At 64.3% G+C, this 55,700-nt stretch carries 51 protein-coding genes and 1 tRNA gene (1 of these 52 running past the window's edge); 32 read left to right on the forward strand and 20 right to left on the reverse strand.

Annotated elements, in window-relative coordinates; translation table 11 throughout:
* Positions 1-272 precede the first annotated feature (272 nt).
* The 6 genes from AC0QC4_RS12795 to AC0QC4_RS12820 all read left to right on the forward strand — a co-directional run bounded on the left by AC0QC4_RS12795 (position 273) and on the right by AC0QC4_RS12820 (position 6,800).
* Complete coding sequence (locus tag AC0QC4_RS12795; RefSeq protein ID WP_483660303.1) at positions 273-878, forward strand: hypothetical protein; 606 nt, start codon at positions 273-275, stop codon at positions 876-878.
* Positions 879-2,588 carry a GmrSD restriction endonuclease domain-containing protein gene (locus AC0QC4_RS12800; RefSeq protein ID WP_483660304.1) on the forward strand — a complete coding sequence of 570 codons (1,710 nt, stop codon included), beginning with the start codon at positions 879-881 and terminating at the stop codon, positions 2,586-2,588.
* On the forward strand, positions 2,585-4,657 hold the full coding sequence (locus tag AC0QC4_RS12805; protein ID WP_483660305.1) for a DEAD/DEAH box helicase: 2,073 nt from the start codon (positions 2,585-2,587) through the stop codon (positions 4,655-4,657). The genes AC0QC4_RS12800 and AC0QC4_RS12805 overlap by 4 nt, the downstream gene beginning before the upstream one ends.
* Positions 4,650-5,831 carry a GIY-YIG nuclease family protein gene (locus AC0QC4_RS12810; protein WP_483660306.1) on the forward strand — a complete coding sequence of 394 codons (1,182 nt, stop codon included), beginning with the start codon at positions 4,650-4,652 and terminating at the stop codon, positions 5,829-5,831. Before AC0QC4_RS12805 ends, AC0QC4_RS12810 begins: the two co-directional genes overlap by 8 nt.
* Positions 5,832-6,200: 369 nt before the next feature.
* Positions 6,201-6,380, forward strand: coding sequence for a hypothetical protein (locus AC0QC4_RS12815; protein WP_483660307.1), 180 nt, complete (start codon positions 6,201-6,203; stop codon positions 6,378-6,380).
* Complete coding sequence (locus AC0QC4_RS12820; protein ID WP_483660308.1) at positions 6,381-6,800, forward strand: phage integrase central domain-containing protein; 420 nt, start codon at positions 6,381-6,383, stop codon at positions 6,798-6,800.
* Positions 6,801-7,103: 303 nt separating this feature from the next.
* On the opposite strand, the gene AC0QC4_RS12825 is transcribed toward AC0QC4_RS12820, so the two are convergent.
* On the reverse strand, positions 7,104-11,906 hold the full coding sequence (locus tag AC0QC4_RS12825; protein WP_483660309.1) for a hypothetical protein: 4,803 nt from the start codon (positions 11,904-11,906) through the stop codon (positions 7,104-7,106).
* 481 nt (positions 11,907-12,387) lie between these two features.
* Between AC0QC4_RS12825 and AC0QC4_RS12830 the strand changes: the two genes are divergently transcribed.
* Both AC0QC4_RS12830 and AC0QC4_RS12835 read left to right on the forward strand, forming a co-directional pair.
* On the forward strand, positions 12,388-13,467 hold the full coding sequence (locus tag AC0QC4_RS12830; protein ID WP_483660310.1) for a serine protease: 1,080 nt from the start codon (positions 12,388-12,390) through the stop codon (positions 13,465-13,467).
* Between the two features lie 16 nt (positions 13,468-13,483).
* The gene (locus AC0QC4_RS12835; protein WP_483660311.1) at positions 13,484-14,710 is read left to right on the forward strand and encodes a serine protease; all 1,227 of its coding nucleotides are present in this window, start codon (positions 13,484-13,486) and stop codon (positions 14,708-14,710) included.
* 51 nt (positions 14,711-14,761) lie between these two features.
* Here AC0QC4_RS12835 and AC0QC4_RS12840 read toward each other — a convergent pair whose 3' ends face one another.
* The 3 genes from AC0QC4_RS12840 to AC0QC4_RS12850 are packed head-to-tail and all read right to left on the reverse strand — an operon-like array spanning position 14,762 to position 18,999.
* Positions 14,762-15,010 carry a hypothetical protein gene (locus AC0QC4_RS12840; protein ID WP_483660312.1) on the reverse strand — a complete coding sequence of 83 codons (249 nt, stop codon included), beginning with the start codon at positions 15,008-15,010 and terminating at the stop codon, positions 14,762-14,764.
* Positions 15,011-15,043: 33 nt separating this feature from the next.
* Positions 15,044-16,993, reverse strand: coding sequence for a TIR domain-containing protein (locus AC0QC4_RS12845; protein ID WP_483660313.1), 1,950 nt, complete (start codon positions 16,991-16,993; stop codon positions 15,044-15,046).
* Positions 16,990-18,999: a hypothetical protein gene (locus AC0QC4_RS12850; RefSeq protein WP_483660314.1), complete on the reverse strand. Its 2,010-nt coding sequence runs from the start codon at positions 18,997-18,999 to the stop codon at positions 16,990-16,992. Before AC0QC4_RS12850 ends, AC0QC4_RS12845 begins: the two co-directional genes overlap by 4 nt.
* Before the next feature lie 249 nt (positions 19,000-19,248).
* Between AC0QC4_RS12850 and AC0QC4_RS12855 the strand changes: the two genes are divergently transcribed.
* The 4 genes from AC0QC4_RS12855 (at position 19,249) to AC0QC4_RS12870 (ending at position 25,629) form a co-directional block, all read left to right on the forward strand.
* A complete protein-coding gene (locus tag AC0QC4_RS12855) occupies positions 19,249-20,193 on the forward strand; it encodes a DUF808 domain-containing protein (protein WP_483660315.1) in 945 nt (314 codons plus the stop codon).
* A 104-nt stretch (positions 20,194-20,297) separates the two neighbouring features.
* Positions 20,298-21,872, forward strand: a complete 1,575-nt coding sequence (locus AC0QC4_RS12860) for an acyl-CoA carboxylase subunit beta (RefSeq protein WP_483660316.1) — start codon at positions 20,298-20,300, stop codon at positions 21,870-21,872.
* 1,430 nt (positions 21,873-23,302) lie between these two features.
* Positions 23,303-23,959 carry a hypothetical protein gene (locus AC0QC4_RS12865; protein WP_483660317.1) on the forward strand — a complete coding sequence of 219 codons (657 nt, stop codon included), beginning with the start codon at positions 23,303-23,305 and terminating at the stop codon, positions 23,957-23,959.
* Positions 23,960-24,258: 299 nt separating this feature from the next.
* Positions 24,259-25,629 carry an acyltransferase family protein gene (locus tag AC0QC4_RS12870; RefSeq protein ID WP_483660318.1) on the forward strand — a complete coding sequence of 457 codons (1,371 nt, stop codon included), beginning with the start codon at positions 24,259-24,261 and terminating at the stop codon, positions 25,627-25,629.
* 16 nt (positions 25,630-25,645) lie between these two features.
* On the opposite strand, the gene AC0QC4_RS12875 is transcribed toward AC0QC4_RS12870, so the two are convergent.
* From AC0QC4_RS12875 to AC0QC4_RS12885, 3 genes are all read right to left on the reverse strand, one after another.
* Positions 25,646-26,740: a succinylglutamate desuccinylase/aspartoacylase family protein gene (locus AC0QC4_RS12875; protein ID WP_483660319.1), complete on the reverse strand. Its 1,095-nt coding sequence runs from the start codon at positions 26,738-26,740 to the stop codon at positions 25,646-25,648.
* Positions 26,741-26,804: 64 nt separating this feature from the next.
* Positions 26,805-27,335 (reverse strand): type 1 glutamine amidotransferase domain-containing protein, encoded by a 531-nt coding sequence (locus tag AC0QC4_RS12880; protein ID WP_483660320.1) that lies wholly within the window; start codon positions 27,333-27,335, stop codon positions 26,805-26,807.
* 99 nt (positions 27,336-27,434) lie between these two features.
* Positions 27,435-27,914 carry an N-acetyltransferase family protein gene (locus AC0QC4_RS12885; RefSeq protein WP_483660321.1) on the reverse strand — a complete coding sequence of 160 codons (480 nt, stop codon included), beginning with the start codon at positions 27,912-27,914 and terminating at the stop codon, positions 27,435-27,437.
* A gap of 250 nt (positions 27,915-28,164) precedes the next feature.
* Here AC0QC4_RS12885 and AC0QC4_RS12890 point away from each other — a divergent pair, with 250 nt between their 5' ends.
* Complete coding sequence (locus tag AC0QC4_RS12890) at positions 28,165-29,052, forward strand: OmpA family protein (RefSeq protein WP_483660322.1); 888 nt, start codon at positions 28,165-28,167, stop codon at positions 29,050-29,052.
* Between the two features lie 81 nt (positions 29,053-29,133).
* Here the strand turns inward: AC0QC4_RS12890 and AC0QC4_RS12895 are convergent, their stop codons facing one another.
* Both AC0QC4_RS12895 and ispG read right to left on the reverse strand, forming a co-directional pair.
* On the reverse strand, positions 29,134-29,859 hold the full coding sequence (locus tag AC0QC4_RS12895) for a polysaccharide deacetylase family protein (RefSeq protein ID WP_483660323.1): 726 nt from the start codon (positions 29,857-29,859) through the stop codon (positions 29,134-29,136).
* Entirely contained in the window at positions 29,856-30,995 is a 1,140-nt protein-coding gene (gene ispG, locus AC0QC4_RS12900) for a flavodoxin-dependent (E)-4-hydroxy-3-methylbut-2-enyl-diphosphate synthase (RefSeq protein ID WP_483660324.1), read from the reverse strand. Before ispG ends, AC0QC4_RS12895 begins: the two co-directional genes overlap by 4 nt.
* Before the next feature lie 245 nt (positions 30,996-31,240).
* Between ispG and AC0QC4_RS12905 the strand changes: the two genes are divergently transcribed.
* On the forward strand, positions 31,241-31,987 hold the full coding sequence (locus tag AC0QC4_RS12905; RefSeq protein WP_483660325.1) for a TorF family putative porin: 747 nt from the start codon (positions 31,241-31,243) through the stop codon (positions 31,985-31,987).
* A gap of 65 nt (positions 31,988-32,052) precedes the next feature.
* Here the strand turns inward: AC0QC4_RS12905 and AC0QC4_RS12910 are convergent, their stop codons facing one another.
* Entirely contained in the window at positions 32,053-33,204 is a 1,152-nt protein-coding gene (locus tag AC0QC4_RS12910; protein ID WP_483660326.1) for an alpha-hydroxy acid oxidase, read from the reverse strand.
* A gap of 94 nt (positions 33,205-33,298) precedes the next feature.
* Here AC0QC4_RS12910 and AC0QC4_RS12915 point away from each other — a divergent pair, with 94 nt between their 5' ends.
* Positions 33,299-33,733, forward strand: a complete 435-nt coding sequence (locus AC0QC4_RS12915; RefSeq protein WP_483660327.1) for a hypothetical protein — start codon at positions 33,299-33,301, stop codon at positions 33,731-33,733.
* Here AC0QC4_RS12915 and rlmN read toward each other — a convergent pair.
* On the reverse strand, positions 33,730-34,989 hold the full coding sequence (gene rlmN / locus AC0QC4_RS12920) for a dual-specificity RNA methyltransferase RlmN (protein ID WP_483660328.1): 1,260 nt from the start codon (positions 34,987-34,989) through the stop codon (positions 33,730-33,732). The genes AC0QC4_RS12915 and rlmN overlap by 4 nt on opposite strands.
* A gap of 101 nt (positions 34,990-35,090) precedes the next feature.
* On the opposite strand from rlmN, the gene AC0QC4_RS12925 reads away from it, so the two are divergent.
* Both AC0QC4_RS12925 and AC0QC4_RS12930 read left to right on the forward strand, forming a co-directional pair.
* Positions 35,091-35,978, forward strand: a complete 888-nt coding sequence (locus AC0QC4_RS12925) for a dienelactone hydrolase family protein (protein ID WP_483660329.1) — start codon at positions 35,091-35,093, stop codon at positions 35,976-35,978.
* A 46-nt stretch (positions 35,979-36,024) separates the two neighbouring features.
* A complete protein-coding gene (locus tag AC0QC4_RS12930) occupies positions 36,025-36,435 on the forward strand; it encodes a low affinity iron permease family protein (RefSeq protein WP_483660460.1) in 411 nt (136 codons plus the stop codon).
* An 8-nt stretch (positions 36,436-36,443) separates the two neighbouring features.
* On the opposite strand, the gene AC0QC4_RS12935 is transcribed toward AC0QC4_RS12930, so the two are convergent.
* Together AC0QC4_RS12935 and AC0QC4_RS12940 are read right to left on the reverse strand one after the other, a co-directional pair.
* Positions 36,444-36,905 carry a hypothetical protein gene (locus tag AC0QC4_RS12935; protein WP_483660330.1) on the reverse strand — a complete coding sequence of 154 codons (462 nt, stop codon included), beginning with the start codon at positions 36,903-36,905 and terminating at the stop codon, positions 36,444-36,446.
* Complete coding sequence (locus AC0QC4_RS12940) at positions 36,902-37,525, reverse strand: histidine phosphatase family protein (RefSeq protein WP_483660331.1); 624 nt, start codon at positions 37,523-37,525, stop codon at positions 36,902-36,904. The genes AC0QC4_RS12935 and AC0QC4_RS12940 overlap by 4 nt, the downstream gene beginning before the upstream one ends.
* A gap of 179 nt (positions 37,526-37,704) precedes the next feature.
* Here AC0QC4_RS12940 and dnaN point away from each other — a divergent pair, with 179 nt between their 5' ends.
* From dnaN to AC0QC4_RS12965, 5 genes are all read left to right on the forward strand, one after another.
* On the forward strand, positions 37,705-38,820 hold the full coding sequence (gene dnaN, locus AC0QC4_RS12945; RefSeq protein WP_483660332.1) for a DNA polymerase III subunit beta: 1,116 nt from the start codon (positions 37,705-37,707) through the stop codon (positions 38,818-38,820).
* Between the two features lie 142 nt (positions 38,821-38,962).
* The gene (locus AC0QC4_RS12950; protein ID WP_483660333.1) at positions 38,963-40,351 is read left to right on the forward strand and encodes a S41 family peptidase; all 1,389 of its coding nucleotides are present in this window, start codon (positions 38,963-38,965) and stop codon (positions 40,349-40,351) included.
* Between the two features lie 131 nt (positions 40,352-40,482).
* On the forward strand, positions 40,483-40,953 hold the full coding sequence (locus AC0QC4_RS12955) for a disulfide bond formation protein B (RefSeq protein WP_483660334.1): 471 nt from the start codon (positions 40,483-40,485) through the stop codon (positions 40,951-40,953).
* A 53-nt stretch (positions 40,954-41,006) separates the two neighbouring features.
* A complete protein-coding gene (locus AC0QC4_RS12960) occupies positions 41,007-41,498 on the forward strand; it encodes a demethoxyubiquinone hydroxylase family protein (protein WP_483660461.1) in 492 nt (163 codons plus the stop codon).
* A gap of 50 nt (positions 41,499-41,548) precedes the next feature.
* A complete protein-coding gene (locus tag AC0QC4_RS12965; protein ID WP_483660335.1) occupies positions 41,549-42,115 on the forward strand; it encodes a hypothetical protein in 567 nt (188 codons plus the stop codon).
* Positions 42,116-42,139: 24 nt separating this feature from the next.
* Here AC0QC4_RS12965 and AC0QC4_RS12970 read toward each other — a convergent pair whose 3' ends face one another.
* Positions 42,140-43,897, reverse strand: a complete 1,758-nt coding sequence (locus AC0QC4_RS12970) for a DUF885 domain-containing protein (RefSeq protein WP_483660336.1) — start codon at positions 43,895-43,897, stop codon at positions 42,140-42,142.
* Positions 43,898-43,953: 56 nt separating this feature from the next.
* Here AC0QC4_RS12970 and AC0QC4_RS12975 point away from each other — a divergent pair, with 56 nt between their 5' ends.
* From AC0QC4_RS12975 to AC0QC4_RS12990, 4 genes are all read left to right on the forward strand, one after another.
* The gene (locus tag AC0QC4_RS12975) at positions 43,954-44,463 is read left to right on the forward strand and encodes a DUF2306 domain-containing protein (protein WP_483660337.1); all 510 of its coding nucleotides are present in this window, start codon (positions 43,954-43,956) and stop codon (positions 44,461-44,463) included.
* Positions 44,464-44,801: 338 nt separating this feature from the next.
* The gene (locus AC0QC4_RS12980) at positions 44,802-45,113 is read left to right on the forward strand and encodes a hypothetical protein (protein WP_483660338.1); all 312 of its coding nucleotides are present in this window, start codon (positions 44,802-44,804) and stop codon (positions 45,111-45,113) included.
* A gap of 48 nt (positions 45,114-45,161) precedes the next feature.
* Positions 45,162-46,511 (forward strand): TldD/PmbA family protein, encoded by a 1,350-nt coding sequence (locus tag AC0QC4_RS12985; protein WP_483660339.1) that lies wholly within the window; start codon positions 45,162-45,164, stop codon positions 46,509-46,511.
* On the forward strand, positions 46,504-47,301 hold the full coding sequence (locus tag AC0QC4_RS12990) for a 3'(2'),5'-bisphosphate nucleotidase CysQ (RefSeq protein WP_483660340.1): 798 nt from the start codon (positions 46,504-46,506) through the stop codon (positions 47,299-47,301). Before AC0QC4_RS12985 ends, AC0QC4_RS12990 begins: the two co-directional genes overlap by 8 nt.
* A gap of 20 nt (positions 47,302-47,321) precedes the next feature.
* Here the strand turns inward: AC0QC4_RS12990 and AC0QC4_RS12995 are convergent, their stop codons facing one another.
* The 3 genes from AC0QC4_RS12995 to ccmC all read right to left on the reverse strand — a co-directional run bounded on the left by AC0QC4_RS12995 (position 47,322) and on the right by ccmC (position 49,841).
* Complete coding sequence (locus AC0QC4_RS12995; protein ID WP_483660341.1) at positions 47,322-47,786, reverse strand: MarR family winged helix-turn-helix transcriptional regulator; 465 nt, start codon at positions 47,784-47,786, stop codon at positions 47,322-47,324.
* Positions 47,783-48,937 carry an Acg family FMN-binding oxidoreductase gene (locus AC0QC4_RS13000; protein WP_483660342.1) on the reverse strand — a complete coding sequence of 385 codons (1,155 nt, stop codon included), beginning with the start codon at positions 48,935-48,937 and terminating at the stop codon, positions 47,783-47,785. Before AC0QC4_RS13000 ends, AC0QC4_RS12995 begins: the two co-directional genes overlap by 4 nt.
* Before the next feature lie 187 nt (positions 48,938-49,124).
* Positions 49,125-49,841 (reverse strand): heme ABC transporter permease CcmC, encoded by a 717-nt coding sequence (gene ccmC / locus AC0QC4_RS13005; protein ID WP_483660343.1) that lies wholly within the window; start codon positions 49,839-49,841, stop codon positions 49,125-49,127.
* A gap of 213 nt (positions 49,842-50,054) precedes the next feature.
* On the opposite strand from ccmC, the gene AC0QC4_RS13010 reads away from it, so the two are divergent.
* The 3 genes from AC0QC4_RS13010 to AC0QC4_RS13020 are packed head-to-tail and all read left to right on the forward strand — an operon-like array spanning position 50,055 to position 52,030.
* Positions 50,055-50,579: a sigma-70 family RNA polymerase sigma factor gene (locus AC0QC4_RS13010; RefSeq protein WP_483660344.1), complete on the forward strand. Its 525-nt coding sequence runs from the start codon at positions 50,055-50,057 to the stop codon at positions 50,577-50,579.
* Between the two features lie 4 nt (positions 50,580-50,583).
* Positions 50,584-51,219 carry an NrsF family protein gene (locus AC0QC4_RS13015; RefSeq protein ID WP_483660345.1) on the forward strand — a complete coding sequence of 212 codons (636 nt, stop codon included), beginning with the start codon at positions 50,584-50,586 and terminating at the stop codon, positions 51,217-51,219.
* Positions 51,220-51,244: 25 nt separating this feature from the next.
* Positions 51,245-52,030, forward strand: a complete 786-nt coding sequence (locus AC0QC4_RS13020; RefSeq protein WP_483660346.1) for an SDR family NAD(P)-dependent oxidoreductase — start codon at positions 51,245-51,247, stop codon at positions 52,028-52,030.
* 173 nt (positions 52,031-52,203) lie between these two features.
* Here AC0QC4_RS13020 and AC0QC4_RS13025 read toward each other — a convergent pair whose 3' ends face one another.
* Positions 52,204-53,256: a Glu/Leu/Phe/Val family dehydrogenase gene (locus tag AC0QC4_RS13025; protein ID WP_483660347.1), complete on the reverse strand. Its 1,053-nt coding sequence runs from the start codon at positions 53,254-53,256 to the stop codon at positions 52,204-52,206.
* Positions 53,257-53,395: 139 nt separating this feature from the next.
* Positions 53,396-53,472 (reverse strand) — tRNA-His (locus AC0QC4_RS13030).
* A gap of 186 nt (positions 53,473-53,658) precedes the next feature.
* On the opposite strand from AC0QC4_RS13030, the gene AC0QC4_RS13035 reads away from it, so the two are divergent.
* From AC0QC4_RS13035 to AC0QC4_RS13045, 3 genes are read left to right on the forward strand one after another with little or no spacing between them, the layout of a single operon-like run.
* A complete protein-coding gene (locus AC0QC4_RS13035; protein WP_483660348.1) occupies positions 53,659-54,318 on the forward strand; it encodes a prolyl hydroxylase family protein in 660 nt (219 codons plus the stop codon).
* Positions 54,318-54,716, forward strand: coding sequence for a hypothetical protein (locus tag AC0QC4_RS13040; RefSeq protein ID WP_483660349.1), 399 nt, complete (start codon positions 54,318-54,320; stop codon positions 54,714-54,716). The genes AC0QC4_RS13035 and AC0QC4_RS13040 overlap by 1 nt, the downstream gene beginning before the upstream one ends.
* Before the next feature lie 18 nt (positions 54,717-54,734).
* Positions 54,735-55,043 (forward strand): polyhydroxyalkanoic acid system family protein, encoded by a 309-nt coding sequence (locus tag AC0QC4_RS13045; RefSeq protein ID WP_483660350.1) that lies wholly within the window; start codon positions 54,735-54,737, stop codon positions 55,041-55,043.
* 98 nt (positions 55,044-55,141) lie between these two features.
* On the opposite strand, the gene ilvC is transcribed toward AC0QC4_RS13045, so the two are convergent.
* Positions 55,142-55,700, reverse strand: partial view of a ketol-acid reductoisomerase gene (gene ilvC / locus AC0QC4_RS13050; protein WP_483660351.1) — the 3' portion only. 488 nt of this gene lie beyond the right edge of the window; 559 of the gene's 1,047 nt are visible here — the last part of the coding sequence; its start codon lies beyond the right edge, outside the window — the gene reads right to left on this strand; its stop codon occupies positions 55,142-55,144.

Raw genomic sequence — 55,700 nt, forward strand, 5'->3', positions numbered from 1 at the left:
AAACCCAACAACAGACGAGGCCCGCACTCCGCTAATTTACGCCGCGACCTGTGCCAAATGTTCTGACGACGGACAGCAAGGAGACGCCGGAAAGCCAGCGTGGCAAGCTCATGGGCATTTACCAGTGCTCTCATCGGGCAGGACCGACCGACCAGTTTCTGTCTCCGGCTGGTCTGCAGCGGAAGCGGGCTGTTGAACGGAAGACCTCCTCCTGGGCCAATGCGATCGAGGCGATCAGGGCGTGGAGCATTCCCCCTGACGTTGCCCCGTTCGTGGCTGACTTCGCCCCGATAACCTACGATCCGAGTGCTGGCACTCCGATCAGCCGATATGGCAGATGGCTTGCGCCGGAAGAGGCGCGCAAGATCCTCGAGCTCGATCTCGTCCCGGAACCGACCTTCTGGGGCAGCGAGGTCGTGGAAAGCGCGCTGGCCCCTGCCCGCGAGGCACTCAAGCCGAGCAGGCCGGGCCCGGTGTCGCAATCCGGCTATTTCGTGGCTGAGGCGGAGGGGCCAAAGCACCTCTACATCCTTCAGTTGGTCGGCAATGCCGATGATTTTCTCGGTCGATCGATCGATGGCCAACTGATCATCAAGGTGGGATTCTCGCGCAGCCCCGATAGCCGATGCCGCGCCCATAACAGTGCCTTGCCCCGGGGTGCGTTCACGTGGAAGGTGCTGAAGTCTTCGCTGATCGAGGGCCGCGAGCCGTTCGCACCGTCGCATGCGGCCAAATACGGTGAGCAGCAGATGATCGAAGTGCTCGTAGACCGAGGGGACAGTCTCGGCGGCGAATTCTTCCTCGCCTCAGAAAAGGTGATTGAAGAAGTCTGGGCAATGGGATTGCAGGCCGCACAAGGCTGGAAGGGGTCGCAATAGATGGAAGCCCGCAACAAGAAGATCGATGACTGGTTTGCCATGATCAAGCAGGGGCAGATCATGCTGCCCCGGTTCCAGCGGCACGAGGCATGGCGCCAGGCCCAGGTGGTGGGTTCGCTTGAGAATATCCTGCGCGATCCTCCCTTGCCGATTGGCGCGCTGCTCACTCTGGAGGTTGGCGACAAGGAATTGTTCCATTCGCGCCCCATCGTCGGAGCGCCCAAACCCGCCGGGAAGGTGATGTTGCACCTGCTCGACGGGCAGCAGCGCATGACCGCGTTGTGGCGCAGCCTGACAGGGGACTATCGCCGCGACGGGATCGACGTTCTGGTAAAACTTGCCCCGGACGATGAGGACGAGGAGGCAGGCCAGGACGACGAGGCGATCGACGCGCCCAAGGTCGAAATCGTCAAACGTTGGGATCGAAAGGGTGTCTTGCAGCCAGTGTGGGCGAACAACCCCGTGACGATGTTCGAGCAAGGCTACCTGCCTGTCACGATCCTATGCCCCGGTGCCGAGGGCGAGGCAGCGCTTGAAGCCTGGGAAGATGCTCTGGATGAAGCGGGCCTTCTGACGAAGGCGTTGACCAAGCGCGCATCGGCGCTGCGCCAGCGTGTCAGCGGCTACAATATCCCCTTCCTGTCGCTCACATCCTCGACAGGTCGAGACACAGCGCTGGACGTGTTCATCAAGATGAATACGTCTGCCACCCCGTTAAAGGATTTCGATATTGTTGTTGCGCAGCTTGAAAGCGCGACCGGCGATAGCCTCCATGACATGGTCGGGGAACTGGTCGCCTCGGTGCCTGCCGCGCGAGATTTTGGTCGCATCGAGGACAGCATCCTGTCGGTGGCCGCGCTGCTGATGGAACGTCCCCCACTCAAGAAGACCTACCTTGATACCTCCTTTGGTAACAAGTTCGCTTCGGTCTGGGATCGCCTGAAGCACGGCTTTAAGCATGGGATCGCGTTTTTGCGGTCTGAAGCGATTCTCAATGAGCAGTGCCTGCCCAGCGACGTCGCAGTGTACCTGATTTGCGCGCTATGGGCGGATGTTCCGGAACACGGGTTCGACGCAGGTGGGAACGCCCGGACACTGATCCGAAAAGCGCTTTGGCGCGCCTGCTACACGAATAGGTATGGCAAGACTTCGGCGACCAGAGCCTTCGCGGACTACAAGTCTTTGCGCGACATCATCGCTGGCAAGACCGACACGGCATGCGAGCTGTTTGACGAGATATTCAATCCCCTTCCTGCCAAGGAAGAGATGGTTCTGGCTGGATGGCCAGGCCGCAAGGATCGCTTGCCGCGGGCCATGCTGGCAACGGGTCTACGCCGCGGAGCCCTCGATTTTGCCGACGGCGCCTCAATCACGCCCGACAATTTTCATGGGCGCGAGTTCCATCATCTCTACCCTGTCGGGGTCTTGAGCGGCGACCGCGCCGACGAAAAGGTGAATCGCGCACTCAATTGCGCCCTCATCAGTTGGACCACCAACCGCAAGGTGGGCGCGCAAACCCCGTCCGAGTACATCTCAAAGAGAGCAGCCAAGGCATCATTGGGCGAAAATGTCGTGCGTCAGCGGCTTGAAAGCCATCTCGTGCCCTTCGACGCGCTTGTCGGAAACGACTATGACGCCTTCCTTGTGGCACGAGCAGAGCTAATGCATGCGGACATGACCAGCCTTTGCGAGGGGGCGACGCCGCAATGACCTCCGCTCGCCCCGTCCCCGCCGTATCATTCCAGACCGCCCGCAGCGGCGCCTCGACCAATGCCAACGAACTCGGCATGCGCCCGATGCAGGAGCGCGCCTACAACAAGCGCGGCGAGCAATACCTGCTGATCAAGTCGCCTCCCGCCTCGGGAAAGAGCCGGGCGCTGATGTTCATCGCGCTCGACAAGCTTCACAATCAGGGGCTGCGGCAAGCGATCATCGTGGTGCCGGAGAAGTCCATCGGCGGCAGCTTCGGTGACGAACCGCTGTCACAATACGGGTTCTGGGCAGACTGGACAGTGAAGCCCAAGTGGAACCTGTGCAACACGCCCGGCGCGGATGACGAGAAGGCCGATCCGTCCAAGATCAAGGCGGTCGGCCAATTCCTCGAGAGCGAAGATCAGGTGCTGGTCTGCACTCATGCCACCTTCCGCTTCGCCGTGGAGCGGTTCGGCGTGGAGGCGTTCGACGATCGCCTGATCGCCGTGGATGAGTTCCACCACGTCTCGGCCGGCGAAGACAACCGCCTCGGCAACCAGCTCACGGAGTTCATTGCCCGCGACAAGGTGCATATCGTGGCGATGACTGGCAGTTATTTCCGCGGCGATGCGGTGCCGGTTTTGACCCCCGAGGACGAGGCGAAGTTCGAGACCGTCACCTACACCTACTACGAGCAGCTCAACGGGTATGAGCACCTCAAGCAGCTCGACATCGGCTATTTCTTCTACACCGGGCGCTACCTGGAGGCGATCGAGCACTGCCTCGATCCGTCGCGCAAGACGATCGTGCACATCCCGTCGGTCAACGCTCGGGAAAGCACCAAGGACAAGGTGGCCGAGGTCAACGAGATACTCCACTACCTCGGCAAATGGCAGGGGGCCGATCCGGTCACGGGGTTCGAGTTGGTGGCGTTGCCCGATGGCCGGGTGCTCAAGATCGCCGATCTGGTCGACGACAGCGATCCGGCACGCAGGGCGAAAGTGCTGGCTGCGCTCAAGGACCCGGCACACAAGAATGATCGCAACCACGTCGATATCATCATTGCGCTGGGAATGGCGAAGGAAGGCTTCGACTGGATCTGGTGCGAGCACGCGCTGACAGTGGGCTATCGCTCCAGCCTGACCGAAATCATCCAGATCATTGGACGCGCCACCCGCGATGCGCCCGGCAAGTCGGTCGCAACCTTCACCAACCTGATCGCCGAGCCTGATGCCTCGGAAGCCGCCGTTGCTGATGCGATCAACGACACCCTCAAGGCGATCGCCGCCAGCCTGCTTATGGAACAGGTGCTGGCCCCGCGGTTCACCTTCAGCCCCAAGAGCGCGGGCCCGCTGCCCGATTTCGACTACGGGCCGGAAGGCTACCAAGAGGGCAAGGCTAACGTCGGCGTCAACGAGGAGCGCGGGCAGTATCACTTCGAGATCGCCGGTCTTGTGACGCCCAAGAGCCCCGAAGCTGCCCGCATCTGCGAACAGGACCTCAACGAGGTGATCGCCGCCTTCGTCCAGAAGAAGAGCGTCGCCGAGCGCGGATTGTTCGACGAGAACACCGCGCCGCAGGAAATGACCCAGGTCGCCATGGGCAAGATCGTCCGTGATCGCTATCCCGACCTTAGTGCCGAGGACCAGGAGGCGGTCCGACAGCATGCGATTGCGGCGCTGAACCTGACCCAGAAGGCAAAGTCACTGGCGATGGAGACGGCTGACGTGACCGAAGGCGAGCAGCGCGCCAACACCGCGTTGCTTGAAGGGGTCCGACAATATGCAATGGACGTGCGCGAGCTCGACATCGACCTCATCGACAGCATTAACCCATGGCATGCCGCCTACGCGGTTCTGGCCAAGGCCATGACTGAGAGCACCCTCAAGCAGGTCCAAGCTGCGATTTCGGCCAAGCGCACCAAGATCCTGCCGGACGAGGCCAAGGAGCTCGCCGTCGCCGCCGTCAAGTTCAAGAAGGAGCGTGGCCGCGTTCCGTCGATCACGTCGAGCGATGCCTGGGAACAGCGCCTTGCAGAGGGTGCGGCTGCCTTTATGCGCTTCCGTGAGGAAGGCCGATATGAGTGAATTCGATCTCGACGAGCTCGCAGGCGAACTTGCCGATTTCGCTCCCGCAGCGAAGAAGCAGGCAACCTACACACCGCAGCAAGAGCGGATCATCGCGGGCTTCGAGGATATCGTACGCTTCTATCAGGAGCACGGCCGCGTGCCGCAGCATGGTGAGGGACGCGACATCTTCGAGCGGCTATATGCCGTCCGCCTCGATCGCCTGCGTGCGCAGCAGGACTGCCGGGACCTTTTGGCAACCTTCGATCAGCATGGCCTGCTGGATGGGGCGGCCGCCATTGCCCCTGACGACGCGGAACTCGGCGTGGACGATCTGGCCTCGGAGTTGGCAGATCTTGACGACGGCTCTGACATCACCCGGCTCCGGCATGTTCGGTCGGCAGAGGAAAAGCGGGCTGCGGAAGAGATTGCCCGCCGTGATAAGTGTCAGGACTTTGAGAAGTTCAAACCACTGTTCGAGCAGGTGAAGCAGGACCTCGGCTCGGGCACGCGGGTGACCCGGCCCTTTGAGCTGAAGGCGGAAATCCGGCCCGGGGCCTTCTTCATCGTTGGCGGGCTCATCAGCTACGTTGCCGAAATGGACGACATCTTCACCAACGCGCAGGGCCGCACTGACGCCCGGCTGCGGGTGATTTTCGACAACGGCACCGAAAGCGGCATGCTGATGCGATCACTCCAGCGTCAGCTCCATGAGGATGATGCCGGGCGCCGGATCACAGACCCTTCGCCTGGCCCTTTGTTTGCTGATCGACCGGACGATGGCGAAGCCGAGACTGGCACCATCTACGTCCTCCGCAGCAAGTCAGAGCATCCCTTCGTGACCGAGCACCGCGAGGTGGTGCACAAGATCGGCGTCACCAGTGGATCGGTCGAGACCCGGATTTCCGGTGCGGAGAAAAGTGCGACGTACCTGCTCGCGGGCGTTGATGTTGTGGCGACCTACAAGGTCTACGGCGTCAATTGTCAGAAGCTGGAAAGTCTCCTGCACAAGGTGTTCGCCGCCGCGCAGCTGGACCTGACGATCCCAGACCGGTTCGGCCACATGGTCAAGCCGCGCGAGTGGTTTGTGGTTCCGCTCCCGGTGATTGATGAAGCTGTCGAACGGATCCGTGACAGGTCGATCACGGCCTATCGCTATTCGCCGGATGTCGGTCAGCTGGTAACTGCGACATGAGCTGTCCACCAGACCCAACGCCATCTCGCTTCCGAATCGAGTCGTAGGCCAAACCTATGTCATCTTGGCTGTAGTTTCAGCGGCCCCAAGCTATGAATTGAAGCTAGAAAAAGCCTTCCGATTTTGACAGTTACGGGGCAGGTTTTGGATGCCAACTATAGTTTAGGTGGGGAACCGTGTGGGTAAGATTTAATCTTAGGCCATTTAGCATTTGATATTAAAACGAAATTCGACGAATTTAGGCGGACTCCGTCTCCGCCAATGGCTTATCCCCACATGGCCTGATTCATTCTCGAAAGCCCAGCTTTTCTGCGGCTTTGCGGGTGAGATGGCACCCGCCGTGATTTTGAGCGGGGCAGCGTCAGCAAGATGTCGCTGGCCCTGGCGCGCGAGCGCTCACGCGAGATTCGCATCTGGATGGAGATGGGGCTCGACCCGCTGTTCGATCGCAGGAAGCTGGTCGGTATCTCGACATTCAGGGAAGGGGCGGCCAAGGTGCTGGCAGCCCACAAGAAGACCTGGCGCAACCAGAAGCATGAAGGCCAGTGAATGGCGACGCTGACCGCCTATGCCTTCCCCCACATTGGCGATGTCAAGGTCAACGAGATCACCGGCCCGATGATCCGCAACTTGCTGTCCGAGATCTGGCTGTCGAAGCCCGAGACGGCACGGCGGGTGCGCCAGCGCATAGGCACAATTTTAGGTCGTAAACTCATAAAATGCACGTTCGAGGCGGCAAAATGGCGAAGATATCGGGTTCAGGCGGCCGCCGCGGGTGGTGGTTCCACCTGCAAGGCCGTCTGGAGCCGAGATCGAAGCCATTTCGCCGCCCCGACGGGGTTCGACCCATTTTGTCCAGGGCTGCATCGGCAAAGCTTGAAATATCGACATATTCCTGCGCCTTGCCTCTTTGCCCTGAACAAAATGGCCTCGAACCTCGAACGCGCATTTTATGAGTTTACGACCTAATTGGACGTAGGCTCCTGTGGCACCATACTACAATCGTGTGAGCCTCAGCCTATCACGTTGCAAATCGAAGCCACTCTGTCGGTCGAAAAATCTTCGGAACGATCGCCCCGAAGGCACTTGCGGTGTGGCAATCATTCGCGGCAAGATCTTAGCCGGTTCGGGTGTTGTCGATTAGACCGGCGGCGGCTGCGAATAGCGTACCGCCAAGTCGTCCAATCCCGGCATTCCCCTTTTTGGCATATGCCGACGCCGCACGCATCGACGGACGATGAGTGCGGCGTCAGGTACTGCATAGCCGGGATCTCAGACTGTAGCGATGATGAGGTAGTTCAACTTGTCGAGGAAGGTCGCTATTGGCCCGCTGTACGTCCGACCGCCACGTGCCCAGGACCAGTATGTGAAGCTGACCGTGCCGTTGGCGGAGTTGAAACTGATCGGCGACTCCAGCGCGATCGCATGGTTGCCAGTCAAGGTAGGATCGATCAGTTCAACCTTCAGACACATGACCATGTCCTGATTGGCGGCCTTGGCCCCGACGGCGAGGACATGCGCCTGAGTCTTGTCCTTGTCGAGCGCTACAGTCGACCAGAATTTGGTGCCATTATACCATTTCTCCAGTTCGTCTTCGAAAGATCCGATCGCGACTGTTTCTTCCGGCGTTCCTTCGAAATCGAGTATATCGTTTTCCGAGTCGCGCAATGCCGACATCGCCATCCAGCTCGCCTGAGCAGGTAGAGCGGGATGTTTCGCTTTGATCGCGGGCCAGTCGGCGTTCATCAGATCGCTGTCAGGCGAGACCTTGAGCTGACCGATAAAGCCAGTGCCGCCGCTGTAGAGTGCTTTGGCAAAGGAACGCCATTCATCGGGTTTGCGCTGGATGACGTGCCGCAGGAAAGCCGCTTCGCCGCACAGCCCGAGCGCTCCCTGATCGAGCGAATCCGGCGCCAAGGCAAACGCCTCGATCTCGGACAGGACGGTGGCCTTGGTGAGATGTTTCCATGGCGAAGCCTTACCGCCGCCCGCACTTGTCTGTGTCGAGCCAAGTGCCGCCGCGATGCTCTCGAATACCGTCGATGTCCCGTCGGGATGGGTTTGCGAAACATTGACAGGGCGACCTTCTTCGACCGCCTTGGCCGCCGCCTTGCCGATCTCGCTGTCCTTGGCGGTGTTGTCGGGCTCGTCGGCCGTCGTCTTACCGTTGATCTTGGCCCGGATAGACTCCTCGGTAAGCTTCTTGGCGGTGCCTTCGTCGAGCAGATTGTCGGCTTGGGCCTTCTTGATCGTGTCGATGGTGCCGTCGGTGCCGCGCTGTGCTGATGCAAGCGTAGCGAGCTCTGCCGCCTTGTCGGCGAAATGTTTGGCGCTTTCCTGGTTCGACAGCATGGCCTGCAGCGAATTCTTTTGTGTTTCGCTAAGGCCGGTGATGTCGGGGAACAGTCCCGACTTGCCGAGCAGGGCCATCGTGGCTTCGAGCGTTGCGCCAGGATTGGGTGCAGCAGGCGCATTCTGCATGGCAATGATCGGTGCCGGGAATGGCGTAGGGTTGAGTGCGCCCGGGTCGCTACGCTGCGGCGGGTTGGTGCCGATCGGGTTGATTGCTGTCGGCTCATCGGGATTGGGCGATTCTTCCCAGCGCCAGAAGCGGCTGTCGTCCTTTTTCTCGCAACTGTTGCACGCACCCATCACTGCCTCGGCAAACACGCCGCGGGTCGGCACGCTGATACGATAGGGAGGAATCGGTGTTGTCGGCTCATAATGACCGAGCAGATCGACAGGTTTCATCAGCGGCTTGCCGTCCGCTCCGAACACCGGATTGCCCTGATCGTCGCGTTCGGGCTCGGGCTGGTAGCTCGGGTCGAGCTTGTATCCTGGTGCCACCGGCATGATCAGCGAATTGCCGGCGATACCGATAACGCGATTCTCGACCACTGAAGCGACGCTCTTGCCGCCCGAATGCGGCGCGATGAACCCATCGAGCAGCATGAAGCGGCGCTGCGGGTCCATCCGTTGCCAGATCGAGCGGTGATAATATTCGAGACTGCCGTTGAGGTGGACCAGCAGTCGACGAACCAGTTCCTCGTCTTCCTTTTTCGGATTGCGCATCTCGTCGCTGCTCAGCGGCGTGAACAGGACGACATTGTCCGACGGGATCAGATTGCCGCCGCCGAAATCGATCGTGGCGCTCTTGAGGTCGTTATTGACCGCATCGTTGCGGATCAGCGTTCCGTCGTAATGCTGGGTGCGGTAGCGCAGCATGGCACGCCGTACGACCACTCGCGAGCGGGCGGCTTGAGTCAGGTCGTGCGTCGAGAAAATGACGAACTTGGCGATCTGTTCACGGGTGACAGGCAGCTCCGCCATGTTGGGGCGGATCGAGACATATTGCGGCACCGACCGCGCATAACGGCTGACCAATGTCGCATCGAGGTCGAGATCATGCCGGTTTCCGTCCCGGTCGATTGCGGCAAACTTGAGCCCGGCCACGAAACGCTGGGCGATTTCCGGGGCGATCTCTTCCTGAAAGATTTTGTCGCGTTCGGCCCGCACACGCTTCTCGAGTTTGGAGCGCAACTCGTTGATGCCATAGGGCAAGAACATCAGGAAGATGTTCCAGCGCTGCGCATCGAGCAGCTTGTCGACTTCCTCCTCATCGCCCTCCTTGTCTTCGGGGCGGTTGAGCTCGAGTTCGATGTAGAGATCGCCGGACAAATCCAGCACCTTTTCCGCTGCGAACGTGGTGGCCGGCTGCTGCTGGGCGCCCGGCGGAGCCAGGCGCCGCTCGATCGCGCTGAATGCTTCCGCCAGCGGTTTCTTGCGGTAGGATATGCCCCCGGTCGCGAGCCGGTGGACGCTGCGGCTTCCGGGATCGCGCAGGGTGGCGCGCAGAATGTCCATCCAGCGGATCACCTTTTCCTCGGTAAAGGGCGACATCAACAGCGGCACGAACAGGCATTCCTGCACGTGGCTCAGCTTTTGCTCGATCACATAATGGCGCAGCACCTCGAAATATTGGATGGTGATGGCGTGACAGTGGTTGTGATTGGCCACTACCTCGGTCTCGACGCGAAACTGCTCGGCCTGTCTTGCCGTCTGAACAACCGTGGCGCGCTGGTTGCGCACGCTGGAGGCACCTTGCTGGATATTGTCACGCAGCTGGCTGAGCCCGGTCGCCGAAGTATTCCTGCTGCTGTCCTGCCAGGCGCTGGCGCTGGAACTGCCCGACGATGCCGAATAGCCGCCGGCCACGCCGAGAAAGACAGGACCAAGCAACGCGCCGACCCCGGCACCGATCCCGCCGGCCTCGCCCGAGGTCTTGGACCGGCTGCCGCCGCGCATCTGCTCGCTGACCGATCCCTGCGTTATGTCGAGGATGTCGCGGTTGTGGGAGAGATAGGCATCGAGCGATTCATCGGCATGGCTTGCCTCATCGCGCCGACCGAATTCGGTGCGATCCCAGTCGAAAACGACGATCTGCTTTTTCTGTCCGGGCGCGAGCGGCAGGCTGTACAGGAGATCGCCGAGCGAATAGCCGTCCGCCTTCCACACCTGTTTGAAATAAAGGATATGGCCATGGGCGATGGTTGTCGCTTGGTAGAATGTCGGTTCTGAGTCCCAGTCGACAGCATTGCTGGCGTTGAGCTGGCCACGGCCATTGAACATCTGGAACAGGCTGGGATCGATCTGCACGGCTTCGGCGAAATTCCACTTGAATGCCGACAAAGCCGAAAAGCTCGTCTCTCGCACCATCGTCATCGGCAAGCCAGATATCGATCCGCTGCCGGATCGGTTTGTCGCTTCATCGCCAATGATCAGTTCTGCCGCACGCTTATGCCAGAGTTGGTCGCGCTGCTCGATATTCGACAGGGTGGTGCCCTTTACCAAAGGCTCCGATGTCCGGACTGCCATCGAATAGGTGAATTCCTCGAGCGTGCGGTTGGGAATAGTAAAATTGGTGCAGCTGCCGCCAATGTCCTGAGAATAGGCACCATTGGCGGCAACCAGTTCGTCCTGATCCGGAAGGCGCGGGGCGCCGACGCCGCAATGGCAATCATCCTCCTCTGTGGCGGCGTCCGTGCTGTCGACCACCAGATAGACGAAGGGTGGCAGCCGACCGCCGGTATCCGCCGCGCCGCCTTCGAGCGCGACGGTGACGGCGGTTTCCGGGCGGCTGTTGGCGGTCCCGCTGACCGTCGCGATGACGCCGCCGAACATCTGCTTGGGACGCTCGGCGGAAAAGCCGCCGAGCGAGTCGGTTTGCGTCACCAAAAAAACCGAAGGCTGCTCGCCGTCGGCGATCACCCAGAAGGCGACCTGGCGGTTGCGAACAGCCGCACCGTCGAACTGAATGACTTTGCCCTTCAATTTCTCGGGGCGCGCGGCATCGGCGCGAGGGTCGGTGGTCAGTGTCGGGACATTGGCGGCTGGGATGGTGACTACAGCTTCCTTCGGCAGATTGGCAAAGGCCACCGACGCGGTGCCGGCGATGCGACCGTCGGGATAGCGGGCCGTCAGCTTGACCGGTGCCTCGGCAAGCTTTTCCCTGTCAGGCAAAGCCAGAATAAAAGCGTTGCCGTCGGCGAGCTCTGCGGCCGCAGAGCCCTCCCCTACATCATCGCTGCGCGTGAAAGCGGCATCGACACGATAGCCATCGAAGCCGGTTGTGACCCCAGGCTGACCTTCGATCTCGATCTTGCCGTGCAGTTGGACCGGGGTCCCCCGCGGCCGAGGCTCAGGATCAGGCCCTGGGTCGGGGACCGGGCGCGGCGCCGGCTCCTCCGCGGCCGTCACGTTGATTTCGACTGGTGTCTGCGCGCGCAGCAGAGGAATAAGCTCGTCGCGTTCCAGCCGGGCAATGCCGCGCTCAGCACCTTTGCCGTCGCGAACGGTAAACACCGTCAGCATGCTCGGTGCGCGCGCGCCGATCGCTTGCTCGGGGAAATCGAAGGTCAGAAGCCCGCCGGAGGTGGCAGCTGCCTCGAACGAAAGTCGGGCCAATTTAAGCCCGAGCTCATCATCACCAGTTCGGGCGAAACTCATCGTGGCGGTGAAGCCATCGAAACGCATGCGTTGTCCGTCGATACCGACGAGTTTGCCCTTGAGTTCCATAGTCCTTGTCCTTCTGAGCCGACTGAGGCCGGTGCGCTGAGATCTGGTGCGATCCGAAGGAAAGGATGGTCAGGTGCCGCCGCTTGAGTATCGACGTATCGTGACAGCCTATGCGCCCTCTAAGGCGACTCGTTGAGGCCACTGTCTAGACGAACGGCCAGGCAACTTGCGTGACACCCATCACGACGCAGATCGCGAGCAAACATGATTACCGAAAGGTTGCCGGATCGCATCGGTGCAGAATCAAGGTCGCCTGCTGGTCCGGCCACTTTGCGCAAAAAAACCGAATGGTCGGCCGGGGACAGTCGTGGAACAAGCTGCACATTCGCTGCTCTGGATCGCGCGCAAATGCCGCCGCTATTGACAGTGGCGTGTTCGCCTTCATTCTGTGCGGCGGGGAGAGCGTGCCATGGGCAAGCCAGCATCTCGAGCATCCAGACGGCAGTTGATCTTTCTGTTTCTTGCCTGTTTGATCGCACCCGTGACCTTGGCGAGTCTTGCCATTGCCCAGACTGCCGGTCCGGATACGGTGCGTGTCTGCTTTGACTTGAATGGCGAGATTGCGTGCGACGAAGTCGACGGGATCGATGGCGGTGCCGGCGGCGTGAAACAGCCGGGGGCGCTGGCGGAACTGGACCCGGCGATCAGCGCGTCCGATCCGGCAACGGCCGAGACCGGGCAGGTGGCGATTGTCCCCCGCAGCGTGCTGGTCAATCCGATCAGCGGCAATGCCCCGTCGGGCGGCAGCAGTGGCGGTGTTGGCGGGGATCGGGTGACCCCGGGTGAAGCGCGGTGGCAGGCGCAAATCTACCAGCCATGGTCGATGGCTTATTTCCGTTCCCGTGGCGTCAATCCTGCCGGCCGTCCGCTATGGCAGCTCCAGCATATCTGCGGTGGCGTGTTGATTGCACGCGATTGGCTGCTGACGGCAGCGCATTGCCTGACCAATGCCGATGGCGCGCGCCGCCCCGGCTATCGGGTCAGGCTCGGCGTGGTCGATTTCGCGCGTGAAGGCGGCTGGACTTACATGATCGACCGCGTCGTGCGCTATCCACTCTATCGCGATCCCGTGGAAGGTGGGCCGCCGCGGACCCTCTACGACATAGCGCTGGTCCATTTCGTAGCGGATGGCGAAACCCGGCCCGATCCGTGGCCCGCGGATATGGTGCAGCCCATCCCCCTCGACACCCGCCCGGCGCCGATCAATGGCGATCCGGTCTATGCCACCGGCTGGGGACTGATGGCCGGCCGGACGCCGACGTCGGTGATGATGAAGGTACTGCTTGAGGTGGTCGGCAGCCAGGACTGCGCAACATTGTGGGGTGCCGTGCGCAACAATAGCGTGGTCTGTGCTGGTGGAGCCGGGCGGCAGACGTGCCAAGGTGATAGCGGTGGGCCCTTGGTCAACCGCATCGGGCCGCCACGGCTTATCGGCATCGTCAGCTATAATCTGTTCGAATGCCGTGGCCTTGCCAGTCGTCCAGGCGTTTACACCCGCGTCGCCGACCCGGTCTATGCCAACTGGATCAGGCAGACCGTCCGTTCACGGACCCGCCGATGACGTGGACCGGCGGCCAATGACCCGGGCCAGGGGCAGTCTATTGCTGTGCCTGCTGGGCAGCGCGCTGCTCTCGCCCGCGTCGGCACAGGTCATCGCTATCGATGGCGGGCTGGGGCAGGACTGCGGTGACAGTGATGCGGCGTGCAACCCGACTGTCGACGGCATCGTCATCGACAAGGCGATCAAGCGGCCGGCCGGTCTGCCGACGGTCGGCATCGCGCCCGCCGAAACGCCCGATGCGGAAGCGTCCGATGGCAATGCATCAATTGATCCACGCTTCCTGAGGATTGACGCCCGGCAGGCGCCTCGACCGCCCGTCGACACGGCTATGCCCGGTGCAGTTGGCGCACCCGCAGACCAGGCCGATGCGGCGGGCTCAGCGGCGGCATCCGCCGATCTCGGCCCGCCGGTACCCGGGCTGATGTCGCGCCGCTCAACGGGTGGTCGCCGGGCGTTGGCCGGGGAAGCCCGCTGGCAGGCGCAGATCTATCAGCCATGGTCGATGCAGCGCTTTGCCGCTGCCGGCATGGCCGATGGCCGGCCACTATGGCAATTGCAGCATATCTGTGGCGGCGTGCTGATTGCCCGCGACTGGCTGCTGACCGCAGCCCATTGCCTCGACAATGCCGACGGTGAGCGCCGCCCGGGCTATCGTGTCCGCCTGGGCGCGATCGATTTTTCACGCGAGGATGGCTGGACCTATGTCATCGACCGGGTCGTGCGTTATCCGGCGTACCGTGACCCGGCCCCCGGTGCGCCGCCGCGGACCCGCTATGATATTGCGCTGGTTCATTTCTCTCGCGACGCGGCCACGCGCGATGATGATCCTCCGCCCGATCTGGTCCGTCCGATCGCGCTCGACACCCGCCCGCATCCTGCCGATGGCGAGATCGTGCAATCCAGCGGCTGGGGGGTGATGGCGGGGCAACGGCCGACGGCGGTGATGATGCTGGTCAAGATGGATGTCGTTGCGGAGGAGCGCTGCGCCCGGCTGTGGGGCATGGCCCGCAATCCCAGCGTCGTCTGCGCTGGCCGCGAAAATGTCCAGACCTGTCAGGGTGACAGCGGCGGCCCGCTGGTCAATGTCCGCGGTGCTCCGCGGCTGATCGGCATCGTCAGCTTCAACCTGTCCGAATGCGTCGGCGATGCAGACCGGCCTGGCGTCTACACGCGCGTCGCAACGGCCGAATATTACAACTGGATCATAAAGATTACCGGGCTACCCCGTCCCGCGGCACAGTGACTGGCCAAGCGCCAGGTGCCTGACCGCGCAACCGGACAGCCCGGCGCGTCATCAGATCTTGTTGCCGCCGCCCGATTCGCCAGCGTCGGCCGGTGCCGTGTCCGCATCGGCGGGCGCTGCCGCACCATCGGTTGCTGCACCTTCGGCGGGCGCGGCTTCGGCTGGTGCCGCATCGGTCGGGGCTGCTTCAGTCGGTGCGGCTTCAGTCGCCGTTTCTTCAGCAGGCGCAGCTTCATTCTGCCCGCATCCGGCCAGTGCCATGCAGCCGATTGCCGCAGTCAATATCATCACTTTGCGCATGGTAATTTCCCCCAAGACGTTACGGCCTGGAGACTAACTGAAGCCCAGCGCCGATAGCAACCGAATAAAATCGGGCCGCTGCCGCAGCGGATCGAGCAACGGGTCAATCCTAAGGAAGATCAGTCCCGAATCGACGGCGCGATGGGCCAGCAGCAAAAGCCGCATTGCCTCGTCCGCCTCGTCCCATTGCGCAGCGATCTGTGCCTGCTGGTACAAGGTGAGCTGCCCGATGCCGAGCCCGTCGATCACCCGTGCCCGCGCCTGTTGCGCGGCGGCGGTCCCGCCCAGCCGGTGTTCGACGATGGCGAGCCCGGTTTCCCGGTACAAAGGGTTGCTCTCCTTGGCGAAAGCGTCACGTGCGCCGGCCATGTCCCCCAGCATATATCTGGCGGACGCCAAGCTGGCGTTGCTGTTGCCCAGCTCCGGGTTCTGCGCCAGCGCCGCCTCTATCGGCACGATGGCCTGACGATAACGGCGCGCGGCATAATGGACAAAGCCCAGCGCCAACTGGGTCAGCGGGTTCAGCGGGTCGAGCTCCACCGCGCGCGAGGCGCCGGCCAGCGCCTCGGCAGTGCGGCCGGTGTTGGCGCAATAGAGCGCGAAGCGGCCGATCACGCTCGCATCGCCACCGCCCAGTGCATAGGATCGGTCATAGGGTATCCGCGCCCGCGCCACTTCTAACCGTCCCTGGAACAGCACCGCGCCAAGCGTCGATTGCGCATCGGCGAAGTCGGGGGCGATGGTGACGGCGCGTTCGGCGGACCGCACCGCCATATCGGAATAGGCCTTGGCCTCCTCCTGACTGCCATATTGATTGGCGATGACCGTCAGCGATCGTGCCCGGGCGGCATGCGCCGCTGCAAATCCGGGGTCGAGCGTGATCGCGGCGTCGAACCGGTCGAGTGCAGCGCGTTCGCCGGCTTCGTCGACCGCGTTGGCGTAAAGGTCCCGACCGCGCAGATAGGCGTCATAGGCTGCGACGTTGGCGGTGCCGCCCACTGTCACGGCTGACGCTGCGGTGTCGGAGACGATGACGCTGGTCAGTGCAGCGGTCACCGCAGCGGCGATTTCGCTTTGCACTTCCAGAACATCACCCATCGGGCGTTCGAAGCTCTTGGTCCATGTGACGAGACCGGTCGAGCCGTCGATCAGCTCTGCGGCGATGCGCACCATCGTCTCACTGATGCGCACATTGCCATCGAGCAGAAAGGCAACGCCCAGCCTGGATGCCATCCGACGTGCGTCGGTATCGCTCTCTCGTGCGGCTGCCGATGACGCCTGTGCCGCGACCTTGAGAGCCGCGTTTCGCGACAGTTCGGCGCGCAACTCGGCCGACAGCCCTTCGGCGAAGTAATTGCGGTCATCGCCGCCCAGATTTTCGAACGGCAGCACAGCGACGCTGTTGGTTGTCGGACCAGCCTGGCCGATCAGACCGCTTTGCCACAGGCCGAAGGTGGTGGCGGCGACCAGCGTCGTTGCGCCACCCACCATGATGGCACGGCGGCTGATCAGCGGCGCGGTGGCGGTTGACGCAGGGCTGGCTGGGTCCTGGCCGCACAGGCGCGACACCGCGTCTATCATGCGGGCGCATTCGGGGGCCGTGCTGCGGCCGCGCCAGCTGCTGAAATCGATCGTCTGGAACTGCCGGAACCCCAGCGGCGGTTCGGTCCCGTCCAGCGATAGCGGCACCATGCAGTTGCGATCCCGACCGCGTGTCGCCTCGTCACGCACCCAGTGCGAATTTACCGATCTGGCCGACCATAGCACGACCACGGCACGCGCATTTTCCAGCGCCGCTTCGGTGGCCGGCAGAAACCGCTCCCCGCCGCCGATCATGCTGTCCCACCAGACGGTAAAGCCTGCCGCCTTCAGTGCGCTGACGATCGGCAGCGCCCGCTTCTGGTCGTCGCGCGTATAGCTGACAAAGACCGCGCAATGCGGTCCGTCGGTGGCCGGGCCGGGTGCGGCGGCCGGGTCGCTCATACCGGTACCGTGATGTGCTTGCCGGCAAACACCGCCTGCCAGCTTTCGATCTCGGCAACGACGACATCGTCGGCGGCGTGGGCCAGGTCTGCGACCCGTGCGTAGGTCAGCCCATCATCGGCGGATGTGGCCAGCACGGCAATGCGGCGGTGGATGGCGTCGAGCTTGTCCGACGCCACCTTTGAAATTGCAGCAAATCGCTCGAAGTCGCCAAAAAAGCGAATGCCGGCGATGGCCGCGCCAAAGGTCGGCAGGACCACGCCCAGCACCGTGAACAGCTTGGATGAATGATTGACCAGTTCGGGATCGATCATGCGCAGCTGCGCGCTCGCGACCAGCAGCAAATAGACCGACACCGAAAGGACTGCGAGCTGGAACAGCCGGAGCGAGAACCGGTCAAGATTATGGTGCACCGCAGCCAGCCGTTCGGCCTTGGCAGCATGATAATCGCGCTGCCGTTCGACATGCTGACCCAGCAGGCCGGTCAGCGCGCTGCGTAGATAGGCCGGGGTCACCGCGACAGATGGCAGGCCAACGCTGCGCAGCGCACGGCGTGCATAATGTTCCGGCCAAGATGTCGCCGAGCCCGCGCTCCATCGCCCCGGCGGCCTCGCCACTCCGATTGCCAGCATGATGGGGGCGTGTCTGAGATACTCGGCGACACGGCGGGTTTCAAACCATCGGTCATGCCATTGCCGTTTCTGCCCGATGGCGGTGATGCCCAGAATGAGCAGCAGCAACGCCAGTTCGAATAGGGCGAACGCCCATTTATGCTCGGGTGCGACCAGCGGCAGATAGGCAATCCCCCCCGAAATCGCGAGCGCCGACAGCAGGAAGTTGACGGTCATGCCGCTACGGTAACAATCGGACAGATACGCCGATATTCCGTCCGCCCAAGCAAAACGCTGCACGATCCGGGCATCGATCCGCGCTGCGAAATCGGCCGACAGACTGTCAAGCGTCGCAATGGTGTTCAACAGCGGGGCCGCGCTGCCGGCCGCAATAGTCTCCGGTGTCTCATAGGTCTGGGTCAGCGATGCAAAGCGCGCTGCCCATGTGCGCGATCCGAACAGCGTCTCCACCCGGCGATAACTGTGCCACATGGGGCGGCTTTGCTTGTGCCAGCGCTCGCTTTCCAGCGCCCGGACGCCGGCAGCACTGCTGTGGCGGGCCGTCGCGGCATCGCTATCCGCCTCCAGCGCGGTGCGGACGATGGCGCGCAGTTGTGCCTGCCGGGATCCGGCATCCTGCGCGGCTGGACTGGCGATGGCTTCAGGGGTGGTCAGGATGATCCATGCATCGGGCCTGGCCGGGTCGATCCAGAGCACCGGCATGCCGCATTCGAGCGCGCGAACGACCGTATCGCCGGTCCCGCCGGGCAGGGCGGTGGCAACGCCATCCCACACCGCGATCATCAGATCCGATTGTTCGATCAGGATACGCCCTGCAACCGCCACCCTTGCTGCCGATTCTGCCCTAAAAATTTGGGTCTTGGCGGCATCGCCGGGGGCGGCGAGGGCGTCGAGAAACAGCTGCCGGATGCGCACATCCTGTTCGGCCAGTTCGAACAGGTCGGCCGCAGCAGCCAGCGACTGGATGGCCGCCAGATTGAGCGCGGTTTGCGGATGGCGGGCCGGTCCACCAGCGCAGATAGAACGAGCATCGTCCAGATTGGTCGGATGGCTGTTGATCGCCGCATTCAATGCCTGACCGAATGGCAGCGGGCACTGCAGCCTGTATCCCCGCGCCAGGGCGATCCGTGCCGTCAACTGGTCGGTGCCGTCCGCCAACAACGTCGCAAGGCGCACAGCGGGCTGGCCCGTATCGCCGGAACAGGAGGGCAATTCGCCGATGCTGCTGTCTATGCTGTCCATTATGGCCGACAGGGCGGCTTCGATCCGGTCGGCGCCTTCAGCGTAACAGCCGTGGCTCTGGCGGTGGCCGGTGACCGAGATGGCAAATTGCGGGCGCGGCGCAGGGGGCGCAGCGACACGGATGTCGGTCATCGTAACGCCCTGTCCTGCGGTGTGACATTGCCGATCACCAGACGCCTCCCCTTCGCGGCATAGGAAACGCAATTGCAGTGCAAGTCAAAGGGCTTTTGCGGCGGAGCAGCAGGGCGATTATTTTGGCGTTGCTGCCACAAATGGAAGCGATTACGGACGACGCTGGATTAACGCCGTATGCCGCTGTCCACGCTAGTGCGTCACTTGCCGTGGCGGCCCCCCTCTTCCTCCCTTCATCGATGGTGAGCCATGCCTTCCGGATTAGCCGCGCTACTCGACGATATCGCCGCCATCACCAAGATGGCCGCCGCGTCGGTCGATGACATCGGCGCTGCCGCGGCCAAGGCGGGGAGCAAGGCCGCCGGGGTGGTGGTGGACGATGCGGCGGTCACGCCGCGCTATGTCACCGGCTTTACCCCGGCGCGCGAACTGCCGATCATCTGGGCGATCGCCAAGGGATCGCTCAGGAACAAGCTCCTGATCCTGCTGCCCGCGGCGATGCTGCTCAGCGCCTTCCTGCCCTGGGCGATCACCCCGCTGCTGATGCTGGGCGGCGCCTTCCTCTGTTTCGAAGGCGCGGAAAAGGTGATCGAGGCATTCGGCGGCGCCAAGCATGGCGAGACGGTAGAGGATGTCATCACCGATCCCGAAACGTTCGAGAAGGAACGCGTGGCGGGCGCGGTGCGCACCGATTTCATCCTGTCGGCAGAGATCATGGCGATCGCGCTCGATACGGTGAAGGACAGCGGCATCGTCCAGCAGGGCGTGACACTGGCGGTGGTCGCTGTCGGCATCACCGTGCTGGTCTATGGCGCGGTCGGCCTGATCGTGAAGATGGACGATATCGGCCTCCACCTCGCCGAGCGCGCCGACAAGGCGTCGCAGGCATTCGGGCGCGGGCTGCTGATTGCCATGCCCAAGGTGATGGCGGGCCTGTCCGTCATCGGCATCGCCGCAATGCTGTGGGTCGGCGGGCAGATCGTGCTGCACGGTGCCGGGCTGATGGGCCTGCATGGGCCGGAAGAGCTGGTCCACGGCATCGGCCATGGTGCCGGCGCGCTGGTGCCCGCGGCTGCGGGTGCGGTCACCTGGGTCGTGCAGGCCGCTCTGTCCGGCGTGTTCGGCCTCATCCTCGGCGGGATCATCGCCGCCATCGTCCACCAGGTGCAAAAAGCACGCGGCAAGGCGCACTGAGCCAAGCACGATAGATGCGGCTCCCCTGCAAAGGCAGGGGCACGTGATTTTCCAGCTGAAACTTCGCTTTCGTTATGCTGGCTGCGCCATTAGCTTCCCGTCGCATGACCGACTGGACCCCCGAAATCGAAGACCTGGCCCGCCGCCGCGCCATGGCGGAGCAGATGGGCGGCGCGGAAAAGGTCGCGCGCCAGCACAGCCGCGGCAAGATGGATGCGCGCGCGCGGATCGCGGCGCTGGTCGATGCCGGCTCGTTCCGCGAAATCGGCAAGATTGCCGGGCGCGGCCGCTATGATGCCGACGGCAATCTGGTCGACCTTGCCGCCTCCAACTTCATCTTCGGACGCGCCGACATCGATGGCCGCCCGGTGGTCGCCTCCGCCGACGATTTCACCGTGCGGGGCGGCGCGGCGGATGCGGCGCTGCACCGCAAGTTCGTGCAGTGCGAGGCGATGGCGCATGAATATCGCCTGCCGCTGATCCGCATGATCGACGGCACCGGCGGCGGCGGCTCGGTAAAGACGCTCGAGGAGACGGGTTATACCTATATCCCGATGGTGCCGGGCTGGGGGGAGATTATCGCCAATCTCGAGACCGTGCCCGTCGTCGCACTGGCGCTCGGCCCCACCGCCGGTCTGGGCGCGGCGCGCACCGTTGCCAGCCATTACAGCCTGATGGTGCGTGGCCTCTCGCAATTGTTCGCCGCCGGCCCCGCCGTCGCCGCGGCGATCGGCGACACGCTCGACCGCGAAGAGCTGGGCGGGGTGGAGGTGCACACCCGCAACGGCGTGGTCGATGACGAGGTGGCATCGGAGGTGGAGGCCTTTGCCGCCGCCCGCCGCTTCCTCTCCTATCTGCCGTCGTCGATCCACAGCCTTGCCGCGCGCACCGCGCCCACCGACCGGGTCGAGCGGCGCGATCCGGCGCTGCTCTCCATCGTGCCGCGCGACGGGCGGCAGGTCTATTCGATGCGCAAGCTGCTCGGCCATGTCGTCGACAAGGGCAGCCTGTTCGAAATGGGCCGCCGCTGGGGCCGCGCGGCGATCACCGCCTTTGCCCGGCTGGATGGCTGGCCGGTGGCGGTGCTGGCCAGCGACCCGAGCTATCTCGGCGGTTCATGGGATGCCAAGACCAGCGAGAAAGCGGAACGTTTCGTCAAGCTGGCCGACCAGTTCCGCCTGCCCATCGTCCATCTGGTCGACAATCCCGGCTTCATGATCGGCGGCGAGGCGGAGCGCACCGGCACCATCCGCTATGGCGTGCAGGCGATGAACGCCATCTACCGCGCCCGCGTCCCCCTCGCCAGCGTCGTCATTCGCCGGGCCTATGGCATCGCCGGCAGCGCGATGAGCAACGCCGAACGCTTCCAGTACCGCTTCGCCTGGCCCAGCGGCGACTGGGGCAGCCTGCCGATCGAAGGCGGGGTCGAGGTTGCGTACAAGAGCGAGCTGGAGGCAGCGGCGGACCCCGCCGCGCATCTGGAGGCGATCCGCGAGCGCCTCAACAGGGTGCGATCACCGTTCCGCACGGCGGAGCGGTTCGGGGTGGAGGACATCATCGACCCGAGGGATACGCGGCCGTTGCTGTGCGAGTTTGCGGCGCTGGCGTGGGCGAAGTTGGGGGGGATGAGTGGGTCAATGGTTAAAAAGGAACAGAAGTTCATGTCCGATGATGCGTAGCGCGGGCTGATTGCGACATTATATATCGTTTTATGAACATATAAAGTCTCGGGTCGGGCATTGGGCGACCGGCAGCGGAGTGGACCGGAGAATGTGATGAAGCCTCAACTTCAATTTCGTATTGTGTTCCTAGAAATGTTGTAACTTCACTGTAACATTGTCGTATTATTTTTATTAATAGGTAGATGAGCTCCGCCGAAGGTTGGCTTTGATATCTAAATAAATTCAAAGACTTAGGCTTTACTTTGATGCGAATCGAGGGGCATGCAATGCGAAATTGGCTCACACCGGCGCTAGTTGCGACTGCCTTGCTGTCACTCCATACTGAATCTGGAAATGCCCAGACTCGCTCTGATAGCGGTTCAACCGGTTCGAGCAGTGTTCTCGGCGGCTCAAGGGCAGCTCCCAGCGGCTCTACAACTCAGACCACAGTCCTTCAGACCGACATCCTACCTGCAGATTTCCGCGGGGAAGTCACCTATCGCGGTACTTATTCTGGCAGCGTGAGAACGCGCGCTGATCGCATGCGGAATATCAGCATTGGCGAGGCGCTACGTTCCGTTACTTCGAGTCGGACGCTTCCCTTGAGTGGAGAGTATGAGATCACGATCCGGTATGACGGTGCCAATATTTCTGGGTCATTCGTGACACGCAGTGCCACCGGGCCGAACGGCGCTTCAATCGATCCGAGAGGCACAATCGTCGGCACCCGCAACGGCTCAACCTGCACATTCTCGGTCGGCGGAGCAACCGGAGGCGCTCCAGGCGTAGCCTATTGCGGGCGTGGTCGCTGGGAATGGATCGATGACGACGTGTTCAACCCGCAAGGACACCGAGTAGCTATCCGTGTATCCACTGTGCAGACGCGATTTGTCGATTTTGCAGAGCAGGACAGGGCGAGGGCATTGAATGCCGAAAGATCGCGCATTGCTGCTGCAGAGGCAGCTGCGCGCTATGCAGCATTACCAGATGCTGGGCCTGCGCTCACAAGAAGATTTGATGAATTGGTCCAGATTGATTCACGGGGCTGGGCCTTCAACCGCTATTCTGCAGGTAGTATGCGCAATGTGAAGATTATCGCTGGGCGAGCGGGATCGGGCACTTATGTGATGCGCGGCGAGTACACTTTTAATGGAACCCAGACCGGTTGGGTTGTCGCCGAAATGAACGGTCGAAATCTGAGTTGCATCCGATTCTGGGATTCGGTGGTCGGCTGTCGTGGCCTGCGAACTCCGGAGCAAGGGCAGGCTATGCGGAGTGCGCTGGCTGATCTGCTTAGGCCAAGTGAGGGGTCATCAGCACTGCGATCTGGCGAAGGATGCGATGAAAATTGTCAGATGGAACAATGGTACCAAAGTCAAGCAGACTGGGAGAGGCGGAGACCTCAGCCATAAATAGGATTGCTTGTTTAATCTAAATGGATATGTCGAATGATCTATTTTAGACTCGTCATTATTTCTATCCTTGCACTGGCAATCTCTTCATGCTCAAGCGCAGATAGTATCAAGACGTTACCACAATCTGTGGCTGATGCGTCAGAGCTTTGTTATTTTGCTTATAGTAGGAGTATTGCGGTCGGTGAAGAATTCGAAGATATTACGGACAGTCAAATATTAGTATCGGTATTTTTTTCTATGCAAACAGTTATAGAAAGAAATGGTGAGTCGGTGCCTGACTTGGAGCGGTACGCCGAGCACTCAAATGACGAAAAAATTGCTGACAAATATGCATCTTTAAATTTGACCGGACTTGTGGATGCGTGCGCTAACCGTTTTCCAATAGCGTTCGATCAACGTCCCGCGAATCTTCCGGACAACGAATTTGAACGAGATGCATTGTGCTATTACAGCACTGAGTGGGCAATTGGTGTGATTGATGGAGCTGCAGTGCGAAAGACAGAGCTATCTGAGAAGGTTGAGCAGGTTTATGATAACATTAGGAGAGATAGCGCAAGGTTACGCGAAATTGCGTCACACTTTGGGCTTGTTACTCCCGCCGATGGCGATAGATTGAGAGAAGAGTCGCTGGCTAGATCGATTGAAATTGGTAACTTGATATCAATTGTTAAATCATGTGCAAATCGTTAATTTATTGATTGATAATTTTGAATTTGGTAATAAGCTTCTAATAAATCACTCAAGCGCCGCGCGAAATTCGACGCCGCTGTAAATTCTAACGACATCTTTCTTAACCCACTCGTAACACCTCCAGCGCAAATCCCACAAAGACCATATAAACGGCGTGCACCCAACAACACCCTCCCCCCCCTACACCACCATCCTCGCACTCCAGCAATACTTCCGTCAGCAATTTCCACTATCGGCTTGCAGTCGCCGGCAACCATCACCATGCCATGGCAGACCAACCGGCACGAGAGGGGCGATCAATGCTGACCATTTGGAGCAAGGCGCGCGAACTGGCTGAGATGGCGCCGCCCGAGCGCAATCGCTGGGTGGATTTCCTGCGCGCGGTCTCGATCCTCGCGGTGGTGTTCGGCCATTGGCTGATGGCCGGGCTCTATGTCGATCTCGCCGGCACGCTGCAGCGCGGGGACTTGCTCAGCGTCTCGTCCTGGGCGCACTGGCTGACCTGGGTGTTCCAGGTGATGCCGGTGTTCTTCCTGGTCGGGGGCTATTCCAACGGGGTCAGTTGGGACGCGACGCTGCGCAAGGCGGAGCTGGGGCAGGCGGGCAACTATCGCGGCTGGCTGGCCAGCCGGGTGCAGCGGCTGATCACCCCGACCTTTCCGGTGCTGCTGTTGTGGGCGGCGCTCGCGGTGATCATGACGCAGGTCGGCCTGCCGCGCGCGCAGATCCGCATGGCGACCGAGGCGGCGCTGATCCCCGTCTGGTTCCTGTCGGTGTACCTGCTGGTGACGGCCTTCACACCGCTCGCCTACCGCGCGTGGCAACGCTTCGGCTGGCTCAGCTTTGCCGTCTATGTGCCGCTGGCGATGCTGACCGACTGGCTGACCTTCACCGTCCATGTCCCCTATGTGAACTTCACCAACTTTCTGTGGGTGTTCCTCGCGATCCATCAGCTCGGCTTTGCGTGGCGCGACGGGCGGTTTGCCAATCGCCTGTTCGCGGGGGCGTGGTTTGCCGTGTCGCTGGCGATCCTCGTCTCGATCACCGTCTACGGCTTCTATCCGGTGTCGATGGTCTCCGCTCCCGGCGGCTTTTCCAACTCCCTCCCGCCGACGCTGGCGTTGTTTGCGCTGGGCATGGCGCAGGTGGGGCTGGTGCTCGCGCTCGAACCGCTGGGACGCAAGATGCTGGGCAATCTCAGGCTATGGACAGCGACCGTGCTGATGAACGGCATGATCATGACCGTCTATCTGTGGCACCTGACCGCCTTCGTGCTGGTGATGACCATCGTCTGGCTGGGGCTGGGCGGCATCGGGCTTGATTCGGTGCCGGGCAGCGGCGCATGGTGGGCGACGCGGCCGCTGTGGCTGGCGGTCTACATCGTCGCGTTGCTGCCGATGATCGCCATCTTCGCGCGGCACGAGCGCAGCTTCGGCCCCATCCGTGGCGGCCGCACTGTCCCGAAACTGCGCGCAGCGCTGGGCGTGCTGGCGATCTGCATCGGCCTCGGCGCCACTGCGGGGGTGACGATCGCCAGTCCGGAAGGCCTCTCCGGGGTCCGCTGGTGGGTGATCGCCCTGCCGCTGGTCGGCGCGGCGCTGCTCGGCTTCGGCCCGGTCTACCGGCCGAGCGCGGAGACCAAGGCGGCGAGGGATGCGCTGAAGCGCTAGCGCGCTCTGCCGCTGGTCAGCAGCCGGCGGCGCAGGCGGGATCGCTGCTCCACCAGCCGATGCGCAGCAGCATCTGGCCCTGTTCGGTACGCGGGTCGGTGGCGATGCTGGTGACCTGCCCGGCGACCGGTGCGGTCAACGTCACGCGGATGCGGCCGAAGGCATCGGAGATGGTGGCGACCGGCTGGCCTTCGGTCACCCGGTCGTTGAGACCGACCAGCAGTCGCGCCCAGCCGGCCTCGGTGGCGCGCACCTGCTCCTGATCATTGGCGACAAACGGGGTGACGGTGGCGGCGGGGGCCGAACCGGCGGGCAGCATGCCCGTGCGCATCATCAGCCGCATCAGTCCCTCGACCGCGCGGGCGTTCATCCGCGCATCGAACGCCTCGGGGGCGCCAAGTTCCAGGGTGATGGCGGGCACGCCGCGCGGCACCATCTCGTTTTCCACCGTGCCGCGTTCGCCGGGGTCGAGCCGGATGGTGTCGGGCGCAATCGCCTCGGCAATCTGCCGCGCCTCGGGCGAGGAGACGAAGCTGTACATGTTGTAGGCAGTGCCGCGCGACTGGGTGTGGAGATCGACCATGCGATCGGCATTGCGGATCATCAGCCGGTGCCAAAGGCGGTGGGCATAGGCGCGCGACAGGCTGCTGGCCAGATCGTCCTCGCCCGGCATCACCCGGTTGAGATTGTCGCCATCGGTGCCGCCATGCGGGGTGAACAGCCGGGTGCTGTTGATCAGCCCCGGGGTGTTGAGCCCGGGCACCAGCGTCAGCGTGCCGGAGAGCCGCGCCGGCTCGATGCGGTTGGCGAGCTGCTGCAGCACGTCGATGCCGTTGAGTTCGTCACCATGGATGCCTGCGGTGAGCAGCAGGCGCGGCCCGTCCTGTTCGCCGCGAATGACGATCACCGGCACCAGCAGCGGCTGGCCGATGCCATTGTCCCCGGCGCGGAACCAGTAGCGGTGGATGCCGGCCGGCAGGCCAGCGGCGTCGAGCTGGTCGATCACCACCTCGCCGTTCACCCGATCGCCGGTTTCGCTCGCCTGGGCCAGCAGCGGCGATGCGGTGGCGAGCGCGGCCGAGCAGAAGAGGAGGCGGACGAGGCTGTGCATGAGGTAACGCTCCGGCAATGAGATGCCGGAGCGCTACCCGATGCGTCGCGCCGCGCCAAGCGGGTCAGGCGGCAACCTTGTCCAGCGCGTGGAGGATGGCGTCGCTGAAATCTTCCAGGTCATCCGGATTGCGGCTGGTGATGATGCCGCGATCCTCGACCGCGGACTGGTCGACCCATTCGACGCCCGCATTGATCATGTCGGTCTTGATCGACCCGTAGCTTGTCGCGCGCAAGCCCTTGGCGAGGCCGGCCTCGATCAGCAGCCACGGCGCGTGGCAGACGGCGGCGACGGGCTTGCCGGCGCGGTGGAAGGCCTGGATCAGGCTGATCGCAGCAGGTTCGACGCGCAGCAGATCGGGATTGATCTGCCCGCCCGGCAGCACCAGCGCATCATATTCGTCGGCGCTGGCGGCATCCAGGCTGATGTCGACATCGACGCTCTCGCCCCAGTCTTCACCCTTCCAGCCGCCGATCGATCCGCTTTCGGGGGAGGCGATGACGACCTCATGCCCGGCTGCGCTCAGCCGGTCACGCGGAACCATCAGTTCACTTTGTTCGAAGCCGTTTGTGGCAAGAATGAGTATGCGGGCCATGGCGGCGCTCCTTTGCATTGGGGGGGAGGGGAGATTGCCCCGCACCAATGCGCAACCGTCATGAAAGTTGCCTGGAACCGCCGGGTAAGGCTCCCGGGCTCAGCCAGCAGCGAGGGTGGACAGCGCGGCGCCATCGACGCGCATCACCGTCCATTCGTCCATCATCCGCGCGCCCAGCGCCTTGTAGAAGCCGATCGACGGCTCGTTCCAGTCGAGCACGCTCCATTCCAGCCGCGCGCAGTCGCGCTCGACCGCTATTGCCGCGAGCCGCGACAGCAGTGCCTTGCCGAGCCCGGAGCCGCGCGCGGCGGGGCGGACGAACAGATCCTCGAGATAGACGCCGGGGCGTCCCTCGAAGGTCGAGAAATTGTGGAAGAACAGGGCAAAGCCCTGCGGCGCACCGTCGATCTCGCCGATGATCACCTCTGCATAGGGGCGCGGGCTGAACAGCTTGTCGTGCAGCACAGTCTCGTCGAAGCGGACTTCATGCGCGAGCTTCTCATAGTCGGCGAGGTCGCGGATGAACTGCGCGATCAGCGGCAGGTCTGCAGATGAGGCGGGGCGGATCGAGAGGGACATGAAGCCTGCCATGCCATGTCTGGCCTCTCTGTCAATCTGCGTGCCGTGCCGGCGAAGCCCGGGGGCGATCCGTCGGTTCGTCGCCCGGATGGACCGGATGGGCCCGAACCGGGGTCAACCGGGCCGGTCCGCCCGGCCAAGCGGGGAGCCATTTCGGATGTGCATGTGTTGTGCGCGACGGGCTGGGCGAGATTGCGCCCATCCCGACCCGGCCAGCCGCCGGGCGCCCCAAGACATATGGAGAATCGCGATGGGCAAAAAATTGCTGGGTCTTTTCTGTTCGACCGGCGCGCTGCTGACAGCGACGCTGGCCGCACCCGTGCTGGCGCAAGAGGCGATGCCCGAAGCGCCGGTCGCAGCGACGGGTGACATTACCGTGACGGGCACGCCGCCTGCCGACCTGACCACACTGGAGGCAGGGCCGCGGATCGAAGGCACGATCTCTGCCCGACGCGGCGAACGCATCCAGATCACCAGTGCCGATGCGGCGCGCACCAGCCTGTGGATCAGTGAGGGCACCGAGGTGCGCGGGCGCGGGGGTTTCCTGGGCCTCAACAACCGCAGCCTCGAAACTGCGGCGCTGGTCAACGGTCTGCCGGTGACGATCGAGACGGTACAGTGGGGCGAAGGACTGGTGGCCCGCCGCGTTACGCTGCGCAATGGCGACTTGCGCACCGCGACGATGATCCGCGACGGCACAGAACAAGGCTTTGCCGAGCAGACCGAGGCGACCAACGCATTGCGCGGTCGCTTCGCCGACATCGACCAATATGTGATCCGCCACACCACCAACGTCTATTTCGACAGCGGTCGCTGGCAGTTGACCCCGCAGGCCGAACAGCAATTGTGCGACGCGACCAACCAGGCGCAAGGCATCGACAACGCGCTGCTGCTGGTGGTGGGGTACACCGATGCAGTGGGTAGCGAAGACTTCAACCAGGAACTGAGCGAGCGGCGCGCCAACCGTGTGGTCAATTTCCTGCAGCAGCGCTGTCGCTGGGCGCCCTATCGCATGCTGATGCCGAGCGGCATGTCCGAAACCGACCCGACCGCCGACAACAGCACAGCCGAAGGCCGCGCGCAGAACCGCCGGGTGCAGGTGAGCGTGCTGACCAGCAAGGCCGCCGACGGGCTCTAAGCCCGGCTGCCGTGCGACGATCCCGGTCCGCGCGTCGCGTGCGGACCGGGACATCGCCTCGGCGGTGCTTGGAGTGGGCGGTCAAGATTGGTCCGCACGCCGGAGAAGCTCGCCAACGGTGACGATGCGGAAGCCGCGCCGGGCCAAGCCATCGAGCACCAGCGGCAAGGCGCTGCGCTCGACGCTGTTTGTCTGGTACATCGGATGGATCAGGATGATCGACCCGGGCCGGGCGCGGCTGACGATATCGTCGGCATATGCCTGGGGGGTGGGATGGTGCGCGACATCGTCCGCGACGTCCCACATCACCAGCCGCAGTCCGGCCCGCTTAACCGAGCGCGGCAAGCCGATCAGCCTCTTGCCGAACGGCGGACGAAAGAGCCGGGAGGGCCGAGCTCCGGCAGCACGAAGCAATGCTTCCGTGCGGGCAATCTCGCGGTCGTAGTGCCCCTCGCTGCTGCCGATCATGCGCTGGTGACTGAAGCTATGGTTGCCCAGTTCCATTCCGGCTTGCGCCAATCGCTCGGCCTGGCCGGGCCAGCGTTCCATGCGGTTGCCGATCAGGAAGAAGGTGGCACGAAGGTTTCGGCGTTGCAGCTCTCTCAACGCAATATCGACGCCTTCGGGCGTGGGTCCGTCGTCGAATGACAGCGCCACGACCGGCTGAGCCGTGTCGACACGGCATATGACTTCGCCGCTCAACCCCCAGCATTCGGCCTTGCTGGCCCGCCACAGGAACAGGGCGATGCCGGTCGCAATCAGCAATGCCGGCGCGATCCAGCGCCATCGCTGGCGCCAAACGGTCAACTCGCCTGCTTGCCGTGGGTCACGTCCATGCTGACCGCGCGGCCGGCGTCGATCTCGGCCGCCTTGGCTTCGACGAGGCCGACGATGTGCGCGATCATGTCGTCGTTCTGGACATGATGGTCGGTCACGCCGGACAGATAGACCATGTGCTTGCCGTTGCCGCCGCCGGTGATGCCGATGTCGGTCTCGCGGGCTTCACCGGGGCCGTTGACGACGCAGCCGAGGACGGACAGCGACATCGGGGTGCGGATGTGGCCAAGGGCTTCCTCCAGCCGTTCGACAGTGCGGATGACGTCGAAACCCTGCCGCGCGCAACTGGGGCAGGAGACGATTCGCACGCCGCGGGTACGCAGGCCGAGCGCCTTCAATATCTCAAAGCCGACCCGCACCTCCTGCTCGGGTTCGGCGGAGAGCGAGACGCGAATGGTGTCGCCGATGCCGAACCACAGCAGGCTGCCGAGCCCGATCGAGGATTTGACGGTGCCGCCGATCAGTCCCCCGGCCTCGGTAATGCCGAGGTGCAACGGACAATCGACCGCTTCAGCGAGCTGCTGATAGGCCGCGACCGCAAGGAACACGTCGCTGGCCTTCACCGCCACCTTATATTCGTGGAAATCATGGTCCTGCAGCAGCTTGATATGGTCGAGTGCGCTTTCGACCAGTGCCTCCGGGCACGGCTCGCCATATTTTTCGAGCAGGTCCTTTTCGAGACTGCCGGCGTTGACGCCGATGCGGATCGCGCAGCCGTTGGCCTTGGCGGCGCGCACGACCTCTGCCACGCGCTCGGACGAGCCGATGTTGCCGGGGTTGATGCGCAGGCAGGCCGCGCCCGCGTCTGCGGCCTCGAGCGCGCGCTTGTAGTGGAAATGGATGTCGGCGACGATCGGCACCTGCGCGGCGCGCGTGATCTGGCGGAAGGCTGCGGTCGCTTCCTCGGTGGGGCAGGAAACGCGGACGATATCGGCGCCTGCTTCCTCGCAACGGCGGATCTGGTCGATGGTCGCGCGCGCATCTTCGGTCGGCGTGTTGGTCATCGTCTGCACGGTGATCGGCGCATCGCCCCCGACAGGGACATTGCCGACCATGATCTGGCGGGACGTGCGGCGTGTGATATCGCGCCAGGGGCGGATGGACATGGAACCTCGCTCGACGAGAAGGGGGAGTTTCGGACCGCTATACCGTGCCCTGTTGCAGCGATGCAACAACATCAGGCGCTTGGGACACAAGCTGTCGCTTTTTCCTTGTGCGGCGCAACATTGCGAGCCACAGTCCCTCCTGACGCGGGACAATGTCCGGTGCCGGGGCCCGACCCATGTGCACGACAGAGGCGTAGCCGCGCGCAGGTGGGACGGAACGCAACAACCTGTAAAGGGGTAGAATAATGCGCACGTCCATGCGGAGCCTGATGGCTCTGGCCCTTCTCTCCGTGTCCGTTCCGGCCTTCGCCCAGGACGCCGAATCGACCGAAGCCGATCCGCCCAGCGATTTCACCGTCACCGGTGGCGCCACCGTCGTCAGCGACTATCGCTTCCGTGGCGTCAGCTTCTCGGCAGAAGATTTTGCCATCCAGGGCACGTTCAACGTCAACCACTCGTCGGGCCTCTATGTCGGCGTGTGGGGATCGAGCCTCGATGACACGCCGACCTTCGGCCATACCGAGCTCGACATCTATGCCGGCTACACCACCGAAGTGGCGTCGGGCACCTCGATCGATGTCGGCCTGCTCTACTATTATTACCCGAACGGCAATTTTGGCCCGAGCGACTATTTCGAGCCCTATGCGTCGGTGAAGACCACCATCGGCCCGGTCACCGCCAAACTTGGCGCGGCCTATGCGTTCGACCAGTCGGCGCTGGCTGGCGACAACATCTATGTCTACACCGATCTGGGCGTCGGCATTCCGGACACGCCGGTGTCGCTGAACGCGCACCTCGGCTACTCCGACGGCAGCCTCGCGCCCGGCGGCAATTACTGGGACTGGTCGGTCGGCGCTGACTTTGCGCTGGGCGGCGGGCTCACCGCCGGTGTCAAATATGTCGATACCGACCTCGACCAGTTGACCGGTATCCCGGCCGCGGACACGCTGTACGACGAAACCGTGGTGTTCTCGCTCGGCGTAGCGTTCTGATCTGCCGCTCGGCTTGATTCAGGGACAGCCCCCAATTTCTATGAAATTTGGGGGCTGTCCCTGAGTTATTTGCGCCAGCGCAGATTATCGCGGCCGAGATCGGCGATGCTCCTTGCGCCCATCAGCTTCATGCCGCGCACCAGCTCCGCCTGAAGGAGCCCGACCGCGCGTTCGACACCATCCTGGCCCGCGGCCGCCAGCGCATAGAGATAGAGCCGCCCGCCCGAGCAGGCCTTTGCCCCCACCGACAGCGCCTTGAGCACGTGCGTGCCACGGGTGATGCCGCCGTCGCAAATCACATCGATCTTGTCGCCGACGGCATCGACGATCTCGGCCAGCGCATCGAATGGGGCACGGCTGCCGTCGAGCTGTCGCCCGCCATGGTTGGAGACCATGATCGCGGTGGCGCCGATATCGACGGCGCGGCGCGCATCCTCCACCGCCATGATGCCCTTGAGCACGAACGGGCCGCCCCATGCAGCGCGGATTGCCTCCGCCCGCTTCCAGTCGAGCGTCTGGTCGAGCATAGTCGAGAAATAGTCGGCCACCGATTTGGGTACGCTGCTGCCCTCTGCGACATGCGTCGCCAGATTGGGCAGCGAGAAGGGCTCGCGCAGCACATAGTTGAGGCCCCAGCCCGGCTTGATCGCGTAGGAGAGCAGATTGCGCGCAGTGAAGCGGGGCGGCGAGGTGAACCCCGAGCGCAGGCAGCGCTCGCGATTGCCGCCGACGATGGTGTCGACGGTCAGCGCCAGCGCATCGAAGCGGGCTGCCTGGCAGGCCTGGATCATCGCCTGGTTGAGCCCTTCATCCTTGTGGACATAGAGCTGGAACAGCTTGGGCGTGCCGGTCATCGCCCCGATTTCGTCGATGCCGACCGTCGAGAGGCTGCTGATCCCGGCGTAGATGCCGAACTTTTCCGCCGCACGCACCACGGCCCGCTCCCCCTGCCAGTGGAACAGGCGCTGCAAGGCGGTGGGAGAGAGGAACAGCGGCATCGCCATGCGGCGCCCCATCACCTCGACCGAGAGATCGACGTCCTGGACGCCGGCCAGCACGCGGGGCACCAGGTCGCAGTCATCGAAGGCGGCGCGGTTGCGGCGGCGGGTGACCTCATCGTCGCCCGCGCCGTCGATATAGTCGAACACCGGCCAGGGCAGGCGGCGCTTCGCCAGCGTGCGGAAATCATCGATGTTGTGGCAATCGGTAAGGCGCATGACGATGGACTAGCCTTGGCTGTGGACTTTGCAATCCCGGGAAAGTCGGATATGTAGCAATCGCTACAAATCTTGGGCAACGGGAGCAAGGCTTATGCGTGCGCAGGTTCACAAGTCGTGGCTCAAGTTCACCGCCATCGGAATCGGCGGATTTGGCCCGATCTTCTCGCTTGGCACGATGGCGGCGACGCGCGAGCCCGCGCGCTGGTCGCTCGACCTGCTGAGCTGGCCGCTCGATGGTGCCACCACGCTGGCCGATGCCGATGCGCAATTTCTGATAGCGCTGACCGGCGGCTTCCTGCTCGGTTGGGGCGTCACTGTCTGGCTGATGACGACACGCTTGTTCGATGCCGCGCCCGATGGTGTGCGACGCTGCGTGCTCGGCGGGCTATGTGCGTGGTTCGTGCTCGACAGCGCCGGGTCGATCGCTTCCGGCAACGCCTCCAACGCGCTGTTCAACGTGGCAGTGCTGCTGATCCTCGCCGGCCCCTTGTGGTGGCGTGCCGAGGATGTGCCGCCACCCGCTTAACCGAGCGCGGCCTGCTTTTCTTCGGCCAGCCGGTCGAGCTCGGCGCGGCTCAGCTTCTGGGCCGCGCTCTTGAGCTGGCCGCAGGCGGCCATGATGTCGCGCCCGCGCGGCGTGCGGACCGGCGCCGAGATGCCGGCTTCGAACACGATGTCGGAGAATCGCTTGATCCGCTCCGGCGTCGAACATTCGTAGATCGCGCCTGGCCATGGATTGAAGGGGATGAGGTTGACCTTGGCCGGCAGCCGGTAATGGCGGATCAGCCGCACCAGCTCGCGCGCGTCCTCGTCGCTGTCATTCTTGTCCTTGAGCATCACATATTCGAAGGTGATGCGTCGGGCATTGTTGGCACCGGGATAGGCGGCGCAGGCGGCCAGCAGCTCGTCGATGCCGTATTTGCGGTTGATCGGCACGATTTCGTCGCGCACTTCCTTGGTCACCGCATGCAGCGATACGGCGAGGTTGACGCCGATTTCCTCGCCTGCGCGTGCCATCATCGGTACCACGCCCGAGGTGGAGAGGGTGATGCGGCGGCGGGACAGGCCCAGCCCATCGCCGTCCATGACGATCTTCATCGCGCCCTTGACGCCGTCGAAATTGTAGAGCGGTTCGCCCATGCCCATCAGCACGATGTTGGTGAGCAGGCGGCCGTCGGCGGTGTAATGCGGCGCGTCGTCATCCTCGTCATCGTTGGTCGAGGCCATCGAGCCCTTGGGCCATTCGCCGAGCGCGTCGCGTGCGAGCAGCACCTGGCCGACGATCTCGCCAGCGGTCAGATTGCGTACCAGGCGCATCGTGCCGGTGTGGCAGAAGCGGCAGTTGAGCGTGCATCCGACCTGGCTGGAGATGCACAGGGTGCCCCGGTCTGCGTCTGGAATGAACACCATCTCGAACTCATGGCCGTCGGCAGTGGCGAGCAGCCATTTGCGGGTTCCGTCGCTCGATGTCTGCGCGGTCACCACCTCCGGCCGGCCGACGAAGAAACGCTCGGCGAGCCATGGCCGCATCGTCTTGGCGATATCGGTCATCGCATCGAAATCGGTGACGCCGCGATGGTAGATCCAGTGCCACAGCTGCTTGGCCCGAAGCTTCGCCTGACGGACGTCGAGTCCGGCCTCCTCGAGCGCGGCACGGATCGCCTCGCGCGGCAGGCCGATCAGGTCGATGCGGCCATCCGGGCGCACCGGCAGGGTGCGGGCTACGGGCACAGGGTCGATGGTGCCGGCAATCGGCATGGCAGGCGTGGCGATGGAGGACATGGCCGGCATATAGGCCAAGACTTCGCCATTTGCCATTGCCCTTACCGCAAGCCCGCGTATCGTCGGCGACGGGGGATGCCAGCAGACGAGGAACAGGCTTCATGTGCGACGACATCACCGAACAGGATAATGCCCATTGGCTGCTCGGTCGGCGGCTGGGGCGGCGCGAATTCGCGGCCTTGGGCGCGGGCGTCGGTGCGCTGGCACTGATGCCGGGCTGCGCCCAGGCGCAGCAGGGTTCAGCCATGCCCGCCACCGCGTCACGCGCTGTCGAGGTGACGACGCCCGACGGCAGAATGGACGGGTTCTTCGTCTACCCGGCCAGCGGCCGCCACCCGGCCGTGATCCTGTGGCCGGACATAGCCGGACTGCGCGATGCCTATCGCACCATGGCGACACGTCTGGCGCAGGCAGGTTATGCCGTGCTGGTGGTCAATCAATATTACCGCTCGTCGCCGGCGCCGGTGCTGGCGAGCTTTGCGGAATGGCGCACCGATGCGGGGCGCGCGCGGCTGCAGCCGATGATCGCGGCTTTATCCTCGGGCGGTATCGCCAGCGACGGCGGGGCGTTCGCCGACTGGCTGGACGGGCAGGCCGAAGTGGATGGCGCGAGGAAGATCGCCAGCATCGGCTATTGCATGGGCGGGCCCTTCACCTTCCGCACTGCGGCTGCGCGCCCGGCAAGGGTCGGGGCAATTGCTTCCTTCCACGGCGGCGGTCTCGTCACCGAGGCGCCTGACAGCCCGCACCGGCTGATTGCAGGGTTCAACGCCGCCATGCTGATCGCCATCGCCCAGAATGACGATGCCCGGGCGCCGACGGACAAGGATACGCTGCGCACCGCTGCCGATGCCGCCGGCCGCTTTGCCGAGATCGAGGTCTATCCTGCCCAGCATGGCTGGTGCACGATCGACTCGCCGGTCTATGCCGAAGCGGAAGCCGAACGGGCGTGGGGCCGGATGCTGGCGCTGTTCGCCGAGCGGCTGTAGCGTCCTGGTGCGGGCAGAGGCTGCCCGCACCGGAGGCCGCCCCATGATCGACCGCATCTTCACCGCCATCGCCTCGCGCGTTTCCGCCGCTGCCGGTCAGCCGCTGGCGTTCATCGTCGCGGTGACGGTAATCGTCATCTGGGCGGTGACCGGGCCGCTGTTCGACTATTCCGACACGTGGCAGCTGGTGATCAACACCTCGACCACCATCATCACCTTCCTGATGGTTTTCGTAATCCAGAACAGCCAGAACCGCGATGCGGCAGCGCTGCAGGCCAAGCTCGACGAGCTGATCCGCGCGACGGCTGAGGCGCGCAACGAATTCATCGGTATCGAGCATCTGACCGACGTACAGCTCGAGAAGATCCGTGCGGCGCTGGAGCGCGAGGCGATTGCAGCAGAAGAGGGACGCGAGGCCAGCCATGCGGCGGTGTCGCGATTGCTGCTGCGGCGATAGGCGCCCGCTTATACGCAGCCCAGCGCCGCCGCGTCGATGGCCGTCGCCGCACCGCGCAGCCGCCAGGTGGCGCGCAGTCGGCCGGCAGTGAGTTGCATGCGGCTGGATCCGCGCAGCGCCGCCACGATGGCGGCATCGCTGCGCGCATCGGCGGCCCACAGGCCGGTGCCACGCGCGGTGAGAATGAAACGACGACTGCCGACCTGCAGGCTGGCGGTGCCGCGCAAGGCCTGCGGCAGGCGGATGTAGAGTTGCCCGCGCACCCGGCTCGCCGGCCAGTGACCGACGGTCGCGTAGAAGCCGCGCGCATTGGCCTCGTCCGGCTCGGCGATGGCGTAGCAGCGCAGTGGCGCGCCTCGGGCGGCTGGGTCGCGAAAGGCGGCCCAGTCGCCGAATATGCCCAGCGAATCGCGGGCCGCTGCGGGCGCAGCAACCAGCAGCAGCAGGGCAAGCGCCGGCCAGCGCGTCACGGCAACACCAATATCTGTTCTTCGACGCCGTTTTCGATCACTACCAGCGATCCTTGCGGAACCGGGGCGCCGACCGCGGTGCCGCACACCGGGTGGCGGCGATCCCCGCCGGTCAGCAGGCCGCGCAGCACGGCGGCGGTTACGCCATGGGTGACGACCAGCCGGTCGGCATCGCCATCGAGCGAAGCGAGCCAGTCCTCGAGCCGGGCGCGGACATCGGCATAGCTCTCACCGCCACCCGGCGCGACATGGGTGAAGACGGCATGGCTCTCGCTGTAGATCGGCCCATGCTCTGCGACGATATCGGCATAGAAGCGCCCGTCCCAGCTCCCCATGCCGATTTCCACCAGACGCTCGTCACGATGAGCTCCATGCCAGTCGCGGCCGAGATGCTCGCACAGGATTGCCAGCGTCTGCAGCGTCCGGCCGGTGGGCGAGACCCACAGGTCGAGCGTGCTTGCCGGGTCGATCCGCTTGGCAAGCGCGGCGCCCATCGCATCGATCTGCCGGAAGCCGTTGCGGGTAAAGGGTGTATGGCCCAGCGCGCCCTGCATGCGCCTGTCAGCGTTGAATATCGTCTCGCCATGGCGGGCGATGTAGAATTTGCCGTTTGTCGTCACCTGTTTCCCATCCAGCTTGCCTGTTTGCCCGCGACTGGCCAAACATCGCCGCCCCCGTGTCCTTGCGACTCGCGAACAGCGCGTTAAGGATGGCTGTGCCACGGCGCAGGGGAATCGGCCAAGCGCCGAACGTCGCTGGCACCCGCCACGGCGGCAAAGAAGGAAAGAACAGGACGGTCATGCAGGCGAGAATCGAGCGGGCGACATTGTTGCGGTGCCTGGGCCACATCCAGTCGGTGGTGGAACGGCGCAACACCATCCCCATCCTGTCCAACGTGCTGATCGAGGCCATTGGGGACAGCGCGATCCGGGTCATGGCGACCGACCTCGACATGCAGATCGTCGAGACTGTCGATGCGCGGGTCGAAGTGGCCGGCGCTACCACCGTTTCCGCGCACCTGCTGTTCGAAATCGCCCGCAAGCTGCCTGAGGGCAGCGAGGTCAGCCTGGCCGCTGCCGATGGCGAGATGGTGGTCCGCGCCGGCCGCTACCAATCCAAGCTGAAGACGCTGCCGCGTGACGATTTCCCGGTCATTGCCGAGGGCGAGCTGCCCACCAGTTTCGAACTCGATGCCAAGGACATTGTCCGCATCATCGAAAAGACGCGCTTTGCAATTTCGACCGAAGAGACCCGCTATTATCTCAACGGCATCTTCCTGCATGTGTCCGACGAAGGCGCCGGCCTGCTGCGCGCCGCCGCCACCGACGGCCATCGTCTGGCCCGCTACACGCTGCCGCGTCCGGCCGGTGCGGAATCGATGCCCGACGTGATCGTGCCCCGCAAATGCGTGGGCGAGCTGCACAAGCTGCTCCAGGAAGTCGGCGAGGGCCGGGTGCAGGTGGAACTGAGTCCGTCCAAGATCCGCTTTACCCTGGGCAGCGCGGTGCTGACCAGCAAGCTGATCGACGGCACCTTCCCGGACTATAGCCGCGTCATCCCGACGGCCAACGACAAGCTGCTCAAGGTCGATCCCAAGAGCTTCGGCCAGGGCGTCGATCGCGTCGCCACCATCGCCACCGACAAGACCCGGGCGGTGAAGATGGCGCTCGATGCGGATCGCGTCACGCTGTCGGTGACCAGCCCGGAGAATGGCACGGCGACCGAGGAGGTCAGCGGCGATTATGCCAGCGCGCCGATGGAGATCGGTTTCAACGCACGCTATCTGCAGGATATAATCGCGCAGATCGATGGCGATACCGTCGAACTGCACCTGGCGGATGCCAGCGCGCCGACCCTCATCAAGGAAAATGACAAGAGCCCGGCGCTCTACGTGCTGATGCCGATGCGGGTTTGACCCGACCGCCGGGGGCGGCGCGCGGCGAAAGTCAGGGGACAGTTTCATGGTTAAGCGGTCTTTGCATATCCGCTTAACCGGCATAGATTGTGCCTCCAGCCTTCGCGCGCGGAGGCACAGCAACTGACGAGTGCGACCGACTATGGCCAACCGACCCGCCCAGCGCCTTTCGCTTTTCCGCTATGCCCGCCCTGCCGCTGCGATGGCGATGGTCCTGGTCGTGCCGCTGACGGCGAGCGCGATGGCGGCCGTGGAAAGCTCGACGCGCACCGAGCTGGCGCGGTTCATGGACGTGTTCCAGGAAGTGAAGGCCAATTATGTCGAGCCGGTCGATGACAGCCGGTTGGTCGAAGGCGCGATCGAAGGCATGCTGGCCTCGCTCGATCCGCATTCGGGTTATCTCGACGCCCGCGATTTCGCGACCCTGCGCACCCAGACCGATGGCGAGTATGGCGGTCTTGGCCTGTCGGTGACGATGGAAGACGGTGCGGTGAAGGTCATCGCGCCGCAGGCCGACACGCCGGCCGACCGCGCTGGCATCAAGGCTGGCGACTATATCACCCATATCGACGGCGAACTGCTGCTCGGGTTCAACCTCGACGAGGCGGTGGAAAAGATGCGCGGCCAACCGGGCACCACCATTCGCCTGACCGTGGTCCGGCCCGGTCGCGACGAGCCGATCCAGGCTACCATCACGCGTGAAGTGATCGTGCTGAAGCCGGTGACGTGGGAAGTGCAGGGCACCGTCGGCGTGCTCAGCCTCAACAGCTTCTCCGAAAATGCCGCTGGCGAATTGCGAGCCGCGATGATCGCGGTGGAACGCTCGCTGGGCCGCAAGCCGACCGGCTGGGTGCTCGATCTGCGCTCCAACCCCGGCGGCCTGCTCGACCAGGCCGTGGCAGTCAGCGACCTGTTCCTCGAGCGCGGCGAAATCGTCTCGCAGCGCGGGCGGCGGGCGAGCGATATCGAACGTTTCAACGCCCGACCCGGCGATGCGGCCGGTGGCCTGCCGGTGATCGTGCTGATCGATGCCGGCTCCGCGTCGGCAAGCGAGATTGTTGCCGGCGCGCTGCAGGACCATCATCGGGCGCTGGTCATGGGTGAGACCAGCTTCGGCAAGGGGTCCGTGCAGACGGTGCTGCCGCTGTCCGATACCACGGCGCTGCGGCTGACCACGGCGCGCTATTTCACGCCGTCCGGCCGATCGGTGCAGGAAGGCGGCATCATCCCCGACATCCGCGTGCCGCAGATTTCCGATCCCGACTATCGCACGCGTCCGGTGTTCCGCGAGGCCGATCTGCGCCGTCACCTGGTCAATGACGCGCGCGTCAGCGACGAGGGGCTGGAGGATGACGGTACCACCGATCCGCGCTTCAGCCAGACGCCTGAACAATTGCGCGAGCAGGGCATCGAGGATTTCCAGCTGCACTATGCAACGCAGACCATGGCCCGCCTCGCCCGCAACCCGCGGCTGGTAGCGGAGCTGGCGCGTCGTCCGGCAGCACAGCGCCCGGTCCGCGCGCAACGCTGATATTGGCGACACCGACGGGTTTCCGATCGCCCCGGACTTGACCCCGGGCCGCTATCGGTGTTGCGCTGCTCCGCGAGCGGTTCCGGGTCGAGCCCGGAACGATAATGAGGAAGAAGGCCGCAGTCTCTCCGATGACCAACCCGTCCGCCACCGCCCGCCTGCTTGCCCTTGCCACCCCCGCGGCGCTGCTTGGCGGCGCGTGGATCGCCCAACTCGGTTTCGGTTTGCCGCCCTGCGAGATGTGCCACTGGCAGCGCTGGCCGCATTATGCCGCGCTCGTGCCGGCGCTTGGCGCTTTCGTCGTGCCTGCGCCATGGCAGCGACGGCTGATCCTTGTGGCTGCGTTGCTGATCGCCATCAGCGGTGCCATCGGCGTCTTCCACGCCGGGGTCGAATATGGCTGGTGGGAAGGCGTGACCAGCTGTGCGACGCGCGGCAATGTCGATTTCGACGATCTGCTCAACAATATTGCTATGGTGCGCTGCGATGTCGCGCCCTGGACCTTGTGGGGGGTTTCATTGGCGGGCTTCAACGCCATATTCTCAGGTGGCGGCGCAGCGGCTATCCTGCTGCTGCTCCGCCGCGATAGGAGTGCTGCGTGACTGCTGCCCTGACCCATAGCCGGCGCCCCCCGAGCCAGCGAGCGCGCGCGGCGATGATCCGCGTCGACCAGGCAGGCGAATTCGGGGCCAAGCGCATCTATGCCGGACAACTGGCGGTACTGGGACAGAGTGGCCCGGGCGCGAGCGCGATCGCGCATATGGCAGCGCAGGAGCAGCGGCACCTCGACTTCTTCGACCGGGTGATGGCCGAGCGCGGCGTGCGGCCGACGCTGCTGCATCCGCTGTGGAATGCCGCCGGCTTCGCACTGGGTGCGGTCACCGCCGCAATCGGGCCGGAAGCGGCGATGGCGTGCACTGCGGCGGTGGAAACCGAGATAGACCGTCACTATTCGGCGCAACTCGACGAACTGGGCAGCAGCGACCCCGAATTGGCGGAGGCCATCCGTGATTTCCAGGCGGAGGAACTGGAGCATCGCGACCATGCGCTGGAGGCCGGGGCGGAACGCGCGCCGGGCTATCCGCTGTTGTCGGCGCTGATCCGGGCGGGCTGCCGCGCCGCCATCGCCGTGTCGCAACGTATTTGAAGACCGTCCGTTCAGCAGCGGGCAAGCAAGCACAGGACAGTATCGCCATCATGACCCGCGCACTCACCATTGCCGCTCTCCTGCTCGCCACAGCGTCGCCTGCATTGGCGCAGAGCGAGGCACCGACTGGCGGTGGCGAGCGGGTCAATCAGGTGATCGTCTATGGCGATGACCCATGCCCGACCGCTACCGGAGACGAGATCGTCGTGTGCGGCCGGATGGACGAGGGCGAGCGCTATCGCATCCCGCCCGAATTGCGCGGCAACCCCAATGATCCGGCGCGCGAAAGCTGGACATCGCGGGTGCGCAGCATCGAGCGCGTCGGCCGCTTCGGCACCGACAGCTGTTCGCCGACGGGGCTGGGCGGCTTTACCGGCTGCGTCAGCCAGCTGGTCGACAATGCCTATGCCGAACGCGCGCAGGCGGCGAGCACCGACTGGACCGAGGCGGTTGCCGAGCAGCGCCGCCAGCGCATGGCCGGCTTCGATGCCGAGGCACAGGCGGTCGAGGAGCAGGTGCTGGCCGACGAACGGGCGCGCATCGCGCGTGAGCAGGCGGCGGAAGAAGCGGCTGCCAATGTCGATGCCGAGCCGTTGCCGGCGCCGCCGCCGCGATAATCCGGCGGCACCGTCAGCACCCGATTATTGACCCTGGCTGGCGATCCATTCGCCGACGCGCGCCTCCAGCACATCCATCGGCACCGAGCCTTGTGCCAGCACGACATCGTGAAAGGCGCGGATGTCGAACCGGCCACCCAGCTCGCGCTCGGCCCGTTCGCGCAGGCCCCTGATGCGCAGTTCGCCAATCTTGTAACCCAGTGCCTGGCCGGGCCAGCTGATGTAGCGATTGACCTCTGCATCGATGTTCGCATCGGACAGGGCGCTGTTGTCGCGCATGAAGGCGACCGCCTGCTCCTTGGTCCAGCCCTTGGCGTGCAGCCCGGTGTCGACCACCAGACGGCAGGCGCGCCACATTTCGTATGACAGACGGCCCATGTCGGTCTCGGGCGAATCGTACAGGCCCATCTCGATGCCCAGACGCTCCGAGTAGAGCCCCCAGCCTTCGGTATAGGCGGTGAAGTAGGTGAAGTCGCGCCGCCAGCGCGGCATGTCCAGCTCCTGCTGCAGCGCGATCTGGTTGTGATGGCCGGGCACGGCCTCATGCAGGCTCAGCGCGGGTATCTCCCACAAGGGGCGTTGGTCGAGCTTGGAGGTGTTGACATAATAGGTGCCGGCAATGCCGGCGCTCGCCGAGCCTTGCGAATAATAGGCCGTGGTTGTGCCTTCGGCGGTTTCCGCGGGGATTTCCCGGATGGTGTAGGGCAGGCGCGGCAGCCGGCCGAACAGGCGCGGCATGAAGCCGTCGATGCGGCGGGTGATGCGCGCGGTGCGCATCATCAGTTCTTCGGGCGTCTGCGCGTAGTAGCGCGGGTTGCTGCGCAGATCGGCAATGAAGGCTTCACGGCTGGCAAAACCGGCGCGCGCCGCAACCTGCTCCATCTCTGCCCGGATGCGGGCCACCTCTGACAGGCCGAGATTGTGGATCTGGTCCGCCGTGAGATCGGTGGTGGTTTCCTGGCGGATACGGAAGGCGTAATAGCGCGCGCCGTCGGGTTGCGCCGATACGCCGACGGCCTGCGCACAGCGCGGCAGGTAGCTGGTGACGAACCAGTCGCGGTGCCGGCGCAGCGCCGGGTAGATCTGCTGTTCGATGACGCGGCGCACCTCGGCTTGCAGCGCGGCCCATTCAGCCTCGCTGGCATCGGCGGGGCGCGCGCGCGTGAATGGCGCAAAATAGCGCGACTGCGCCACATCCTCGGCAATCAGGCCGGCGATGCCGCGTTCGGTGCCGCCCAGCACGGCACAGGGCAGCGCATAGCCGCCGTCGAGCGCCTGCTGGCTGATCCGCAGCGCTTCGTCGTTGACGGCGGGATATTGGGCCAGCCGGTGCACATAGCTGCGGTAATCGGCGAGCCGGTCGAAGGGCAGGCTGTCGGCCAGCCCGGCGAATTGCTGATGCCAGCCGGCGTAAGTGGTGAACAGGATCATGCGCTGGCCGAAGCCGTTCGCTTCGACCAGATCGGAGAGCTGGCGGCGCATGATCGCGTGGTCGGTACGATCGTCGGCGGAAAGCGCCGGGACCGTTATGGCATCGAGCCGGCCTAGAAAGGCGCGGGCGTCGGCCGCGCGCCGGTCCATCGCCGCAAGGCTGATATCGGTGACGCGATCGTCATAGTCCCGCACCCCGAGGGCGGTGGCATATTCCGGATTTTCACGCAGCAGCCAGGCTTCGTAATCGCGCTCCACGGCTGCCAGATCCTCAGCCGGGCCAGCCAGCGCGGGGGTGGAAACGGCAAGCAAAATCAGCGCACTGATGCAATTGCGGACCATGGCGTGCATGCTAAGACTCCAGACAACCGGCGCATGGAGATGGTGCGCCGCCAAGGGGCGATGGGATGGCGACAGTATCAACTGTTCCGGCTGCGGCAAGGCCGACGGCGGTCGGTTCGGCCGACAGGTTGCTTGCGATCGGCGCCGCCATCATTCTCTCGGCCACCATCGCCGCTTTGCTGCGCGGCAGCGCCTTCTGGCCACGTATCCCGCTCAACATCTGGGTCCATATCGCGTTGATCGTCGTCGCCATGGCGTTGACCCCGCTGATGCTGCTGCGCAAGCGCGGGGACAGGCTGCATCGGCGATTGGGCTATGTCTGGGTCAGTGCCATGCTGCTGACCGCGCTGGTGAGCCTCGACATACGCGTCATCAACCGCGGCGATTTCAGCCCGATCCACATATTGTCCATCTGGACGATAATTCAGGCGCCACTGATCGTGATCAGGGCGCGCCAGCACGACGCGGTGCGCCACCGCCGGGCAGTGCATGGCATGGTCCTCGGGGCGGTGCTGATTGCTGGCTTCTTCACCTTCCCCTTCAATCGATTGCTGGGGAGCATGTTGTTCGGCTGAACGGCGCGACTCGGAGCCACATCGGCCTTTTCCTGCTTCCGCAAACCTGCGGATTTCAGCAATCTTCGCACCGATCGAGTGCTGCGGGGGACGTTGAACAACCGCTGCGGCGCGCTGCATTGTAACAAAAAAACGGCTAATGCGGTCAAACGTTCTATTGCCGCGCCGAATCGGTGAGTCGCGCCGTAGCGTCAAATTGACCCCGGGTGCTCCCCGTGGATTCTGCGGACAAACAAACAATCACAATAGGCGGGGTCGCAATGGCCAGTGTATTTCCGGGGTCCCGGACGGCAGAATCCTTTTGTTCCCGCCATGGTGCGGCGCGGCTGGCGCGGGCCATGAGCTGGCATGCGTCGGGGGCGCTGCTGCTGTTTGCCGCGCTGCAGATCGTCGGCGTGATTGCGCTCAGCGGCATGCCAGGCGGCCAGATGCTGCCCTTTGTCGCGCTCGCTCTGCTGGTACTCGTCGCAGTGCCCTTTTCGCGTCGGCTGGAGCGGCGCTGGTCGCGGCTGGCCGATACCGCCTTGCCCGGCCCAGGCCTGACCGTGCGTTTCCGCAAGGACCGGGAGCGGTTGTGGCGGCTCGCATGCATCGTGCCGACCGCGTGGATCGGTTTGTTTGCCGTTGCAGCCCAGGCTGCGGCGCATTGATGCGACTGCCGCTTTGACCATTGCCCCTCGCGATTCTATCGCGGGCAGATGAGCGACACCAAGACACAGCTGGCCAACCTAGCCGATCGCGCTGCCGATGCCGTGGCGCGCGCGCGCCGCGCGGGCGCAGACGGCGCCGAAGCGGTGGCCCGCACAGCCATTGCCAGCGGCATCGGCGTGCGCCTGGGGCTGCTCGAAGACGTCGGGCGGTCGGAAGAGGCGGATCTTTCGATTCAGGTCTATGTCGGCAAACGCTCGGCAACGGTCTCCACGGCGGACAGCGACCCCCACGCACTCGACGCGCTGGTCGAGCGCGCGGTGGCGATGGCGCGGCTGGCGCCGGACAATCCTTGGTGCGGACTTGCCCCAGCGGAGTATCTGGTCAGCGGGCCCGTTCCTGACCTCGATCTGGTCGACCCTGCCGGAGAGATTGCACCCGATCGCCTCAAGGCGCTGGCCTTGGAGGCAGAGGATGCGGCGCGTGCGGTGTCGGGCGTCAGCAACAGCGAAGGCGGCTATGCCTCCGTCAGCATCAGCCATCAGGCGCATGTCACCAGCAACGGCTTTTGCGGGACCAGCAGCGGAACCCGCTACAGCCTCTCGGCAAGCGTATTGGCCGGCGAAGGCGAGCGAATGCAGCGCGATTATGACTGGCACGATGCCCGGCATCTCGCCGATCTCGCCAGCCCGGAAAGCATCGGCCGCCGCGCCGGCGAGCGCGCTGTTGCCCGCCTCGACCCGGCAGCTCTGCGCAGTGGCCCTATGCCGGTGCTGTTCGATCCGCGGGTGGCAGGCAGCCTGATCGGCCATCTGGTCAGCGGCATGAGCGGCCCTGCGATCGCGCGGGGCAAAAGCTATCTGATCGGCCATGAGGGGGAGCAACTGTTCCCGTCCGGCATCGCCATCGTCGACGATCCGCTGCGGCCGCGCGGCAGCAAGAGCCACGCGTTCGACGGCGAGGGCCTGCCGGCCCGGCCACGGCGGCTGATCGATGGCGGGGTGATCGGCCCATGGCTGTGCGACCTTGCTTCCGCCCGGCAGCTCGGCCGCGCGCCGACCGGCAATGGCGGCGGAGGCGGTGCGATCAGCACCGGCAATCTGACGCTGTTGCCCGGTTCAGAGAGCCGGGACGCGCTGATGGCGGATATCGTCGAAGGTGTTCTGGTCACCGAGTTGATCGGGCAGGGGGCGGACATGCTGACCGGCGATTACAGTCGTGGCGCGTCCGGATGGCGGATCGTCGGCGGGCGCCTTGCCGGGCCGGTTGCCGGCTTCACCATCGCCGGCAATCTGCTCGCCATGTTTGCCGACCTGCGCGCGGCGAGCGATCTCGACACGCGCCACGCGACGCACGTGCCGACGCTGCGCACCGACAGCATGACGGTGGCGGGTGACTGAGCGGACTATCCCCACCGAAGCGGTCATCTCCGCTGCGCGCGAAGTCGGCGACGCGGCACTGGGCCAATGGCGGCATCTGAGGGGCGGCGGCGATCTCGATCAGTGGAGCAAGGCCGACGAAAGCCTGGTGTGCGAGGTCGATATCGAAACCGACCGGCGCCTGAAGGCGATGCTCGGCGCGATTGACGAAGACGCCGGCTGGCTGAGCGAAGAGACCGCCGACGACCCGTCGCGACTCGCCCGGCAGCGCATCTGGTGTGTCGACCCCATCGACGGCACGCGGGACTTTCTGCGGGGCCGCCCCGGATGGGCCGTGTCGATTGCGCTGGTCGATTCCGGCCGGCCGGTGTTCGGTGTGCTCTATGCGCCGGCCCGTGACGAGCTGTGGGTTGCACAGGCCGGGCGCGGGGCGAGCATGAACGGCGCGGGCATCGCCGCAGGGCAACGGATGGCGTTGTCCGGCGCGCGCGTTCCAGCGACCAGCCTGCCGCGTGTCGACAGTGACCTGACACTGGTGCACCAGCCCAACAGCATTGCCTTGCGCATGGCGATGGTCGCATCCGACCAGGCCGATCTGGTGGCGACGCTGCGCTGGGGATTCGAGTGGGACATCGCGGCGGCGGCCCTCATCGCGAGTGAAGCGGGAGCGGTGGTGACCGACGCTTTCGGACAGCCGCTTGCCTTCAACACCCCCCGTGCGCAGGCCTTTGGCGTGATCGCCAGTGTGCCCGGCATTCATGATGCGGTGGTACAGAGGTTGGCGGGCCGTGCCGCCACCCTCGCAGGTTAGCTGGCCAGCGGCACACCCGCTCAGTCGCGCAGGGCGTCGAGATGCGCCCGCAATGTCGCAAGACCAGGAGTCAGTCGGGCAAGCGCGGCGCGATCGAGGCCGAGCGTCGCCTTCGACACTTGCTGCGCGAGGGCCGCTGCCGCCGCATGGAATATCTCGCTGCCCTGCGGCGTCACATGCACCCGTTGCCGACGCGCGTCCTCGGCATCCGCCGACAGGGTGACCAAGCCCTTGGCGGCGAGCTTGGCCAGCATCGCGGACATCGACGGCTTGGCCATCTGCATGATCCGGGCCAGATCGCTCGGCGTCTGGCCATCCCCCCGGTTGGCGAAATGGCTGAGCAGCGCGAACTCCGACGGGTTGAGCCGCATCGGCGCCAGCGTGCCGCGCGCGGCGGTGGTCGAAAGCTGATGGATGATGCTGATCTCGGTGAACAGTCGAAGGATCGCTGCTGCCTCCGGATCGGTTGCATTGTCAGCCGTCATGCCCCGACCAGATGCGTTTCTAGCGGCCAGCGCGGTGTGGGATCGACGCTGTCGGCATAGCCGATGCGGCCGAGCATCTGCACGGTGCGCCCATCACTGGCGCCCAACGCCCGATGCACGGCTCGATAGGGCGCGCGCATTTCGGGAAATTCCTGCAGCGCCTGGCTCAGCGGATGGATGGCGACGCCAGCGGCTGTCGCGGCAAGGTTCATCCGCACCCAGGCGCGACCGGCGGCGATCTGGTCCGCACGGCGGTTGGCAGGCGATATCAGCCAGGCAAAGCCGCGCGCCGAATGGATGATGGGATCGAACATATCCAGCCCCTGCTGGTAAGCGGTGCTGCCCGGCGTGTCGAGCGCGTCGCGGCTGATGATGCCGGTCATCCGCATCAGTCCCATCGGGATGCCGCCCAATTCTATGCCATCGGGGTTGGCCGCGATCTCGGCATTGCCGATGCGCATCAGGTCGATGCTCTCGCGCCGCGTGCGCGCTATGGCATATTCGATTTGCCAGGCATCCCATGCCTGCGCCGCAAGCGCGCGGGTGCGGGCTGGATCGACGGTTCCGCCAGCGACGACGCCGGGCCCGGCGGCGCCGGTAATCGCGGCAAGACTGCGCTGCGGCACGGCGCGATCAGCATAGACTGTCTTGATCGAGCGGCGCGAAAGGATGTGGCGGGCGAGCGGATCGCGCGCGACGCCCGGTTCGCGGGCGAATTGCACGCTCGCTACGCGCCGCCCGTCCAGGCGTGGGGAGGGTTCTCCATCGGGAAAGACGGCGATCGTCGCGGCATAGCCCTTTTCCGCCGCGGCGATGCGCAGCAGTTCCAGCATGCACCCGAAACCGACCGTAATCTGTCGATCGAAAGGATCGGTGTATGGCAGCCGCCGCGAGAGATCGCAGCCGATGTCGATGCGATCGGTGCCGATGAGGCGGAAGGTCCACGGTTGCCGATTATGCGGATTGGGGGCGAGGATCGCGTAAGCAAGCGCATCGAGCCTGGGATCGCCAAGACTCTCGCCGGCGCGTCGCCAGGGCTCGGTGGCCGAAGCGGTGCCCGGCGCCCAGGCTGCAAAGCTCATCCCCGCAACGACGGTCGCAGACACGCCGCCGGTGATGAGGAGGGCGCGGCGGGTGAGGCGGGGCATCATCGTAGCTCCATTTAATTAGTTCGGAGACTAACTAAATGAGTCGGCAGAGGTTGGCAAGGCGCAAATGCCGACATCTCGAGGCGGCTGAAAAGCGGCCGCGCGGTGGCAGTCGGTAATCGGCAGACGCTGGGGAGCACCGCTGGCTGTCGGCATCACGGTCTGAGAGGGTCAGGCGTGCCTTCGGGAGTCAGCCCGCAGCGAGGCGGCGCATGCGCGCTTCGACCTTTGCGTCGGCAAGTATCGCGCGCATGCGCATCAGCACGATTGCTCCGAACAGCAGGCTGAAGCCGGTGAGCGTGAGGCCGAGCGGCCAGAGCAATTCGCTGGCGATGGCGCTTTTTCCAACGCTGATGCTGGCCGGTTGGTGCAGGCTGTTCCACCACACCACCGAACGGTTGATGATCGGGAGGTTGATGGCCCCGACCACGGCGTAGATGGCGGCACCGCGACTGATGCTGGTGCGCTCGTCATCGCTGTTCACGAAGGCGATGAAGCCCGCGTAGAGGAACAGCAGGACGAGCATCGAGGTCATCCGTCCGTCCCATTCCCACCAGGTGCCCCACGTCGGCTTGCCCCAGATTGAACCGGTGGAAAGGCAGATGGCGGTGAACAGCGCGCCGGGGACGGCGATTGCGCGGGCCGAAACGCCAGCCAGCGGATGGCGCCAGACCAGCTGGACCAGCGCTGCGATCGCGAGCGAGGCCCAGCCGCCCATGCCGAGCCAGGCTGCGGGGACGTGAATGTAGAGGATGCGCGCGGTCTCCCCCTGGCGCGCTTCCGGCGGGACAACGGCCAATCCGGCATAGCTGCCCGCCAGAATCGCGGCGAGGCCGATGATCGCCAGCCACGGCGTCAGCGGGCGGGCGATCGACAGAAAGCGGGTGGGATTGGCAAAGCGATGCATGGCGCGCTCCGGATACCCGAGCACCGGCGGCGCGGGAAGCAATTTTGCGCAATATGCGAGTATCTGCGGCCACGCTGTAACCACTAGGCGTCATGGGGCGAAACCCGGCTGTCATTGCTGACACGGACGGGGTGCGGCAGTGACAGAGGGTAACATGACTGCACGGATGCAACAGCGACGCTCGACAGCGAATGCCGACGGGGAGCAACGGCCATGAAGGCCAGCGACCCCATGCTCGGAGCGCTGATGGCGCGTGCGCTGGATGGCGATGCCGCTGCCTACCGGACGGTGCTCGATGCATCGCAAGTGTGGCTGCGGCGCTATTTCGCCAACCGTATCGCGCCGACCGAAGTCGACGATCTGGTGCAGGAAACGCTGATTTCCGTGCATCGCAAGCGCGCGACATTCGACCCTGAGCGGCCCTATCTGCCATGGCTCGCGGCCATAGCGCGGTTTCGCTGGGTGGATCGGCTGCGCAAAAGCTATCGCGAGGCAGGCGATGAACTGCCCGAGGACATAGGCATCGACAGCCACGAAGAGGCGGTCGGCGCGCAACTGGGGGTGGAGCGTCTGCTCGACAAGCTGCCCGCAGGACAAGCCATGGTCATCAGGCTCGTCAAGATCGACGGGCTGGCGGTGGCCGAAGCGGCGGAACGGACCGGACAGTCCGAATCGCTGGTCAAGGTCAATATTCATCGCGGTCTCAAGAAGCTCGCCGCGATGATCGAGAGTGGATAATTCGATGCAGCCTTTCTCCATCGACTCTTTGGTTGACGATCTGACGCCGGTTCGCCGGGTCGATCCGCGCAATGCGTGGATGCTCGCGCTCGGCGCTGTCGCGCTGTGCGTCGGGATCGTCGCCAGCCTGTTCGGCCTGCGCGACGACATTATGGCCGGCCAGCCGCAGGGCATCGTGCTGCTGCGCGCCGGTGCGCTGCTGTTGCTCGGTTTTGCCGCACTGGCGGCGGTGGTCGAAAGTGCCCGCCCGCGGGTCGGGCGCCGGGCCAATTCGGGTTGGAAGTGGGCGCTAGCCTGCGCGATGCTGTTTCCCGCAGTCGCGGTCGCCGTATCCGTGGCCAATGGCTTGCCGATGAACGATCTGATGGCCGAGACGGCGCTGTCCTGCCTGATCATCAGCAGCGTCAATGCCTTGCTGATCGGCGGCGGCGTGGTCACCTGGCTGCGGCGCGGCGCGGTCACCGCGCTGGAGCGGACCGGCTGGCTGACGGGACTTGCCGCCGGCGCGTTCGGCACCTTCGCCTTCTCGTTGCACTGCCCGAGCGCGACGATCACCTACATCGGCCTGTGGTACACTACAGCGATTGCGCTGTGTGCGCTGGCTGGAAGGTTGCTGGTCCCGCGCCTGCTGAAATGGTAACCTGCCCCCGCGGCAGGGGGTGGCGATGATCGATTACCAAGGCAAAGTGGCGCTCGTGACGGGCGGCGCATCCGGGATCGGCCGGGCTCTTGCCGAAGCGCTGGCTGCGCGCGGGGCGCGGCTGGTGGTTGCAGACCGCGATGCGGCCGGCGCAGCGAAGGTGGCCGAGGCGCTCGGCGGTGCCGCGATCATGTGCGACCTTTCCGATCCGGACGCGCCCCGGCAGCTGCTGGACAGGGTGTGCGCGGACCATGGCCTGCCCGCGCTGGTCTGTTCGAACGCAGGGCTCGGCCGCAATCGGCGAATGCTGAAGGAAGACTTCGGCGATGAGGCATGGCGCCTGTTCCAGCTCAACCTGTTCGCAGGGCTCAGGCTTGCGCAGCTCTATATTGCGGCGTGCGAGGGAGCGGGATCGCGCGGGCGGATGATGCTGACCTGCAGCGAAAACGCGCTTAGCGTACCCGACGCGGTCAAGAGTTTCGGACTGGGGCTCTATGGCGCGACCAAACACGGGCTGCTGATCGCGCTCGAATGGCTGCGCAACGAGACGGCGGCGGCGGGCAAGCCCATCGATCTGCATGCGCTGTGCCCGGGCGGGGTGCTGACGCCGCCGATTGCGGCGCAATTGCCCGATCCGTCGGCGGCACCGCCCGGCTTCCACCTGATCTCCCCGGAACGATGTGCGGCGCTGGCGCTGGCGGGCATGGACGCCGGACTGTTCTACATTCCGACACACCCGCACATCGCCGATGACATGCAGGTGCGCAGCGCAGGCATCGCCGATGCCTTGCGGACGTTAGGGCTCGGCTGAAGGCGACCTCGCTGGCCGGCCCGCGATTTAGTACTGATCTAATGGCCGCCGTGGTAAGCTTGTCGAAGCACGCCTGTCTGACAAGCGCCGTTGATGCTTCGCATCGCCTTCGGCACCGACACGCTCAGGGCTGCGGAGCATACTCACGCTGAGCGAGACGTGCTTCGTGCCGCTCAGCCGCGCCCGATCAGCTTGCGCGCCATTGCATCGGCGACATCGCTCGCCGGGATGTTGCTGGCCGCGCTTTCGTTCCAGATGGCGTCGAGCCGTTCGGGGATCTGCGCGATGCGCGATTCCACTTCGGCGCGGGACCCCTGGCCCAGATACTCCAGCGCGACGTTGATGATGCCGCCGGCGTTGATGACATAGTCCGGCGCGTAAAGGATGCCCCGGTCATGTACCATCTGCCCCTGCGCGGCGGTGGCGAGCTGGTTGTTGGTGCCGCCTGCGACCACCGGCACCTTCAGCGCCGCGATGCTTTCCTCGGTCAGGATGGCGCCCAGCGCGTTGGGGCTGAGGACATCGGCCTCGACGCTCATGATCGCAGCGGAGTCGGCAAGCTCTGCACCGAGTTCATCGGCCAGCGCCTTGGCGCGTGCGAGGTTGACGTCGGCCAGCGTCAGCCGTGCGCCATCGGCAGCGAGGCGACGGGCGACGCCGCTGCCGACGCTGCCGACACCCTGGATGGCGACATGCACACCCTTGGCCGAATCCCGTCCCAGCCCCCGGCGAATGGCAGCGCGGATGCCGAGATAGACGCCGAGCGCGGTCAGCGGGCCGGGGTCGCCGCCCGCTTCCCCGCTCGCCACCGGCAGGCCCGATACGTGGCGGGTATGGCCCGAGATGGCGACCATGTCTGCATCCGACATGCCCACATCTTCAGCGGTGACATAGCTGCCGCCGAGCGAGTCGACCGCACGGCCGAAGGCGGCGAGCAACGCCGGGCTCTTGGTCGCGGACGGCGAGTCGGCGATGATCACGCCCTTGCCGCCGCCCATCGGCAGACCTGCCATCGCATTCTTGTAGCTCATGCCGCGCGACAGGCGCAGTGCGTCGGTGATCGCCTGGTTCTTTTCGGCATAATGCCAGTAGCGCGCACCGCCTGCTGCCGGGCCGAGGTGGGTCGAATGGACCGCAATCACGGCGGTCAGCCTGGCCGCGGAATCGCGGAACAGGTGGACGCCCTCATGGTCGTCGAAATCGGGCAGGTCCCAGACGGCTGGCATGGCGATCGCTCCAGTGGATAAATTTGTTGCGCGCATATGCAATAATCAAACAATGCTCGCGAGTCACGATGCAAATCGGACGCGTGCCAGCCTCGCGCAGGCGGGCAGCGCTGCGGGACATTATCACTCTTGGGAAAAATGGGGCGACCAATGGGGCTCGAACCCACGACCTCCGGTACCACAAACCGGCGCTCTAACCAGCTGAGCTATGATCGCCACGGACCTGCACGCGCTCAACGGCGCTGCGAAGTCGAAGGCAGCCCGATAGCGATGTGCCGTGCGGCGGGCAAGGGGAATCCTCGGCTGGTCGCCTCAGCCTTGAGCCGGGACCGCTCTCGGGGTAGCGCGCTTGCGACAGCGGCCCCGGCTTACGGACGGGGCGACGATGATGGCCTGACGCGCATGATCTACGATCTTTCCTTGTCCAACGCCGATCGCACGGCAGAGCGACTGGCCGCCACGCCTGGCGTGCGCAAGGTGCCGGTGGCGACGGTGCAGCAGTTCGCGTTGCCGAAGTTTCTCTCCGTCGAAGAATGCGCCTGGCTGATCGAGCGCATCGACGGGGTGGTGCGTCCATCAACCATCACCGACGATATCGGCGACCCGGAGTTCCGCACCTCGACCACTGGCGATCTCGACCACAAGGACCCGTTCGTTGCTGCCATCGATGCGCGCATCTGCGACCTGATGGGTATCGCCGCGCCGTTCGGTGAACCGCTGCAGGGGCAGCGCTACGATGTCGGGCAACAGTTCAAGGGGCACACCGATTATTTCGAACCGACCGGCATCGACTATGCCGAACATACCCAGCATGGTGGCCAGCGAACTTGGACGGCGATGATCTATCTCAACACGGTCGACGCCGGCGGAGCGACGCGCTTTTCCTCGATCGACAAGATCTGGCAGCCGGAGCGGGGCAAGCTGCTTGCGTGGTGCAATCTGACGCCTGACGGCGCGGTGAACCCCTGGACGCTGCATCACGCGATGAAGGTCCGCAAGGGGCGCAAATATGTGATCACGAAATGGTTTCGTGAGCGGCATTGGCCATGGGGAGTCAATTGATGGCGGAGGACAGATTTAAGACTCAATTCGCTGCACTTGCGAATGAGGACCTTGTCCGGATTGCACAATCTGAACCCAGTGAATTTGAAATTGAAGCGATTGAAGCAGCGAAAGAAGAGCTCACGCAACGCTCCATCAATTCGGATGAGCTTTTAAGAATAGAAAGTCAAATTAATTCTGAAATAACAAGAGAGAAGGGTAGGTCGGAACTTGAATTATCAAATGGCCAATGGATATTTTTTCTGATTGTTTCTCCGTTGCTCACCATATCGATTGGAGGGGCAATTATATTGGGAATGCGAGGATACAAGCGCAAATCGCGCGAGGCATTGCTCACGATTCCTATTGGCTATGCACTCTATGCGGTTTTGACCTCGGTTTTTCTGTTACTGCTGTAATCCGACATTAAGGATACCATGCCCACCATCCGCATCCCCCACGATCTGCCCGACGACGAGGTCCGCCGCCGCATGGCGGCGCGGGCCGACGATCTGGTCAAGCTGATTCCCGGCGGGATCGGTTCTGTGACGCATGAGTGGCGCAGCGCGAATGTGCTGGCGTTCGAGATCAGTGCGATGGGGCGCAGCATTCCGGCCACGGCGACGGTGGAGGAGGGGGTGCTGGAAATCGACTACAGACTGCCGATGGGCATGGGCTTCGTTCAGCCGATGGTCGAAGGGATCATCCGCATGGCAGGGGACAAGCTGTTGCTGGGGAAAGGGTAGGCCAAGACATTAACGTCATTGCGAGCGGAGCGAAGCAATCCAGAGCGGTTTGCGCCAACTCTGGATTGCTTCGCTCCGCTCGCAATGACGGATGAAACCTAGTTCTTCGCTTTATCCACCAGCTTGTTCTTGGCGATCCACGGCATCATTGCGCGCAGCTGGGCGCCGGTCTGTTCGATCGGGTGTGCGGCGGCGGCCTTGCGGCTGGCCTTCAGTTCGGGCTGGCCGGCCTGGTTGTCGAGGACGAAGTCCTTGACGAAGCGGCCCGACTGGATGTCCGCCAGCACGCGCTTCATTTCGGCCTTGGTTTCGGCGGTGATGATGCGCGGGCCGGTCTTGATGTCGCCATATTCGGCGGTGTTGCTGATCGAATAGCGCATGTTGGCGATGCCGCCTTCATAGAGCAGGTCGACGATCAGCTTGGTTTCGTGCAGGCATTCGAAATAGGCCATTTCGGGCGCGTAGCCGGCCTCGACCAGCGTTTCGAAGCCGGCCTGGATCAGATGGGTGATGCCACCGCACAGCACGGCCTGCTCGCCGAACAGATCGGTCTCGCATTCCTCGCGGAAGGTGGTTTCGATGATGCCTGAGCGGCCGCCGCCGACAGCCGAGGCGTAGGACAGGGCGAGCGCCTTGGCATAGCCGTTGCCGCGCGCC

This window comes from Sphingomonas sp. jy18 (genome assembly GCF_056931895.1).

What these genes read in the sequence shown, in the direction of transcription:
- AC0QC4_RS12800 (WP_483660304.1), top strand. Translation starts at nt 879, where the DNA reads ATGGAAGCCCGCAACAAGAAGATCGATGACTGGTTTGCCATGATCAAG.
- AC0QC4_RS12805 (WP_483660305.1), top strand. Translation starts at nt 2,585, where the DNA reads ATGACCTCCGCTCGCCCCGTCCCCGCCGTATCATTCCAGACCGCCCGC.
- AC0QC4_RS12810 (WP_483660306.1), top strand. Translation starts at nt 4,650, where the DNA reads ATGAGTGAATTCGATCTCGACGAGCTCGCAGGCGAACTTGCCGATTTC.
- AC0QC4_RS12815 (WP_483660307.1), top strand. Translation starts at nt 6,201, where the DNA reads ATGTCGCTGGCCCTGGCGCGCGAGCGCTCACGCGAGATTCGCATCTGG.
- AC0QC4_RS12820 (WP_483660308.1), top strand. Translation starts at nt 6,381, where the DNA reads ATGGCGACGCTGACCGCCTATGCCTTCCCCCACATTGGCGATGTCAAG.
- AC0QC4_RS12825 (WP_483660309.1), bottom strand. Translation starts at nt 11,906, where the DNA reads ATGGAACTCAAGGGCAAACTCGTCGGTATCGACGGACAACGCATGCGT.
- AC0QC4_RS12835 (WP_483660311.1), top strand. Translation starts at nt 13,484, where the DNA reads ATGACCCGGGCCAGGGGCAGTCTATTGCTGTGCCTGCTGGGCAGCGCG.
- AC0QC4_RS12840 (WP_483660312.1), bottom strand. Translation starts at nt 15,010, where the DNA reads ATGCGCAAAGTGATGATATTGACTGCGGCAATCGGCTGCATGGCACTG.
- AC0QC4_RS12845 (WP_483660313.1), bottom strand. Translation starts at nt 16,993, where the DNA reads ATGAGCGACCCGGCCGCCGCACCCGGCCCGGCCACCGACGGACCGCAT.
- AC0QC4_RS12850 (WP_483660314.1), bottom strand. Translation starts at nt 18,999, where the DNA reads ATGACCGACATCCGTGTCGCTGCGCCCCCTGCGCCGCGCCCGCAATTT.
- AC0QC4_RS12855 (WP_483660315.1), top strand. Translation starts at nt 19,249, where the DNA reads ATGCCTTCCGGATTAGCCGCGCTACTCGACGATATCGCCGCCATCACC.
- AC0QC4_RS12860 (WP_483660316.1), top strand. Translation starts at nt 20,298, where the DNA reads ATGACCGACTGGACCCCCGAAATCGAAGACCTGGCCCGCCGCCGCGCC.
- AC0QC4_RS12865 (WP_483660317.1), top strand. Translation starts at nt 23,303, where the DNA reads ATGATCTATTTTAGACTCGTCATTATTTCTATCCTTGCACTGGCAATC.
- AC0QC4_RS12870 (WP_483660318.1), top strand. Translation starts at nt 24,259, where the DNA reads ATGCTGACCATTTGGAGCAAGGCGCGCGAACTGGCTGAGATGGCGCCG.
- AC0QC4_RS12875 (WP_483660319.1), bottom strand. Translation starts at nt 26,740, where the DNA reads ATGCACAGCCTCGTCCGCCTCCTCTTCTGCTCGGCCGCGCTCGCCACC.
- AC0QC4_RS12880 (WP_483660320.1), bottom strand. Translation starts at nt 27,335, where the DNA reads ATGGCCCGCATACTCATTCTTGCCACAAACGGCTTCGAACAAAGTGAA.
- AC0QC4_RS12885 (WP_483660321.1), bottom strand. Translation starts at nt 27,914, where the DNA reads ATGTCCCTCTCGATCCGCCCCGCCTCATCTGCAGACCTGCCGCTGATC.
- AC0QC4_RS12890 (WP_483660322.1), top strand. Translation starts at nt 28,165, where the DNA reads ATGGGCAAAAAATTGCTGGGTCTTTTCTGTTCGACCGGCGCGCTGCTG.
- ispG (WP_483660324.1), bottom strand. Translation starts at nt 30,995, where the DNA reads ATGTCCATCCGCCCCTGGCGCGATATCACACGCCGCACGTCCCGCCAG.
- AC0QC4_RS12905 (WP_483660325.1), top strand. Translation starts at nt 31,241, where the DNA reads ATGCGCACGTCCATGCGGAGCCTGATGGCTCTGGCCCTTCTCTCCGTG.
- AC0QC4_RS12910 (WP_483660326.1), bottom strand. Translation starts at nt 33,204, where the DNA reads ATGCGCCTTACCGATTGCCACAACATCGATGATTTCCGCACGCTGGCG.
- AC0QC4_RS12915 (WP_483660327.1), top strand. Translation starts at nt 33,299, where the DNA reads ATGCGTGCGCAGGTTCACAAGTCGTGGCTCAAGTTCACCGCCATCGGA.
- rlmN (WP_483660328.1), bottom strand. Translation starts at nt 34,989, where the DNA reads ATGTCCTCCATCGCCACGCCTGCCATGCCGATTGCCGGCACCATCGAC.
- AC0QC4_RS12925 (WP_483660329.1), top strand. Translation starts at nt 35,091, where the DNA reads ATGTGCGACGACATCACCGAACAGGATAATGCCCATTGGCTGCTCGGT.
- dnaN (WP_483660332.1), top strand. Translation starts at nt 37,705, where the DNA reads ATGCAGGCGAGAATCGAGCGGGCGACATTGTTGCGGTGCCTGGGCCAC.
- AC0QC4_RS12950 (WP_483660333.1), top strand. Translation starts at nt 38,963, where the DNA reads ATGGCCAACCGACCCGCCCAGCGCCTTTCGCTTTTCCGCTATGCCCGC.
- AC0QC4_RS12955 (WP_483660334.1), top strand. Translation starts at nt 40,483, where the DNA reads ATGACCAACCCGTCCGCCACCGCCCGCCTGCTTGCCCTTGCCACCCCC.
- AC0QC4_RS12960 (WP_483660461.1), top strand. Translation starts at nt 41,007, where the DNA reads ATGATCCGCGTCGACCAGGCAGGCGAATTCGGGGCCAAGCGCATCTAT.
- AC0QC4_RS12965 (WP_483660335.1), top strand. Translation starts at nt 41,549, where the DNA reads ATGACCCGCGCACTCACCATTGCCGCTCTCCTGCTCGCCACAGCGTCG.
- AC0QC4_RS12970 (WP_483660336.1), bottom strand. Translation starts at nt 43,897, where the DNA reads ATGCACGCCATGGTCCGCAATTGCATCAGTGCGCTGATTTTGCTTGCC.
- AC0QC4_RS12975 (WP_483660337.1), top strand. Translation starts at nt 43,954, where the DNA reads ATGGCGACAGTATCAACTGTTCCGGCTGCGGCAAGGCCGACGGCGGTC.
- AC0QC4_RS12980 (WP_483660338.1), top strand. Translation starts at nt 44,802, where the DNA reads ATGAGCTGGCATGCGTCGGGGGCGCTGCTGCTGTTTGCCGCGCTGCAG.
- AC0QC4_RS12985 (WP_483660339.1), top strand. Translation starts at nt 45,162, where the DNA reads ATGAGCGACACCAAGACACAGCTGGCCAACCTAGCCGATCGCGCTGCC.
- AC0QC4_RS12995 (WP_483660341.1), bottom strand. Translation starts at nt 47,786, where the DNA reads ATGACGGCTGACAATGCAACCGATCCGGAGGCAGCAGCGATCCTTCGA.
- AC0QC4_RS13000 (WP_483660342.1), bottom strand. Translation starts at nt 48,937, where the DNA reads ATGATGCCCCGCCTCACCCGCCGCGCCCTCCTCATCACCGGCGGCGTG.
- ccmC (WP_483660343.1), bottom strand. Translation starts at nt 49,841, where the DNA reads ATGCATCGCTTTGCCAATCCCACCCGCTTTCTGTCGATCGCCCGCCCG.
- AC0QC4_RS13010 (WP_483660344.1), top strand. Translation starts at nt 50,055, where the DNA reads ATGAAGGCCAGCGACCCCATGCTCGGAGCGCTGATGGCGCGTGCGCTG.
- AC0QC4_RS13015 (WP_483660345.1), top strand. Translation starts at nt 50,584, where the DNA reads ATGCAGCCTTTCTCCATCGACTCTTTGGTTGACGATCTGACGCCGGTT.
- AC0QC4_RS13020 (WP_483660346.1), top strand. Translation starts at nt 51,245, where the DNA reads ATGATCGATTACCAAGGCAAAGTGGCGCTCGTGACGGGCGGCGCATCC.
- AC0QC4_RS13025 (WP_483660347.1), bottom strand. Translation starts at nt 53,256, where the DNA reads ATGCCAGCCGTCTGGGACCTGCCCGATTTCGACGACCATGAGGGCGTC.
- AC0QC4_RS13035 (WP_483660348.1), top strand. Translation starts at nt 53,659, where the DNA reads ATGATCTACGATCTTTCCTTGTCCAACGCCGATCGCACGGCAGAGCGA.
- AC0QC4_RS13040 (WP_483660349.1), top strand. Translation starts at nt 54,318, where the DNA reads ATGGCGGAGGACAGATTTAAGACTCAATTCGCTGCACTTGCGAATGAG.
- AC0QC4_RS13045 (WP_483660350.1), top strand. Translation starts at nt 54,735, where the DNA reads ATGCCCACCATCCGCATCCCCCACGATCTGCCCGACGACGAGGTCCGC.